Consider the following 57,355-nt stretch of genomic DNA (forward strand, 5'->3'; position numbering starts at 1 on the left):
CAGCACCTCCTCGATCTGGAAGCCGACGGTGAAGCACGGGTTGAGGCTGGCGACCGGCTCCTGGAAGATCATCGAAATGTCCTTGCCGACGATCTTGCGCCGCTCGGATGGGCCGAGCTTGAGCAGGTCGATGCCGTCGAAGGCCATGCGGTCGGCCCTCACCGTCGCGGTATTGGGCAAAAGCCCCATCACCGCCAGCATCGCCACCGACTTGCCCGAACCGGATTCGCCGACGATCGCCAGCACCTCGCGCGGTTCGACCGACAGGTCGATGCCTTGTACCGCCATGAATGGTCCAGCGGCGGTGTCGAAGGAAACGGTCAGGTTCTTGATCTCGAGAAGAGGCATTGGATTATGACCTCTTCAGCTTGGGATCGAAGGCATCGCGCAAGCCATCGCCGATCAGATTGATGGCAAGCACAGTGATCAGGATAGCAAGGCCGGGGAAGGTCACCACCCAAGGCGCGCGCAGGATGAACTCGCGCGCCGAGGCGAGCATCGTGCCCCATTCCGGCGTCGGCGGCTGCGCACCGACACCGAGGAAGCCGAGCGCCGCAGCCTCGAGAATAGCGTTGGAGAAGGACAACGTCGCCTGCACGATCAGCGGTGCCAGGCAGTTCGGCAGGATCGTCCTCACCATCAAGCGAAGATGACCGGCACCAGCCACCTTGGCGGAGATGACATATTCGCGGTTCTTTTCGGCCATCACGGCGGCGCGGGTGAGGCGCGCAAAATGCGGCTGCAGCACCAGCGCGATCGCCAGCATGGCATTGAAAAGGCCGGGGCCGAGGATCGCCACCAGCACCAGCGCCAGAAGCAGCGACGGGAAGGCCAGGATGATATCCATGATGCGCATGATCAGCGTGTCGACCCAGCCGCGGAAATAGCCGGCGAGCACGCCAAGCACGATGCCGCTGGTGAGCGAGAAGACAACGACCACCAGACCGATGAACAGCGAGAAACGCGCCCCGAAGATCAACCGTGAAAGCATGTCGCGGCCGACCGCGTCGGTGCCGAGCAGGAACATCGATTTGCCGCCTTCCTGCCAGGCAGGGGGTGCCAGCAGCGCATCGCGAAACTGCTCGTCGGGCGAATGTGGGGCGACGAACGGCGCAAAGATCGCCACCAGCACCAGCGCCGAAAACACGACAAGGCCGATGACCGCGCCGGTGTTCATCGAGAAGTAGTGCCAGAACTCGGCGAAAGCCCGTTGCCTGCCGCCTGTCGGGATGGAGGCGGCGGTAGCTTCGGCGGCGGATTCGTCGGTCATCTCACTGCACCCGGATGCGCGGATTGATGACGGCGTAGAGCACGTCGACGATCAGGTTCACCGCCATGACGATCAGCGCGATGATCAGCAATCCGCTCTGGACGACGACATAGTCGCGCTTGCCGATGGCATCGATCATCCATTTGCCGATGCCCGGCCAGGAAAAAATGGTCTCGGTCAGAATGGCGCCCGCCATCAAGGTGCCGACCTGCAGTCCAATGGTGGTGACCACCGGGATCAGCGCGTTGCGAAAAGCGTGCAGACCGATGACGCGGCGCGGCGCCAGGCCCTTGGCGCGCGCGGTGCGGACATAGTCCTCGCCCAGCACCTCGAGCATCGCCGAGCGCGTCTGGCGCGCTATGACGGCAAGCGGGATCGTCGCCAGCACGATCGACGGCAGGATCAAATGGCTGACGGCAGATTTGAAAGCGCCGCTCCTGCCGGAGATCAGGCTGTCGATGAGCATGAACCCGGTCGTCGGCCTGAAGAAATACTGCAGGCCGATGCGGCCGGAAACCGGCGTCCAGCCGAGATAGCCGGAGAAGAAGATAATGAGCAGCAACCCCCACCAGAAGATCGGCATCGAATAGCCGGTCAGCGCGACACCCATCGTCGCCTGGTCGAACCACGAGCCGCGCTTGACCGCGGCGAAGATACCGGCAGGAATGCCGAGCAGGACGGCGATGATCAACGCCACTGTCGCCAGTTCCAGCGTGGCTGGAAACAGCGCCTGGAATTCGCCGAGCACTGGCCGCTTGGTGGCAATAGATATGCCGAAATCGCCGGTCAGGACCCTGCCGATATATTCCAGGTATTGGATGACATAGGGCCGGTTGTAGCCAAACTGCTCGATGAGCTGGGCGTACCGCTCGGGGCTGACGCCGCGCTCGCCCGCCAGGGCCAGGATAGGATCGCCGGGCAGAAGCCGGACGAAAGCAAACGCCGCCAGCGATATGCCGAACACGGTCGGGATGATCAAAGCGAGCTTGTGGAGGAGATAACGGAGCATCTTGCTTCATAGAACGGCGGCGCGGGAAGTCCAGCGCCGCCGTTCAATTTCTCAGGACTTATTCGGTGACGTCGACGCCGTCAAACCGATGAATGCCGAGCGGGTCCATAACGAAGCCCGACACCTTCTTGTTCATCGGCATGAAGACCTTGGAGTGGGCGATGGTCAGCCACGGAGCCTCACGCTTGAACACCACCTGAGCTTCCTCGTAGATCTTGGTGCGCTCGGCGACGTCCGTCGTCGCCTTGCCTTTTTTCAGCAGGGCTTCGAATTCCTGGTTGCACCAGATCGCATAATTGGACTGGCCGATGGCATCGCAACCGAGCAGGAAAAAGAAGTTGTCCGGATCGCCATTGTCACCGGTCCAGCCCAGTTGGAAGGCGCCATCGCGATCCTTAGCCTTGCCGCGCTGGCGATACTCGGTCCATTCGTAACTGACGATCTCCGCCTTGACCCCGACGGCGGCATAATCGGCCTGGATCAACTCGGCGACGCGCTGGGCGTTCGGGTTGTAGGGGCGGCTGACCGGCATAGCCCAGATCTTCATCGACAGATCCTTGACGCCTGCATCGGCCAGCATCTTCTTGGCCGCCTCCGGATCATAGGGATCGTCCTTGATGTCCTTGTTATAGGACCACATGGTCGGCGGGATCGGGTTGATGGCCGGCGCACCGGCGCCCTGATAGACCGCGTCGATGATCGCCTTCTTGTTTACCGCCATGTTGAGGGCCTTGCGGACCTCGACCTTGTCGAAGGGCGGCTGCGTCGTGTTGTAAGCCATGTAGCCGATGTTCAGGCCTTCCTGCTCGTCGACCTTGAGGTTCGCGTCGGCCTGCAGTCCGGCAATGTCGGCCGGCGCCGGGTATGACATGATATCGCATTCGCCCGCCTTCAGCTTCTGCGCGCGCACGGCGGGGTCGGGCGTGATGGCGAAGATCAGATCATCGATCTTCTGGCGGCCGCCATAGTAGCCGTCCCATGCTGCATAGCGCACGACCGCATCGACCTGATAGTCGACGAACTGGAACGGACCAGTGCCGACCGGCTTCTGGGTGAACTGCTGCCTGGTGCCGGCCTTGTCGAGCTGGTCGGCATATTCCTTGGAAACGATCGAGGCGAAATCCATGCCGAGGTCCGGCAGGAACGCGACTTCAGGCTTGTTCAGCACGAATTTCACCGTCAGGTCGTCGACCTTGACGATTTCCTTCAGGAGATCGGGGAAGCCCATGCCGGTGAAATATTCCCAGCCGGTGCCTTCCAGATAGCTGTACCACGGGCTTTCTTTCTTCCACTGGCGTTCGAAGGAAAAGATCACGTCGTCGGCGTTGAGGTCGCGCGTCGGCGTGAAATAATCGGTCGTCTGGAATTTCACACCCGGGCGAAGCTTGAAGGTGTATTCGAGACCGTCGTCGGAAACCGTCCAGCTCTCGGCCAGGCCGGGCGAGATGGTGGTCTTGCCATGCTCGAACTCGACCAGGCGCGAATAGATGGTGCGCGACGAAGCGTCGAAGTCGTTGCCGCCGCTCCATGGCGACGGGTCGAAGCCGGCCGGCGATGCCTCCGAGCAATAGACCAGTTGTTTTGCATTGGCCACGCCGCCGAGGACGCTTGCAGCCAGCAACGCGGCTGCAAAAGTCAGTTTCTTTTTCATTGAGCACTCCCTGATGTTCTTCCAAGCCCCTCTGTCAGGCTCGCGAAGGCCGCATATAAGCACCGTTTTTCTAGCTTTGGAACTGCTTGTTTGCCTAACCCACGGGAAGCAGAAAAAATTTTCGGCACGCGGCAAATTGTGGAAAAAACGAGCCGAATCCGCAGATCACGACATTATTAGCGACTTCAATTTTTTGTTGATCGGTAATGCCGCCGATTGGGGGAATCGAGCCGTTCGGTTCAAGAGATGCGCGTCCGAAAACCGGTCGCGGCCAAGAGGTTTGACGGCAAGTCTTGCCGCACTCCAGGTGGCGAGGCTTGCACGGCCGCCGCTTGTGGCAATACATAGATAGATGGGCAGCGTGCCGGATTTTCCCAGGTTCCGGACATTGCGGCAAGCGTGGGATATCTTTGTTGATCAGGGCGGTGGTGGCGCGCAAGCATGCCGAAACAATAAGAATGATTGAGGGAGCGACAGGTGGCAAAACCGGCAAAGACAACCAACGCGGCGAAAGCAAAGGCCGAGGCAACATCGAAAGCGGTCAAGCCAAAAGCGGCCGCCACAAGGCCGACGGCTACCGCAAAGGCAAGCGCGAAGCCGGCGGCGAAGACCACGGCTGGAACGGCTGCTAAACCGGCAACCGGCAAGACTGCGCCTGCTGCAAACTCTGCCGCCAAGCCGGCGACGAGGGCAGTGCCGACTACGCCAAAACCGCCGGCAGGTCCGGCCAAGAGATTACCGAAGGCGATCACGTCGCTGGCCGCCGGCTTGCCGAAAAAACCGTGGCTCAAGAGTTATCCAAAGATCGTGCCGGCCGAGATCGGCGCCCTGCCCTCCAGCTCGATCGGCGACTTTCTCGTCGCCGTGTGCAAGCAGTTTGCGAATCGGCCGGCCTTCGTCTGCATGGGCAAATCGATCACCTATGCCGACCTCGAGCGACAGTCGGCCGCCTTCGGCGCCTATCTGCAATCAACGGGGCTGCAGAAGGGCGCGCGCGTCGCCCTGATGATGCCGAATGTGCTGCAATATCCGGTGGCGATTATGGCAGTGCTTCGCGCCGGCTATGTCGTGGTCAACATCAATCCGCTCTACACGCCGCGCGAGCTGGAGCACCAGCTCAAGGATTCCGGCGCTCAAGCCATTGTCATCCTCGAAAATTTCGCCTGCACCCTGCAGGCGGTGATCGCGAGGACCGCGGTCAAGCATGTCGTGGTCGCCTCGATGGGCGACATGCTCGGCGGGCTCAAGGGAACGATCGTCAACTTCTTTGTACGCCGCGTCAAGAAGATGGTGCCGGCATGGTCGCTGCCCGGCCATGTCAAGTTCAACGCCGCGCTGAAGGCCGGCACCGGCATGGCCTTCAGGCCCGCAAAGGTCGCGGCCGACGACATCGCCTTCCTGCAATACACGGGCGGCACGACCGGCATCTCCAAGGGCGCGATGCTTTTGCACAGCAACATTTTGGCGAACGTCGCGCAGAACGCGCTGTGGGCCGAAGACGCTTTTACCGTCAAGCCGAAGCCGGCGCATCTGAACTTCCTCTGCGCGCTGCCGCTCTATCACATTTTTGCGCTGACGGCGAACGTGCTGGTAGGCATGCAGCAAGGCGCGCAGAATGTCCTCATCCCCAATCCGCGCGACATTCCCGGCTTCGTCAAGGAGCTGCAGAAATACCCGATCCACATCTTTCCGGGCCTCAACACGCTGTTCAATGCGCTGCTCAATAATGAGGATTTTCGCAAGCTCGATTTCAAGCCGCTGATCCTGACGCTGGGTGGCGGCATGCCGGTGCAGAGGGCCATCGCCGAACGCTGGAAGGCGCTGACCGGCTGCCCGATCAGCGAGGCCTACGGGCTCACCGAGACCTCGCCGGGGGCAACCATCAACAAATTCAGCGACGGCGTTTACACCGGCACGATCGGCCTGCCGCTGCCCTCGACCGAGATCACCATCCGCGACGACGACGGCAACAATTTGCCGCTCGGCGAAGTCGGCGAAATCTGCATCCGCGGACCGCAGGTGATGGCCGGCTACTGGAACCGGCCGGACGAGACCGCCAAGGTGATGACCGAGGACGGCTTCTTCAAATCGGGCGACATGGGCTTCATGGACGAGCTTGGCTACACCAAGATCGTCGACCGCAAGAAGGACATGATCCTGGTTTCCGGCTTCAACGTCTATCCAAACGAACTCGAGGAAGTGGTGGCGCAGCATCCAGGCGTACTCGAAGTGGCGGCGATCGGCGTGCCGGACGAGCATTCGGGTGAAGTGCCGAAGCTGTTCGTCGTCAAGAAGGACCCGGCACTGACCGCCGACATGCTGACGGCTTATTGCCGCGAGAACCTGACCGGCTACAAGCGTCCCAGGTATATTGAGTTCCGCACCGAGTTGCCGAAGACACCGGTCGGCAAGATCCTGCGACGGGCGTTGCGGGGCTAGGCGCAGCTTGAGCGATTGCATCGCCGGCGCCAACGCCGTGAGTATAGGTTCGCGCCCGGACCCGGCAGAGTTCATCCGGGCGAACATGCGGATCGCCCCCGTGCCCGCGCTTCCCGAAATTCGGCTTTACACCGCCCATCCGGGAAGCGGGCTCAGGCGGCTTCTCGAATGGAACCAACATGCGACCGAAGAAGACGGACCTGAACCGGAGCCACCGTACTGGGCCTATGTCTGGGCCGGCGGCGCGGTGCTCGCCCGCTACATATTCGACCGGCCGAAGACCGTGGCCGGCCGTCGCGTGCTCGACCTCGGCTCCGGTTCGGGTCTCGTCGGCATTGCAGCGGCAAAAGCCGGGGCAAGCGCGGTCGTCGCGGCCGAGATCGATCGCAATGGTGTGGTTGCGCTCGGCCTCAACGCGACTGCGAACGGCGTCGCTATCATGATCATTGGCGAAGACATCACCAGCGGTCCGCCGCCACCGGTGGATGTCGTGGTGGTCGGCGACCTGTTTTACGCCCATGATCTTGCCGGCCGGGCCATTTCTTTCCTCGACCGCTGCCTTGCAGCCGGCATCGCCGTGCTGATCGGCGATCCGGGCCGCGCCTATCTGCCCCGCTCGCGGCTTCGCCTGCTGGCCGAATACGAGGTGCCGGATGTCGGCGAAGGCAGGAATGCGGCGATGAAACCGAGCGGCGTGTTCTCGTTCGGACCAGCTAGCTGCGAGTCTAGACTGTCTCGCTGACCCGCGCCGCTAGAAAATCGGGCAGATCGGCAACTGAATCGAGGATGACGTCTGCGATCTGCGACAGCGATTCACGTGTGCCGGTGCCGGACAGCACGCCAATCGCCAGGCCACAGCCGCCGGCGCGCGCCATTTCCAGATCGTGGCGATTGTCGCCGACCATTGCGATCGCCGCCGGCCTGAGCCCTGTCAGGTCCGAGAAGGCAAGGATCGTATCCGGCGCCGGTTTTGGATTGGCCACCGCATCGTAACCATAGGCGGCTTCGAAAAGCTGCGCGACGCCCAGCGTGACCAAGGTCTTTTCCGCGCCACTGGTCGAGTCGTTGGTGGCGACGCCAAGCCGGTAGGATTTTCTGTGAAGCAGCCCAAGCGTCTCGACCACACCCGGCAGCGCCACCGCCATTGCCGATCCTTGCGCCGAAGTGATGGCGTTGAAGCGGGCGACGGCAAGCATCTGGTCCTCGTCGGACAGCCGCGGAAACCACAGCTCGACGACGTCCATGTTGGTGCCGGAGGCAAAAATTGAATCCGGCTTGAAGCGCTTGTTCGCGAAGTCGAAGCCCGCCGCCGCAAGCAGCCTGTCTGCCCTCCAGCGATCGCCTTCGGCCGCATCCATCGCCATGAAGTCGGCGATGCCCAGCCATGTCGCGTTGAAATCTACGAGCGTGCCGTCCTTGTCGAACAATATTCCCTTGATGTCCGCCAAGCTTTTCACTCCGGGCCGCGCAAGCGGTGGATGTATTCCACCAGTCCGGCAGTCGAGGCATCCCGCTTTGCGGCGTTCTCCTTGCCTTCAACGACGGGCAGCAGCCCGGTCGCCAGTTCCTTGCCGAGTTCGACGCCCCATTGGTCGAAGGAGTTGATGTTGAACAGCGTACCTTCGACAAAGACGCGGTGTTCGTAAAGCGCAATCAGCCGTCCGAATGTATGCGGGTCGAGCTTTCTGTAGAGAATCGTCAACGAGGGGCGGTCGCCGGAGAAGACGCGGTGCGGAGCAATCCTGTCGACATCGGCGGGCTTCATGCCTTTCGCCAGCATCTGCGCGCGGGCTTCCTCAAGCGTGCGGCCCTTCATGAAGGCTTCCGACTGCGCCAGGCAATTGGCAAGCAGAAGGTCGTGGTGATGCTTCAGCTCCGGTTCGTGGCCGACGGCAGCGGCGAGGAATTCGACCGGAATGAAATCGGTGCCCTGATGGAGCAACTGGAAGAAGGCATGCTGGCCATTGGTGCCGGGCTCGCCCCAGACCAGCGGGCCGGTCGGCGTCGTTACAGCGCCGCCGTCCAGGGTGACGCTCTTGCCGTTCGATTCCATGTCGAGCTGCTGCAGATAGGCCGGTAGCCTGGACAGACGCTGATCGTAGGGGATGACGGCGCGAGCGGGGTATTTGCAGATCACGCGGTGCCACCAGCCAATCAGCCCCATCAGCGCCGGCAGGTTCTTCGCCAGCGGCGCGGTGCGGAAATGCTCGTCCATCTCATGGGCGCCGTCGAGAAAGGCGCGAAAATCCTTCGGGCCGATGGCGATCATCACTGGCAGACCGATCGCACCCCAGACGGAATAGCGGCCGCCGACCCAGTCCCAGAAGCCGAAGACGCGATCGGGCGCGATGCCGAATTTGGCGACCAGGTCGAGCGCCGTCGAGACGGCGGCGAAATGCTTGCCGACCGCTTCCTTGCCGAGCGCCTTCTCGACCCATCTGCGCGCGGTTTCGGCATTGGTCATCGTCTCGACCGTGGTGAAGGTCTTGGAGGCGATGATGAACAGGGTGGTTTCGGCGGAAAGACCCTTCAGCGTGTCGTGGATATGGGCACCGTCGATATTGGATACGTAATGCGCGCGCGGCCCGTCATGATAGGGCGCCAGCGCCAGCGTCGCCATGGCCGGGCCGAGATCGGAGCCGCCGATGCCGATGTTGACGATGTCGGTGATTTTCTTGCCGGTCGCGCCGGCCGCCTTGCCGGAACGCACCGCGTCGGCGAAGGCACCCATCGCGTCGAGTACGGCAAGGACGTCCGCCTTCACGTCCTGGCCGTCGAGCACGATGCCCTTGCCGGTCAGGTTGCGCAGCGCCGTGTGCAGCACGGCACGGCCTTCAGTGACGTTGATCTTCTTGCCGGCAAACATCGCGTCGCGCCGGCCTTCGAGGTCAGCGGCCTCAGCCAGTTTCTCCAGCAACTCCATAGTCCGCGCATCGACCGCGCATTTCGACCAGTCGAGCAGCAGGTCGCCGTCACTGGCGGAGAATTTCTCGAAGCGCTGCGGATCGGCAGCGAAAGCCTCGCGCATCGAGCCCGATTTGGCCGCACGGTGATCGCGCAATGCGTCGAGCTGCTTTTGAAAGGACGATTGATCCACTGCTTCGCTCCGGTCTCTTGAGATGCATCTTATCAGGCCGGATGTTTCCGGCGCGTGTCGTCGCGGCAAACTATCGGGTCGAATTCCATCTGTTTCAATGCGCAGCGATGCCGCAGCGCAGCGTGGGCCGGCTCAAAGGATCACTGGCATAAATCCCAGCGATCAGAAAAATTGATTGGCGCAACACCTTGTGCCACCGGTACATTCGACTGGTCCAGCCAAGTGAAAAAGCTGGCCATCGAGGAACATCTCCCATGCCACAGCGAAACGACACGGCCATATGGTCCGGCCTGTTCCGGATTTCGGCGGAATCCGGTCAGACCCTGCAGGCGCAGATCCGCCAGGCGATCGTCGCCGCCATCCTCGACCGGCAGATCGCGGCTTCCATGCCGCTTCCGTCCTGCCGGATTCTTGCCGAAAAACTCGGCGTGGCGCGCGGCACCGTGGTGCTGGCCTTCCAGCAGTTGGTCGATCAGGGCTTCCTGGTGGCGCGCGAGCGCCGCGGCCATTTCGTCAATCCCGAAGTGCTGGCGACGCCGGCCAAGCCGCATCAGAAGGCGCCCGACCAGGCCAACGAGATCGACTGGAAGGCGCGTCGGCAGATCGCGGCGAGCGACATGCCGCCGCCGGCCAAGCACGACAACTGGATCAAGTCGTCATACCCCTTCGTCTATGGCCAATTCGACCCGGCGCTGTTCCCGACCGCCGAATGGCGCGAGTGCAACCGCATGGCGTTGGCGGTGCTCGAAATCCGCAACTGGGCATCCGACATGGTCGATCGCGACGATCCGCTCCTGATCGAGCAGATCCAGGCACGGCTGCTGCCGCGACGCGGCATCTTCGCCAATCCGGACGAGATCATCGTGACGTTGGGCGCGCAGAACGCGCTTTACATGCTGGCGACGCTGTTGATGACCAAGGGCTCCAAGGTGGCGATGGAGGACCCGGGCTATCCCGATGCACGTTCGATCTTCCGGCTGGCCGGCGCCGAGATCCAGCCGGTTCCGGTCGACCACTCCGGCATCGTAACCTCGGCCATTCCCAATGATTCCGGCTTCGTCTTCGTCACGCCCAGCCACCATTGCCCGACCATGGTGCCGCTGTCGGCAGAGCGGCGGCAGGAGCTTTTGGCGCGCGCCAACCGGCACAACCAGATCATCATCGAGGACGGATATGACAGCCAGCTCCTGGACGAGGCGCCGCAGCAGGCGCTGAAGAGCCTCGATCGCTCCGGCCGGGTCGTCTATGTCGGCTCGATGTCGAAGACGCTGGCTCCCGGCCTCAGGCTCGGCTACATCGTCGCCTCGGCCGGGCTGATCTCCGAGCTTCGGGCGCTACGCCGCTTCATGCTGCGCCATCCGCCGGCGAACAACCAGCGCGCCGTCGCATTGTTCCTGTCGCTCGGCCATCACGAGGCGCTGGTGCGGCGGCTGTCGAGCGCCTTCGACGAGAGGCGCAAGCGTCTGGTCCATGCGATTTCCGCCTTCCTGCCGGAGTGGCGCTCGACCGATTCGGCCGGCGGCACGTCGCTCTGGCTCGAGGGGCCGCGCGGCACCGATTCGCGCGGGCTGGCGGAGGCCGCGGCCTCGCGCAGCGTCATCATCGAGCCTGGCGACCGCTTCTTCGACCGTACCGAAAAGCCATCGCGTTTCATGCGCTTGGGCATTTCCTCGATCGCGTTGCAGCACATCGAACCCGGCATCCGCGAACTGGCGACGGCAGCTGGACGCAGGCCGGCAGCGGCCTGATCTCCCTTCCCCGACCGGAGCCTGGCGCATGTAGTGCGGCTCCGGTTCTTTAGCTCCTTGGCATATGCGACGGGACCGGCTGGCACATAGGCTGTGCCAATGCCGGCGGCATAGTCGCTGCATAGAGGGGACGAAGCAGGCCGATGGTGGACCAACCGCCGCGCCCGCTCCGCAGCTAAAGTTGGAGTGCCTTCATGCCAATGGCCCATGAGAAGCAGGACGTGTCCGCAGACCAGCGTTCGCGGCGGTCCGGCGGGCGCGAGGCGCGCCGCGCCATGCGGGCGGCACCGCTTGCCGACGACGTCAAGCCGGTGCGTGCCGGCCTCGAAGGCGGAAGCTACAGCCCGCTCAGCGGCAGCGATTGCGAACGTATCCACGAGGCCGTGCTTACCCTTCTGGAGACGGTCGGCTTCGCCAACGCCATCCCCTCCTGCATCGAGGCGCTGACCAAAGCCGGCGCGACCTTCAGTGAGGACGGCCGCCTGCGCTTTCCTCGCGGCCTTGTGCTCGACACCATCAAGAACGCGGCGCGGCATTTCACCCTCCACGGCCAGGATCCGAAGCACGACATGGTGATCCAGGGCAAGCGTGTGCACTACGGCACGGCCGGTGCTGCGGTGCATCTTGTCGATGTCGAAAAGCGTGAGTATCGCGAGTCGCTGCTGCAGGACATTTACGATGCCGCGCGCCTGGTCGAAGGGCTCGACAACATCCATTTCTTCCAGCGGCCGATGGTGCCGCGCGACATTCCCGACCCGCTCGATATGGATTTCAACACGCTCTACGCCTGCGTCATGGGCACGTCGAAGCATGTCGGCACCTCGTTTACCGTGCGTGAGAACGTCAAGCCGGCGCTCGACATGCTCTATGCGATCGCGGGCGGCGAAGAGAATTTTCGCGCGCGGCCTTTCGTCTCCAATTCGAACTGCTTCGTCGTGCCGCCGATGAAGTTTGCCGAGGACGCCTGTGGCGTTCTCGAAGCCTGCGTCGAGGGCGGCATTCCGATCCTGCTGCTGTCGGCAGGACAGGCGGGTGCGACGGCACCGGCGGCGATTGCCGGCGCCGTGGTGCAGGCGGTCGCCGAAGTCCTCGTCGGCCTCATCTACGTCAACGCCATCAAGCCAGGCCATCCGGCGATTTTCGGTACCTGGCCGTTTGTCTCGGATCTCCGGACCGGCGCCATGTCGGGCGGTTCGGCCGAGCAGGCGGTGCTGACCGCGGCCTGCGCGCAGATGGCGCAATTTTACGACCTGCCGGGCGGTTCGGCCGCCGGCATGACAGATTCGAAACTGCCTGATATTCAGTCCGGCTACGAAAAGGGCATAACCGACGTGATGGCCGGTCTTGCCGGCCTCAACCTGGTTTACGAATCGGCCGGCATGCACGCCTCGCTGCTCGGCTTTTGCCTTGAGAGCCTGATCATCGACAACGACATGCTCGGCCACTGCCTGCGCTGCGTGCGCGGCATCGAAGTGACGGACGAGTCGCTGTCGATCGACACGATTGCCGATGTCTGCCTGAAGGGCCCGGGCCATTATCTCGGCAACGAGCAGACGCTGCGGCTGATGCAGACCGAATATTTCTATCCGGCCGTCGGCGACCGCTTTTCGCCGAAGGAATGGAATGAGAAAGGCAGGCCCGATATCCTGCAGCGGGCGATCATCGAGAAGAAACGCGTGCTTGCCGAACGCTTCCCGCGCCATGTGCCAAAGCCGGTCGACGACAAATTGCGCGCCCGCTTCGGCGATATGATCAAGCTGCCGCGCAGCGGCATGGGCGGTTGAGGCTCTACCCGCTCACCGCCAGCAACAACACACCGGCCAGCGCCGATCCGGCAAGCGTCGGCAGCATGCCGATTTTCAGCTTCAGAATGGCGATCATGGCGGCACAGGAAAGCAGCGCCGCGCGCCAGTCTATCGATGAAAGCACCGGCACGTCCATTCCAAGCCCGACATTGCGCACTTCGCCGAAGATGACGTGTAAGCCGAACCAAAGCGCGAGGTTCATGATGACGCCGACGACCGCAGCGGTGATCGCGCCGAGCGCCGCCGACAGCGCCCTGTTGCCGCGCAGCGCTTCGATGTAGGGCGCGCCGAGGAATATCCACAAGAAGCACGGCGTAAACGTCACCCACAGTGTGAGCAGTGCCCCAAGCGCGCCGGCAAGCAGCGGGGCGAGCGCGCCGGAGTGGCGGAAGGCGGCAATGTAACCGACGAACTGCAAGACCAGGATCAGCGGGCCCGGCGTGGTTTCGGCCAGCCCAAGGCCGTCGACCATTTCACCGGGTGCGAGCCAGCCGAAGGACTCGACCGCTGCCTGCGCGACATAGGCAAGCACGGCATAGGCGCCACCAAAGGTGACGACCGCCATGAGACTGAAGAACCCACCGATTTGTGTCCACACGCTGGCCGAGCCGGTGAAAGCCCAGATCAGCAGAACAGGCCCGAGCCAGATCGGCAGCCAGATCGCCAAAATGCGCGGCGCATGCCATCGCGTCGGCTTGACGTGGGTCAGTTCGCCGCGCTCGAACATCAGATCGACCGCGCCCTTAATGTCGGGAACATCGCCTTTGCCCTGCGATGTGCCGGAAAAAAATGCCGGTGCAATGCGGTTGCCGATCCAGCCTGTCAGGCCGGCAAGCAGGACGATCAGCGGGAACGGCACGTTTAGCGCGTAGATGGCGATGAAGGCGGCGAGTGCGATCGACACCATGATCCGGTTCTTCAGCGCACGTCGCCCGATCCGGATCACCGCCTCGATGACAATGGCGAGCACCGTCGCTTTGACCCCGAAAAACAGCGCCTCGACGAAGGGTATGTCGCCGTAGAGCGCATAGAGGCTGCTCAAGACGAGCATAACAAGCGCGCCCGGCACAACGAAGAGAATGCCGGCAACAAGGCCGCCGACTGTTTTGTGCAGCAGCCAGCCGATATAGATGGCAAGCTGCTGAGCCTCGGGGCCGGGCAGCAGCATGCAGTAGTTCAACGCATGCAGAAAGCGCTGTTCCCCGATCCAGCGCCGTTCCTCGACCAGTTCCTTGTGCATGAGCGCGATCTGCCCGGCCGGGCCGCCAAAGCTGAGCACGCCGATTTTCGCCCAGACCTTCACGGCCTGCCGGAAGCTCGGCACAGCGGGCTCCTGGATCTCCGCCGGCTTTTTCGAAAAGACGGCGCTCACGATGGTTTGCCTGCGCCGAGACTGACTGCGCCGGCGACCGGCCAGTTATGCGTCTCCTCGGTGGCATCGCGGCACCAGCGGAAGAACGCATCGTAAAGCAGCATGCCGGCCTCGAGCTGCTCCAGATCGTCGCGAAACATCCGTGACAGGCCAAGCGAGGCGGCCAGGAACCCGGCCGCCTGTGGAACAAGATCGAGGCTCGCAGTATCGGCAGCGCGTATGATCGTGGCCAGGCGATCGAGCGCTTCGGATTTGAGCCCGAACTCCTCGATCATGGTGTCGAAGGTGCAGCGTTCGCCGCGGTGGCTCCAGAACACGTTCTCGATGTCGAAAGGGATGGCCTGAAAGCGATCGGCGACGGCCGCCACTTCGGCCGGCTCGACGAAGAGAAAGACCGCGTGAGGATCGATGAAGCGCCGGATCAGCCAGGGGCAGGCGATGCGATCGACCTTCGGGCGCGTACGCGTGACCCAAACGGTGCGGCCCTTGGCATCGGCGGGCGGTATCTTATCGGCGTGAACGAGAAGGCCCTTGGCATCGCGCCATGCTTCAAACCCGCCATCGAGCGATTCGGCGGCAACGCCCTCCTGCCGTAGCCATGCGGCCACGCCTTGCGAGAGCTTTTTTCCCTGTTGGCAGACGACTGTCACTTGCCTGCCGACGAAGTCGGCAGCCCAGTTCGAGACACTCCTGAAATCACGACGATCCGACCCCGGCAGCAGGCGCGGATCGGCGTTGTAGTCATCGTCGATGCGGACGTCGATGATCGCGGGTGCACCCGGCAGCCCAATCAGACGGGACAGTTGCGGTACGGTGATGGTTGTTGTCGACGGCATGGCGTCCACCTCCTTGAAAGAGAAGCTTGGACGCGAACATTGGGCTGACGCCTCACGGGGTCGTCGCGATTAACCCCTTGCGATGATCGTGGATTTGTCGCGCTCGCTTGTCAAGCATTGCCGTTCTCGCGGGAGCAATCGCTGTTGACAAATGACCGCGTCCAACCCTGTGCCGGGCATTTCTGCCCATTAACGGCAGGCTATCGCAGGTGGAAAGCCGAGGCTTTCGCTCTACGATGTACCCCCACCCCTACCCCTCCTGGCGCTGACCTCGGCAAATTGCCTGCACCGGCGGCTGGCTCGTGCGACGGAACCCTGGTGTCAGTGATTGTCCCTCGGTACGCCGCTTGTATGCGCCACATCCTGGTATTTCACCGCCGGCTTCAGCACCATGCCTTCGGAAAACTGGTCGACCATGCCACGCTGGATCTCCTGCCACGGCGTCTGGTGCATGGGATAGTGATAGCCGCCATTGTTCTGCAGCTCGGCGCGCCGCCGCGTGATCTCGTCGTCGCTGACGAGGATGTCGGCGGTGCCCTTGCGCAGATCGACGCGGACGCGGTCACCGGTCTTCAGCAGCGCCAGCCCGCCGCCGATGGCGGCTTCCGGCGAGGCGTTGAGGATCGAGGGCGAACCCGACGTGCCCGACTGGCGGCCGTCGCCGATACAGGCCAGCGCGTGGATGCCCTTTTTGATCAGATAGGCCGGCGGCTGCATGTTGACGACTTCGGCGCCGCCGGGATAGCCGATCGGGCCGGCGCCGCGCATGAACAGGATGGTGTGCTCGTCGATGCCCTGTGCCGGATCGTCGATGCGGGCGTGGTAGTCCTCGGGCCCGTCGAACACCATGGCGTTGCCCTCGAAGGCTTCGGGGTCCTTCGGGTTCGACAGATAGCGCTCGCGGAATTCGGGCGAGATGCCGCTGGTCTTCATGATCGCCGAATCGAACAGATTGCCCTTGAGATTGATGAAGCCGGCATTGGCTTTCAGCGGCTCGGCAACCGTGCGGATGACGTCGAAGTTCTCGTTGACGGCGCCGCTGCAATTGTCGCCGATGGTCTTGCCGTTAGCTGTCATGGCTTCCGGATAGGGCAGCAGGCCGCCCTTCATCAGTTCGGCGACCACGGCCGGCACGCCGCCGGCATGGTGATAGTCCTCGCCGAGATATTCGCCCGTCGGCTGCAGATTGACGATGAGCGGTATGTTGAGGCCGACCTTCTGCCAATCGTCATTGTCGAGCGAAACGCCGAGATGGCGGGCGATGGCGTTGAGGTGGATCGGCGCATTGGTCGAGCCGCCGATCGCCGAGTTGACGACGATGGCGTTCTCGAAGGCCTTACGGGTCATGATGTCGGAGGGCTTCAGATCCTCATGCACCATGTCGACGATGCGCTTTCCGGTCTCGTAGGCGATCTGGCCGCGCTCGCGATAGGGGGCGGGGATAGCGGCCGAGCCCGGCAATTGCATGCCGAGCGCCTCGGCCAGCGAATTCATCGTGGTGGCGGTACCCATCGTGTTGCAATAGCCGGTCGACGGCGCCGAGGAGGCAACGATATCCATGAACTCGTCATAGCCAATCTCGCCGGCCGACAGGCGCTGGCGCGATTCCCAGACGATGGTGCCGGAGCCGGTGCGCTTGCCCTTGTGCCAGCCGTTGAGCATCGGGCCGACCGAAAGCGCGATAGCCGGAATGTTGACGGTGGCCGCGGCCATCAGCATGGCCGGCGTCGTCTTGTCGCAGCCGATGGTGAGCACCACGCCGTCGAGCGGATAGCCGTAAAGCACCTCTACCAGGCTGAGATAGGCAAGGTTGCGGTCAAGTGCAGCAGTCGGCCGCTTGCCGGTCTCCTGGATCGGGTGGCAAGGGAACTCGAAAGGGATGCCACCCATCGAGACGATGCCTTCGCGCACGCGCTTGGCCAGTTCGATGTGATGGCGGTTGCAGGGCGACAGGTCGGAGCCGGTCTGGGCGATGCCGATCAGCGGCTTGCCGGACATCAGTTCGGCCCGCGTCAGCCCGTAATTCAGGTAGCGCTCCAGATAGAGTGCCGTCATGCCCGGATTGTCGGGATTGTCGAACCACTCCTGCGAGCGAAATTTTTTCTTGTGGGTGGGGGCGCCTGCCATCGTGGTCTCCGTATTTGTATGACAAATCGATATGACAACGCGCGGGAGCAGGCAAGGGGCACGCGCCATCCGAATCCGCTCTTTGGTACGAAAGACATACATTTGCCTCCGCGCTAGACGGGATCGTGGTTTGTCAGCCCGCTATCCCGGAGAGTTGGAGCGCGTCGCCGCGAACCCACCCGGCCCTTCCGGCCACCCTCCCCTCAAGGGTACCACTTGGGGGAGGGACATCCGTATCACTCGAATACGATGCTCGGCACTGCAGCCTCGGCCGCGCCGCGCTCTTCATTGACGCGGTCCCAGACCTTGGCGGCGATGTCGCGATAGATTTTCGCCTCAGCGCCATCCGGCTTGGAGACCACCACCGGCGTGCCGGCATCGGAGCTTTCGCGGATGCCCATCTCGAGCGGCACTTCGCCAAGGAAGGTGACGCCGAGACGCTCGGCCTCGCGGCGGGCGCCGCCATGGCCGAAGATGTCGTAGCGTTTTCCCGTATCGGGGGCGAGAAAATAGCTCATGTTTTCGACGATACCCAATAGCGGCACGTCGACCTTCCTGAACATGTTTAGGCCTTTGCGCGCATCGATCAGGGCCAGGTCCTGTGGCGTCGAGACGATGACGGCGCCGGCCAGCGGCACCTGTTGGGCCATGGTCAGCTGGGCGTCGCCGGTGCCGGGCGGCATGTCGACGACGAGCACATCAAGCGGTCCCCATTCGACCTCGCGCAGCATCTGCGTCAATGCCGACATCACCATCGGCCCGCGCCAGATCATCGGCGTCTCCTCATCGACGAGGAAGCCCATCGACATGACCTTGAGGCCATAATTCTGCATCGGCTTCAGGATCTTGCCGTCGACGGTCTGCGGCCTGCCACGAATGTTGAGCAGACGCGGCATGGAAGGGCCATAAATGTCGGCATCGAGCACCCCGACCCGCAGCCCGTTGGCGGCAAGCCCAAGGGCGATATTGACGGCGGTGGTCGACTTGCCGACGCCGCCCTTGCCGGAAGCGACGGCGATGATCGCTTCGATGCCGGGTACGCCGCGCTTGCCCTGGCTGTGCGAGGCGGGCGCCTGCGGCGCGGGACGCGCAGGTGCGGTCGGCGGAGCGGGCCTCTGAGCCGGTCTTTGCGGAACCGGCGCCTCCATGCCGCCGCCCTTCTTTTCCGCCGTCAACGCGACCACGGCGCCGGCAACACCGGGGATCGCCTTGACGACACGTTCGGCCGCCGCACGCAGCGGTTCCATCTCCTGGGCACGGGCAGCGGGAACGGTGATCGAAAAGAACACCTTGGCATCGGCAATGAAAATCTCGGAAACCAGGCCGAGGTCGACGATATTGCCGGTGAAATCCGGCCCATTGACCGTCTTCAGGCGCTCGATAACGATTTCCTTGGTCACGTTTTCATTGGCGGCGGGCATGAGTTTTTCCTCTACTTTTCCGCTCCAGATAATGCAGTTCCGGAACAGAACCAAGCGATGGACCACCAATTGCAGCGGCGTATCGGGGAGGCAGCGAGCATATGACGGCATTTCCAGTGGGAGCAGCCGTCGCCAAATCGTCAACGCAGCCTATTTCATGAGCATGGAATGACAGCCAGGGAAGGAGACGAATCATGCTCGCAAACAGCAACGCGACGGCCAATCTCGCCGTGAAGGACCTGGCCAAGGCCAAGGCATTCTACGAAGGGGTCCTTGGCCTGAAAGAGGTGCACAATGAAGGTGGCGAACTGATCGTCTATAAAAGCGGCGACACCAGCATCAACGTCTACCGTTCGAACTTCGCTGGGACCAACAAGGCGACGGCTGTGACATGGACGGTCGGCGACGAACTCGGCAAGATCGTTGAGGCATTGAAATCGAAGGGCGTGACCTTCGAGCATTACGACATGCCAGGCCTGACGCTGGAGGGCGATGTTCATGTCGGTCAGGGCATGAAGGTCGCATGGTTCAAGGATCCGGACGGCAACATCCTGAACCTTGTGGATAGGTAGATACGGCGCATCGCCTGCCGCGCAGTGCTACGGTGCTGTCACCATGCCAGGCCGACCGCGAGGTAGGTGAGAGCCGCGATCACCGCGGTTGCCGGCAGGGTGACGATCCATGCCACCACGATGTTACCGGCAATGCCCCAGCGAACGGCGGAGACGCGGCGGGCGGCGCCGACGCCGATGATGGCGCCGGTGATCGTGTGCGTGGTCGATACAGGAATACCGAGCCAGGTGGCGGCGAACAGGGTGATCGCTCCGCCGGTCTCGGCGCAGAAACCCTGCATCGGGTTCAGCCGGGTGATCTTCGAGCCCATCGTGTGGACGATGCGCCAGCCGCCGAGCAACGTGCCCAGCGCCAGCGCCGACTGACAGGTGATGACGACCCACAGCGGCACGTAAAAATTCGCGCCGAGCATGCCTTGCGAATAGAGCAGCACGGCGATGATGCCCATAGTCTTCTGCGCGTCGTTGCCGCCATGGCCGAGCGAATAGAGCGAGGCGGAAAAGAACTGCATGACGCGGAAGGTGCTGTCGACGGCGAACGGCGTCCGCCGCACGAACAGCCAGGAGACCGCGAGGATCAGGACGAGCGCCAGCAGAAAACCTGCCGCCGGCGATAGCACGATGGCCGCCGTCGTTTTGCCCAACCCGGTCCAGACGATGGCGCCGGTGCCTGCCTTGGCAACGCCGGCGCCAACCAAACCGCCGATCAGAGCGTGCGAGCTGCTGGACGGGATGCCGACGAGCCAGGTGACGATATTCCAGACGATGGCGCCGACAAGTGCTGCAAAGATCACTGCCGGCGTGACGATGCTGGCGTCGATGATGCCGGTTCCCAGCGTCTCCGCCACGTGGAGACCGAAGAACATGAAGGCGATGAAATTGAAGAAGGCCGCCCAGAACACCGCATAATGCGGCCGCAGCACCCGGGTGGAGACGATGGTGGCGATAGAGTTGGCGGCATCGTGCAGGCCGTTGAGGAAATCGAAGAACAGCGCGACGACGACAAGGCCGACCAGCACCGGAAAGGCTATCGCGGCTTCCACTATACGTTCTCGATGACGATGCCGCTGATTTCGTTGGCGACGTCCTCGAAGCGGTCGACCACCTTTTCCAGCTGGCCGTAGATCTCGCTGCCGATCAGATAGGCCATAGGATCGCTGCGGCCGTGCCGCTTGAACAGGTCCTTCAGGCCCTGTTCGTGCAGGTCGTCGGCCCGGCCTTCGGCGCGCATGACTTCCTCGGCGATGGCGTTGAGGCGCACCGTGTGCGCCCCGACCTTGCCGAGAAGCGGGATCGCCTCGGCCACCAACTTGGCGGCCTCGACGATGACGCCCCCCATTTCCTGCATCAGCGGGTCGAATTCCTTCTTTTCGAACAGCTTTACCGTCTTGACGGTCTTGTGCATCATGTCGATGGCATCATCCATCGACTGGATCAGGTCCTTGATGTCGCCGCGGTCGAAGGGCGTGATGAAGGAGCGGCGCACGGCCAGCAGCACTTCCGCGGTGATCTGATCGGCTTCGTCCTCGAGATCGATGATCGTCTGACACCAGCGGTCGATGTCGTTGCCCTGCAAAAGCTGCTGCAGTGCCTCGGCGCCACCGACCACGGTGCGGGAATGCCGCTCGAACAGGTCGAAGAAGCGATCTTCGCGCGGCAAAAGCTTGCGGAACCAGCCCAGCATGTTCGGTCTCCCGTCGTGTCCAGTCCACGACCCCGTCTCATTCACATAGCGCCGCATTCCATCGCGGGAAACAGTAAGCCGGCTGAAAGATGTGGATGCGGACGATTTAGACAGGCGGCTTGCGGCCGAAGGCGATTTCCACGACGTTGCGCGCTACAATCGGACACAGCGTCCGTGACAGGCTCCCGACGGCATGATCGATAAGCTGGAATTCTTCATAGCACTTGCCAGGGAAGAACATTTCGGCCGGGCGGCGGAGGTGTGCGGCGTCACCCAACCGACGCTTTCGGCCGGCATCAAGCAGCTGGAAGGCCAGCTCGGCGTGATGCTGGTGCTGCGCGGCTCGCGCTTCCAGGGATTGACGCCGGAAGGCAAGCAGGTGTTGGTGTGGGCGCGCCGCATCGTCGGCGACAGCAGGACCATGCGCGAGGAGATGCGGGCGGCACGCCACGGCCTGTCAGGGCGCATCCGCATCGCCGCGATCCCGACGGCGCTGGCCATGGTGGCGCGACTGACGACGCCGTTTCGGGCAAAGCACCCCGGCGTCACCTTCTCGGTGCTGTCGCGGACCTCGATCGAGGTGCTGTCGCTGCTCGGCAATTTCGACATCGACGCCGGTATCACCTATCTCGACAACGAGCCGCTCGGACGCGTCACCAGCGTGCCGCTCTACGACGAGCGCTACCAGCTGATCACCGCCGTCGGGAACCCCTATTTCGACCGCGACAAAGTGACATGGGCGGAACTCAGTCAGCTGCCGCTCTGCCTGCTGACGCCCGACATGCAGAACCGCCGCATCATCGACCAGCATCTGGCCGAAGCCGGCGTGCAGGTGCGGCCGACATTGGAATCCAACTCGATGATCGTGCTGTTTTCGCATATCCGCACCGGCAAATGGTCGTCCATCATGCCGCTTAACCTTGCGGAAACGTTCGGCTTTTCCGAGCCGATCCGGGCTATCCCGATCGTCGAGCCGGATGCCAGCCACACCGTCGGGCTGGTGGCGGCACGGCGCGAACCGCACACGCCACTGGTCTCGGCGCTGTTGGACGAGGCAATGGCGCTGGCGGACGATTTCCGCGCCCGCCGCTAGGCTAGACAAGGCTGGTGACCGCGAACGATAGAAAATTTCTATCGAGCAACGGATCGGCTTTATTGATTTAGCGGGTTTCCTCTGATTTCCTAAGCACTTAGCGGAAGACCGCCACGACCAGGGAGGGCGCTGCATGACGATGCAGCCTGCAAGTACCGAGATCGCATCGCGCACCGCGGCGATCATCCACGAGCTGAAAGGCCTCGAAGGCCCGCTGCTGCCGATCCTGCACGGCATCCAGGAAGAGTTCGGTTATGTGCCGCAGGACGCGCTGCCGGTCATCGCCGAGGCGCTGAACATTTCCAGGGCCGAGGTGCACGGCGTCGTGACCTTCTATCACGATTATCGCAGCCAGCCGGCTGGCCGCCATGTGCTGAAGCTCTGCCAGGCGGAAGCCTGCCAGTCGATGGGCTCGGATGCGATTGCCGCCAAGCTCAAATCATTGCTGGGCATCGGTTTCCACGAGACAACCCGCGACGGTTCGGTGACACTGGAGCCGGTCTATTGCCTCGGCCTTTGCGCCTGCTCGCCGTCGGCAATGCTGGATGACGAGGTGATCGGGCGGCTCGACGACGAAAAGCTCAACGAGATCGTTGCCGAGGTGCGCTCATGATCCCGCGTATCTATATTCCCGGCGATTCCGGCGCGCTGGCGCTCGGTGCGGAAAAGGTCGCCAAGGCGGTTCGTGCGGAATTGGCCGAGCGCGGCATCGAGGCCAAGATCGTGCGCAACGGCTCGCGCGGCGCCTATTTCCTCGAGCCGATGGTCGAAGTGGCAACAGCTAATGGCCGCGTCGCCTATGGGCCGGTGAAGCCCTCCGACGTCAAAAGCCTGTTCGACTGCGGCTTCCTCACCGGCGGCCACCACAAGCGCTGGCTGGGCGCACCGGACAAGATCCCGTTCCTTGCCAGGCAGACGCGGCTGACCTTTGCGCGCTGCGGCGTCACCGATCCGCTGTCGCTCGATCACTACAAGGCGCATGGCGGGCTGAAGGGCCTGCAGAATGCAGTGGCGATGACGCCGGCCGAGGTCGTCAAGCAGGTGACCGAGTCCGGGCTGCGCGGTCGCGGCGGCGCCGGCTTCCCGACCGGCATCAAATGGAAAACTGTGCTCGATACGTCGGCCGACCGCAAATACATCGTCTGCAATGCCGATGAAGGCGATTCCGGCACGTTCGCCGACCGCATGATCATGGAAGGCGACCCCTTCGTGCTGATCGAAGGCATGGCGATCGCCGGCATCGCCACCGGCGCGACCAAGGGCTTTATCTATATCCGCTCCGAATATCCGCACGCGGTGGCGGTGATGCAGAAGGCCGTCGAGATCGCCCGCAAGGCCGGCGTGCTCGGCGTCAATGTGCTCGGCTCGGCCAATTCATTCGACATGGAAGTGCGCGTCGGCGCCGGCGCCTATGTTTGCGGCGAGGAAACCGCCCTGCTCGACAGCCTCGAAGGCAAGCGCGGACAGGTGCGGGCCAAGCCGCCGCTGCCGGCGCACAAGGGCCTGTTCGGCAAGCCGACAGTGATCAACAACGTCATCTCGCTGGCCTCGGTGCCGGTGATCATGGACAAGGGCGCTGCCTTCTACAAGGATTTCGGCATGGGCCGTTCGCGCGGCACCATCCCGATCCAGATTGCCGGCAACGTCAAGTATCCCGGTCTCTACGAGGCCGCGTTCGGCATGACGCTGGGTGAGATCGTCGACGATATCGGCGGCGGCACGGCGACCGGGCGTCCGGTCAAGGCGGTACAGGTCGGCGGTCCGCTCGGCGCCTATTTCCCGCGCGCCCTGTTCGACACGCCGTTCGACTACGAAGCGTTTGCGGCCAAGGACGGGCTGATCGGCCATGCCGGCATCGTCGTTTTCGACGACAGCGCCGACATGCTGAAGCAGGCACGCTTCGCCATGGAATTCTGCGCCATCGAGAGCTGCGGCAAGTGCACGCCGTGCCGCATCGGCTCGACGCGCGGTGTCGAGGTGCTGGACCGGCTCTCCCAGAACGTCGAACCGGAAAAGCAGATCGCGCTGGTCACCGACCTTTGCAACACGATGAAGTTCGGCTCGCTTTGCGCTCTCGGCGGCTTCACCCCATATCCAGTGATGAGTGCACTCAACCATTTCCCGGACGACTTTCGGCCGACGCCGGTCGCCGAAGCAGCGGAATAGGAGCGGACAGGTATGAACGCGGCATTCGACATCAAATCGCTGGTCCAGGAAATCGACTACGGCACACCCGCCTCTGAAGCAGAACAAAAGGTAACGCTGACGGTCGACGGCAAGTCGGTGACGGTGCCGGCGGGGACCTCGATCATGCGCGCTTCGATGGAAGCGGGCGTCGAAATCCCGAAACTCTGCGCCACCGACATGCTGGACTCGTTCGGCTCCTGCCGGGTCTGCCTCGTCGAGATCGACGGGCGCGGCGGCACGCCGGCCTCGTGTACGACGCCGGTCGGCGAAGGCATGGTCGTGCATACGCAGAGCGACCGGCTAGACGCCATTCGCCGCGGCGTGATGGAACTCTACGTCTCCGACCATCCTGCGGCGTGGGGCGAGAAGGCCGGCACTGGCGCCAGCGAGTTCGACAAGGTCGTCAGGACGGTCGGCCTGACCGAGAACCGCTATGGCGTGGACGGCCGCAACCACGTCAAGCAGGAAAACGGCGTGGCGCCCGGCCATGGCTCGCTGACCATCGATTACATCGCCCGCGATGAATCGAACCCGTATTTCACCTACGATCCGACGCAGTGCATCGTCTGCTCGCGCTGCGTGCGCGCCTGTGAGGAGGTGCAGGGCACGTTCGCGCTGACCATCGAGGGCCGCGGCTTCGAATCCAGGGTCTCGGCCGGCATGCACGAGGCGTTCGTCGATTCCGAATGCGTGTCGTGCGGGGCCTGCGTGCAGGCCTGCCCGACCGATGCGCTGAGGGAAAAGACCGTGCTGGCGAAGGGCCTGCCCGAGCGCTCGACCGTCACCACCTGCGCCTATTGCGGCGTCGGCTGTTCGTTCAAGGCCGAGGTCAAGGGCGACGAGGTCATCCGCATGATGCCCTACAAGGCAGGCAAGGCCAACCACGGCCACTCCTGCGTCAAGGGCCGCTTCGCCTATGGCTACGCGACGCACAAGGACCGTATCCTGAAACCAATGATCCGCGAGAAGGTCAGCGATCCGTGGCGCGAAGTGTCGTGGGAAGAGGCGCTCACCCATACGGCGAATGAATTCCGCCGCATCCAGTACCAGTACGGCCGCACCTCGATCGGCGGCATCACCTCCTCGCGCTGCACCAACGAGGAGACCTACCTCGTCCAGAAGCTTGTCCGGCAGGGCTTCCGCAACAACAATGTCGATACCTGCGCCCGCGTCTGCCATTCGCCGACCGGCTATGGTCTCGGCCAGACCTTCGGCACCTCCGCCGGCACGCAGGACTTCGATTCGATCGAGCAGACGGACGTGATCCTGCTGATCGGCGCCAATCCGACCGATGCGCATCCGGTGTTCGCCTCGCGCATGAAGAAGCGCATGCGCGAGGGCGCCAAGCTGATCGTGCTCGATCCGCGCCGCACCGACATCGTGCGCTCGGCCCACGTCGAGGCGCAGTTCCATCTGCCGCTGAAGCCGGGCACCAACGTCGCCATGCTGACCGCACTTGCCCATGTCATCGTCACCGAGGGCCTGTTCGACGAGGCCTTCATCCGCGAGCGCTGCGACTGGGACGAGTTCCAGGACTGGGCATCGTTCGTGGCGCTGCCGGAAAATAGCCCGGAAGTGGTCGGCCAGCTTGCAAATGTCGATCCCGACGACATACGCGGCGCGGCGCGGCTCTACGCCCGCGGCGGTAACGGCGCGATCTATTACGGCCTCGGCGTGACCGAGCACAGCCAGGGCTCGACCACCGTCATCGCCATTGCCAACCTCGCCATGGCGACCGGCAATATCGGCCGGCCGGGCGTCGGCGTGAACCCGCTGCGCGGCCAGAACAATGTGCAGGGCTCCTGCGACATGGGCTCGTTCCCGCACGAGCTTCCCGGCTATCGCCACATTTCAGGCGACGCGGTGCGCGCCATCTATGAGAGCCTGTGGGGCGTCAAGCTCGACGACGAGCCCGGCCTGCGCATCCCCAATATGCTGGATGCGGCCGTCGACGGCTCGTTCAAGGGGCTCTATGTGCAGGGCGAGGACATCCTGCAGTCGGACCCCGACACCAAGCATGTCGCCGCCGGTCTCGCCGCGATGGAATGCGTCGTCGTGCACGACCTCTTCCTCAACGAGACGGCCAACTACGCGCATGTGTTCCTGCCCGGCTCGACGTTCCTCGAGAAGGACGGCACCTTCACCAATGCCGAGCGCCGCATCAACATGGTGCGCAAGGTGATGGAGCCGAAATGCGGCTATGCCGACTGGGAAACGACGCAGGAGCTCGCCAAGGCGCTCGGCCTCGGCTGGAACTACACGCATCCGTCCCAGATCATGGACGAGATCGCCAAGACAACACCAAGTTTCGCCGGCGTTTCCTTCGACCTTCTCGACCGGGTGGGCTCGGTGCAGTGGCCCTGCAACGAGAAGTCGCCGGAAGGCACGCCGATCATGCATATCGGCGGCTTCGTGCGCGGCAAGGGCAAGTTCATCCGCACCGAATACGTCGCGACCGACGAAAGGACCGGACCGCGCTTCCCGCTGCTGCTGACCACCGGCCGCATCCTGTCGCAATACAATGTCGGCGCGCAGACCCGGCGCACCGACAATGTGGTCTGGCATAGCGAGGACCGGCTGGAGATCCATCCGCACGATGCCGAAAATCGCGGCCTGCGCGACGGCGACTGGGTGCGGCTGACCAGCCGCTCCGGCGAGACGACGCTGCGCGCGCTGATCACCGAGCGGGTGTCGCCGGGCGTCGTCTATACGACCTTCCACCATCCCGACACCCAGGCTAACGTCATCACCACCGACTTCTCCGACTGGGCGACCAACTGCCCGGAATACAAGGTGACCGCGGTGCAGGTGGGTGCATCCAACGGCCCGTCGGAATGGCAGCGCGACTATGACGAGCAGGCAAAGCAAAGCCGCCGCATCGCCCCGCTGCAAGCAGCGGAGTAGCGGTTTTGGTTTCGTGCCGGAGTACCCCCCTCTGGCCTGCCGGCCATCTCCCCCTCAGGGGGGGAGATTGGATGTCATCTCGACTTTCGCCAATCACCAAAGTCGAAAGGTGCGCCGCGACGCCTGAACTGCCGATCTCCCCCCTTGAGGGGGAGATGCCAAATGATGACAAAGAGGGCAGGCCAGAGGGGGGTGCCGCGTGATGCCCAAACGTCGTGCTGTCACACAGATCAGCCGCCTCGCGCGCCGCGCCGGCGGCACTGCGGCCGCCAACCGCATGGTGCCGGAAGAGACGCCGGTAGCGTTCTCCTTTGCCGGCACCACGCATGCAGTGATGATGGCAAGCCCGGCTGATTTCGAGGATTTCGCGCTCGGCTTCTCGCTGACCGAAGACATCATTGCCTCGCCGGACGAAATCGAAGCGATCGAGGTCGAGGATCACGGCGCCGGCATCGATATCCAGATCCGGCTGAAGGACCAGGCCAACACCCGCTTCGAAACGCGTCGCAGACGCCTGGCCGGCCCGGTCGGCTGCGGGCTGTGCGGCATCGAATCGATCGAAGAGGCAATGCGCTCGGTAAACCCGGTCGGTGCGTCGCAACTTACACTTCAGGCCGATGACATCGTCCGCTCGGTCAAGCTTTTGTCGAAGCTGCAGCCGCTGCACGCCGAGACCGGTGCCGTCCACGCCGCCGGTTTTTACCTTCCCGGCAAGGGCATCGTCATGGCGCGCGAGGATGTCGGCCGCCATAACGCGCTGGACAAGCTGGCTGGCGCGCTGGCCAAAGCCGGTATCGACGGCAGGTCGGGGGCCGTCGTCGTCACGTCGCGCGTTTCGGTCGAGATGGTGCAGAAGACCGCGGCGATCGGCGCTGCCTTCATCATTGCCGTCTCGGCGCCGACCGCACTTGCCATCCGCACCGCGGACGATTCCGGCATGACGCTGGTGGCGCTGGTGCGCGGCGACGATTTCGATATTTTCACCCATCCTGACCGAGTGGTTTCCGGAGTTGCCAAGCATGTCGCATGACGAGGGCCACCTCATGAGCACCAGCGAAAAGCTGGTTCGCATGGCCAACCAGATCGCCGCCTTTTTCCACTCAAAGCCGCGCGAGCAAGGCATTGCCGGCGTCGCCGAGCACATCAACAAGTTCTGGGAGCCGAGGATGCGCCGGCAATTGTTCGAGATGCTTGACAGCGGCGGCGATGGGTTCAACGAGCTTGTCGTCGCGGCAGCGCCACACATCAAGCGGCCGGGCGCGCCGGAGGGCGCAGGTTTCAGCGCTGGCGGAGCGAACACCGAGACAACCGCCGCGTCACAGAAGTAGGCGCCGCGGGCCCACATTCACGCTCTCTAAAGTTTCATCTGCCGCAAGCTGCGCGCCTCTGCTATGGTCCGCGACAAGAATTCGTCGGGTCGGGCGGACAACTCGTGAGGCCGATCGAAACTCGATACGCGCTCAGTGGCGACGTGCGGATCGCCTATCAGGTGGTCGGCCAGGGATCGCTCGATCTCGTCTTCGTGCCGGGTTTCATTTCCAATCTCGACCTGCACTGGGAAGACGAGGGCTACACCCGGCTGTTGAAGCGGCTTTCCGCGTTCTCACGGCTGATCCTGTTCGACAAGCGCGGCACCGGTCTGTCCGACCGCGTCGATGTCCACCACCTGCCCAGCCTCGAAACCCGCATGGACGATGTGCGCGCGGTGATGGATGCGACCGGCAGCGGCCGCGCCGCCTTGCTCGGCGCTTCGGAAGGCGCGCCGATGGCAATGCTGTTCGCCGCCACCTACCCGGAGCGGACGCGGGCGCTGGCGCTTTATGGCGGCTATGCGCATTTCCACAAATGGGTGATGCCGCCGGAGCGCCTGGAGGCGTTCATCGCGACGGCGGAGACCGCATGGGGCACCGGCGCCACCCTGCCGCATTTCGCGCCCGGCCGCGTCGACGATCCGCGTTTCGCCACATGGTGGGCGCGCTTCGAGCGGCTGTCGGCGAGCCCGACCGCGGCAATCGCCCTGGCCCGCATGAATGCGGCTATCGACGTGCGCGGTGTGCTGGCGGCGATCAGCGCACCGACGCTGCTCATCCATCGCCGCAACGATGCGCGCGTCGACCCGGAGGCCAGCCGCTTCCTGGCAAGGAAGATCCCGAATTCGCGGCTGGTCGAGGTGGCCGGGCGCGACCACCCGATCTGGACCGGCGATGTCGACCGGGTGGCCGATCTGATCGAGGAATTCCTGACCGGAGCGCGCGCCGTTGCCGAGGCCGAGCGCGTGCTGGCTGCACTGCTGGTCACCCGGATCTACGACACGGCGCGGCTTGGCGACCGCATGTGGAGCGAGCGCAGCCAGCGTTTTCAGGAAACATGGCGGCTGCTGGTCGGGCGCCATGGCGGCCGCCCGGCCGGCACGAATGGCGAGCTGATGATGGCGCGCTTCGACGGCCCGGCGCGGGCCGTACGCTGTGCGGCGGCGCTGCGCGATGCGGCGCAGGAGATCGGCGTCGCCAGCGCGCAGGGCGTGCATGTCGGCGAGGTCGAGTTGCGTGGGCCGCCGACGGGGTTGACGGCGCGCGTGACGATGCAGCTTGCCGCGCATGCCGGGCGCGGCGACATCCTCGCTTCGCGGCTGGTCGCCGACCTCGCCGCCGGTTCAGGCCTTCATTTCAATGACGCCGGGCGCATCGCGCTTGACGAGCTGGATGAGCCGCTGGCGCTGGTGCAGGCGACCTCGGAACAGCATCTGGAGCCGGCCTGCCGGCCGAAGGCCAAGGCTGCCGAGCCGGCCGCACTGACGGCACGCGAAAGCGAGGTGGTGAACCTCATCGCCGATGGCAAGAGCAATGCCGCGATCGCCGCCGAACTCGGGCTGAGCGAACACACCGTCAAGCGCCACGTAGCCAATATTCTGCTCAAGCTGGACCTGCCGTCGCGGGCGGCGGCGGCGGCGTTCTCGGCCCGGCACGCTGGCCCGCACGGGCCATAGGAGCCATGGCGCTTTCGGGCGAAGCGGCCGGGCATGCGTAAGCGCTATCACTTCGTCCCATGCAGGCCAGGCGGATGTCGCCGGGAAAGGCGCTGCGAAGGGAGGAATAAAATGCTGAAGTCGACACTCAAATCACTGGTGCTGGCGGCAGGCGTTGGCGCGCTGTTGGCGATCGTTCCTGCCAAGGCCGAAGACGCCTCGGCGACGGCTGCCTACAAGGACATCCAGGCAACGCTCGGCTCGGTACCGGACATGTTCAAGACGCTGCCGGACGTCGCCGTTGCCGGCGCCTGGGCCGAGATCAAGGGCGTGCAGCTCAACCCAAACACCGCGCTCGACGGCAAGACCAAGGAATTGATGGGCCTCGCCGTCGCCTCGCAGATCCCCTGCCAGTACTGCATCTATTTCCACACGCAGGCGGCCAAGCTCAATGGCGCCAGCGACGAGGAGATCAAGGAGGCGGTGGCGATGGCGGCGATCGTGCGCCACTGGTCGACGATGCTCAACGGCAGCCAGGTCGATCTCGCCACTTTCAAGAAGCAGTCCGACGAGGTGTTCGCGGCCGTCAAGGCGAAGTCGCAGTGAAGAAGCCACTGCCCGGCGGCGAGCGCCGGGCAGTGCCTGATCAAGCAACCACCCGATCCGAGAAGACGGGCCTATGGAGGAAAAATTGCCGACCAAGACACAGACGATAGACGGCGCTGCGATCAAGAAGGCGATTGAGGGCCGTGATGGAAAATTGCTGGCGAGCTTCTATGCCGACGACGCATTGGTGCGGGTGATCGACCGCAACAACCCGCCGAGCAAGCCGCGCGAAATCCGCGGGCGCGCTGCGATCACCACGTTCTGGGACGACATCTGCAGCCGGGCGATGACCCACAAGGTCGACACCACCATCGCCGACGGCAACAATCTCGCCTTCACCCAGGCCTGCGCCTATCCGGACGGGACCAAGGTGTTCTGCGCGGCGATGCTGGAGCTGAAGAACGGCCTGATCGTGCGGCAGACCGTCGTGCAGGCATGGGACGAGTGAGGCGGCGGCGATGTTCAGTGCCAGGTGGCAGATCGACGCCAAGTTCGGCCACAAGCAGACCGTGCTCGAACTATTAAAGAATGAGAACGCGAGATCGGCTCGCAGGTCGGCCTCGACGACCTCAAGTTCCAGATCATGACCGAATCGAACGGCGCGCGGGAAGCGACGGTCGGGTCACATCACCAGGTCGAAAGCCTCGCCCAATTGGAGGCGTTCTTCGCCAGGATCGGCAAGATCGACGCGCACGCCAAATGGGGCAAGGAGATGGAGCCCTATGTCGTGTCGGGCACCAGCCTGTGGAACATCTACCGCATCGTGGAATAGCAGTCCGGCTTACTCCCTTCTCCCCGTCACTTACGGGGAGAAGGTGGCGGCAGCCGGATGAGGGGCAGCGCGACGTCTATAATTACGGAGAGCGCAAACCTCTATTCGCTCTCGCCGTCCAGCGCGGGCACCGACACGCCGGCAAGCTCCGCCGCCAGCAGCCGCGACGCACCGGCGCGTGCGATCCTCAGCATCAGCGCCTTGCGCGTTGCCGCCGCCATGCGGTGCTCGGGCGCATCGCGCAAAATCTCGGCGCCGTAACCGTCGGAGAGAATGAAGCCGCACTCCTGCGGAAAAATTTCCTGGGGTACGCCGGGATGGGTGGCGAAGAAGAACCGGTCGGAATGCAGCCGGTAGTCCGGCCATTTGCGGTCGACCCTGAAATCCTCGATCGAGGATTTGATCTCGATGATCCAGATGTCGCCCTGGCGGGTCAGCGCAACCAGGTCGGCCCGCCGGCCGGTGGCCAGCGACAGTTCGGGCAAGACATGCGCGCCCATCTGCCTGAGCAGCCGCTGCACGCCGCGCCTGACCAGCATGGCGCGCTCCGACTGGCGGCCGTCGATGAGCGGATTGAGGGGTAGAGGTGAGATGATCGGCATTACCGCACCATGCCAGATTTTGTTCACGGTTTGAACCCGGTCGCGGCGATTATCTGGCTGACAAACCTAATCTGCAAAATACTGTGGAGCGGGCGCTACAAGGCCCGCCCTTCCACAAGGCGGGCCGCTCGCGTTATGAATGCGTTTCCTACTGGTGAGGGGAGCTATGTTTTCGCGAGGCGTCGCGGTTGATCTAATATTCACCGCTGCAGGCCCGATAGTGGTCGCAGCATAATCAAAAAGGTGGCGAAGCATGGTTACTGAGAATGCAAGTTTGACGGTCGAGCAGACTAGGCTCAATAGGATGCTCACGCGGGGCGTCGTATTTTCCGTCATTTGGCTCGCCGGTTTCGGGTCTTCTTATGCACTCTACCAGGGGCTTCTGGCGCGACGGATGATAAAAATGAATCCCGTGCTTCGGGGAAATGGCCGCGCCTGGTGGTGCATCATTGTGGGAGGGCTTGGGGCCGCAGCCTTATGTGCGATAGTTGGCGCCGGCATTTTCAATGCCATGACACAACCCTAGGTCACGCTGCAACACCGCCTGCCGATCTGGTGTTGGGTCATATTGATTTGTAGGTCCCGTTCAATGAGTGTTTCCGGCGTCATCCTCCCATCATTGGCCGTTTCCCGCCCGCAAGTTTAAAGCTTGCTGATTCATATCAGAATGCTCCTGTCCCGTCGCCGGGCCGCACCTGATATGGCAACTCAGACTTGCCATTGTCATCGACCCGACCTTCAGCTAACCGGCATCATCCCTTCCAGAGCAATAATTCTCGTCTTTGCGCAGCGTTCGCGGATGGTTTTGAGGCGGCCGTATTCTGGAGAGTCGTACCATGCCAGGAGGGACGCCATGTCCGGGAATTCGACAATGACGAGGCGATGAGGTTCCCAATCGCCCTCCAGAACTTTGGTGGCTCCGCCGCGAGCGATATACCTCCCCCCATAGCGGGCTTCGGTTGCCGGCACGTCCCGGCGGTATTCCTCGAAAACGGCGGCGTCGGTTATGTCGACATCAGCAATGAGATATGCGGCCATTGACCTTACTCCCTGAAAAAAACATTGAAACAGGTCTATTAGCGGCCCCGCAACTAAGCCAGCGGTACTACGCCTCGGAAACGACTCGCGTTCTCCCGGATTGGGGCGCTTAACTGTCTTGGTGGGGGCAGCTCTGGGAGGAGACGAACCATGCCGATGTATCTCACGCGATTCAGCTACAGGCCCGAAACCTGGGCGCGCTTGATGGATAATCCCGAGGATAGACGCGAGGCTGCCCGTTCCTATATCGAGTCGGTCGGCGGAAAGCTGCACGGGTTCTGGTATGCCTTCGGAGAGTACGACGGCTGGAACCTATGGGAGGCGCCGGACAACGTGTCGATGGCATCCGTCATGCTCGCCATCGGTGCGGGAGGCGCGCTCAGCTCGTACCAGACCACCGTGCTGTTAAGTGTCGAAGAGACGATGGACGCTCTTGGGAAAGCCAAGTCGATCCGGTATCGCCCACCGGGATCGTGACCGCCGCCCGCGCTTTGCGGAGTGTCGAAGGCTGGTAACGCTTGCTCGCGAACTGCGCACGTTCCTAAACTTTGGCGCAAAAGAGTCCACTGCGGCTCTTGGCAGCGCCGGCAGCTTGCGCTTTCAATGTCGGCTACGGTGTTTTACGAGGAGCATTAGATGACGGAAGATGACGACCGGAAATCAGCGACGCCGGAGGAAATCCGCCCGGCCATCAGAGGATGGGCGGTGCTTGGGGCAATTATCGTTGCCGTGTTTGGTGCGGCCTACGTCATGATCGATAGTTGAATGGCCGACGGTCCTGGTCGCCCCGATGGACTGCCTGAAACGATCGGCACGGTCCTGGGTGCATTGGTGGTGATCGGCACGTTCGGGCTTCTGGCTTGGACCGTGCTTCGCGGCGTCCTTTATTAAACCCGGCCCGTCTGGACTTTCTCCTGCAGCGGCCGCGTCTCAGTCCGATCTCCTCGCAGCAACGGATGGTCTTGGCCGCAGGCCAGAGCGCCGGGCAGCGTAACCGACATTCACGGGTGATTTCTTCGTCTCCTGGTTCTTGTTCTTGGCCCATTGATTTTGCAACATAATCCTGCGGGGGCTGTTGCCGAAATGCCATAGTCGCAGGTTTACCAGCACGCAAGTCCAAGGATATAGGCATCGCCCGCTTGGCAAGCAAAGCAAATGCCAGCATGAATGAAGATGAAAAAAGCGGCCGACTCGAGCCGCTGTTGTTTGGGCAGGCATCGGACCTTTTCATGCGCATGAAGTCACTTGCAATCGTCGCTGCCCTGGCGCTGTCGACGGCTGTCGCTGGTTGCAGCACCATCGGGTCGCAGATCTTCACCAACAACTACGGCGCGGTGACCGACGCCGGCTATCACCTGCCGCGCGTTCCGATCGAAAAGGTGCCGTTCAAATACCGCCGGCAGATCGTCGACTACGACACCAAGGAAAAGCCGGGCACCATTATCGTCGATACGCAGAACAAGTTCCTCTACTTCGTCATGGGCGACGGCGAGGCGATGCGCTACGGCATCGGCGTCGGCCGTGAGGGTTTCGAATGGCACGGCACCGCCCATATCGCGCTGAAGCGCGAATGGCCGACCTGGACGCCGCCTTCGCAGATGATCAAGCGGCAGCCGGAGCTGGCCAAGTTTGCCGGTGGCATGGAGCCGGGGTTGAAGAACCCGCTCGGCGCGCGCGCTATGTACCTGTTCAACAAGGGTGGCGACATGGGTTATCGCCTGCATGGCAGCCCGGAATGGAATTCGATCGGCAAGGCGATGTCGTCGGGCTGCATCCGGCTGATGAACCAGGACATTATCGACCTCTACGACCGCACCTCGGTCGGCGCCAAGGTCATTGTGATATAAAACCCTTATACGCGGACCGTCTAGGCAACAACACAGACGTCGCAAACAGAAAACCGGGCACTTTGGCCCGGTTTTTTGTTGTCTATCGATGTTGACGATGGAACGTCGCGTCAGGAGACCTGTTCGACATGCTGCACTTCCGGCACAAAGTGCCGGAGCAGGTTCTGGATGCCGTGCTTCAGCGTCGCCGTCGACGACGGGCAGCCGGCGCAGGCGCCCTTCATGTGCAGGAACACGGTGCCGTTCTCGAAGCCGCGGAAGGTGATGTCGCCGCCGTCCTGGGCCACCGCCGGGCGCACCCGGGTGTCGAGCAGCTCCTTGATGGTGACGACCAGCTCCTCGTCGGCCTTGTCGTAGAATTCGCCGGTCTGGCTGGTCTCGGCGGCGGGGCCGGCCTTGGCCATCACCGGGGCGCCGGACATGAAATGCTCCATGATGGCGCCGAGGATAGCCGGCTTCAGATGCTGCCAGTCGGGGCCGTCCTTGGTCACGGTGATGAAATCATAGCCGAAGAAGACGCCGGTGACACCGGGGATTTCGAACAGCCGGCCGGCGAGCGGCGAAGCCGTCGCGGCGCTGTCGGCATCGCGGAAATCGGCGGTGCCTTCTTGCAGCACTTCCTTGCCGGGCAGGAATTTCAGCGTCGCCGGGTTTGGCGTCGACTCGGTCTGGATGAACATGGCCGTCTCCGTGCCCGTTTCGGGCAGCTAGTTTGGAATAATTCTAATTAGGCTTTATCCGCCCGACATTCAAGCGAAAGGCATCGTCGGCGGTAGCGGCAGGCGGAATGTTTTACCCTGCCTTGAGCGAGGCGCGCTCAGGCGAGGCTGTCGATCTCTTCGTCCGACAGGTTCTGCGGCACCACCGTGACGGGAATCGGAAAGGCGGCGCCCTTGCCGGCGACCGCGCCGACCAGCGGCCCAGGCCCTTCCTTGCCGGCGCCTGCCGCCAGCACCAGGATGGCGATGTCCTGGTCTTCCTCGATCAGCTTGTGGATCTCTTCGGTCGGCTTGCCCTCGCGCACCACCAGTTCCGGCTCGATGCCGAGCTTCTGACGCACCTTGTTGGCGTAGCTGTCGAGTGCGGCACGCGCCGTGGCGGTCGCCTCCTCGCGCATGATCTTCTCGACGCCCAGCCAGTGCTGGAAATCATCCGGCTCGATGACATAGAGCAGCACCAGTACGCCGCCCGTGCTCTGCGCCCGCTTCGAGGCGTAGGCGACGGCGCGCTCGCATTCGGGCGTGTCGTCGATGATCGCCAGGAACTTGCGGCGATGACCGACTTCGCGGCTGAGGCGTTTGGAGACCATATTCACCCTGTTCGATGGTTTCGGCCGCAATCTGCCACCGCCACAGCCCGCCCGCAAGCGACCGGCGGCTGTGGCAATGCTGGTGCAGCTTAAAGCGCGTCGCGTTCGACCAGCGACGCGCTTCAGGTTCTTGTTTTATGCATGTCGTTATCGCAAAACCGCTGCACACTTTTGCGCGACATGCATTAGCCTTGCAGCAGGCCGATAATGTCGCGCACGGTCTTCATGGTCGCTTCGGCCAATGTGCCGGCACGCTCGCCGCCATCCCGCAGCACCGCGTCGACATAGGCGCGGTCAGCGGAGATGCGGCGCATCTCGCCGGCGATCGGCGCCAGCTTTTCCACGGCAAGATCGGCCAGCGCCGGCTTGAACACCGAAAACTGCTGGCCGCCGAACTCTTTCAGCACGGCCTCTTTCGAGATTTCGGCGAGGCCGGCATAGATGCCGACGAGGTTTTCCGCTTCCGGCCGGCCGGCAAGGCCGTCCAGTTCGCCGGGCAAAGCCTCCGGGTCGGTCTTGGCCTTGCGGATCTTCTTCGAGATGGCGTCGGCATCGTCGGTCAGGTTGATGCGCGACAGGTCCGACGGATCGGATTTCGACATCTTCTTCGAACCGTCGCGCAGCGACATGATGCGCGCTGCCGGGCCGCCGATGACCGGCTCGGTCAGCGGGAAATAGCCGTTCACTGTCTCTTCGCCGACCTGCATCTCGACGCCGACGCCAAGCGCTGCGATGCGGTCCGAAAAGTCGTTGTTGAATTTCTGCGCGATGTCGCGGGTCAGCTCCAGATGCTGCTTCTGGTCGTCGCCGACCGGCACGTGGGTGGCGCGGTAGACGAGGATGTCGGCGGCCATCAGGGAGGGATAGGCGAGCAGGCCGAGCGAGGCGTTCTCGCGGTCCTTGCCGGCCTTGTCCTTGAACTGCGTCATGCGGTTCATCCAGCCGATGCGCGCCACGCAGTTGAAGATCCAGGCAAGCTCGGCGTGCTGCATCACCCGCGACTGGTTGAAGACGATGTGCTTGGTCGGGTCGATGCCGGAGGCGAGAAACGCCGCGGTGATCGAACGCGTCTGGTCCTGAAGGTCCTCATAGACGAGCTGCGCGGTCAGCGAATGCAGGTCGACGACGCAATAGATGCAGTCGGAAGTGTCCTGCAGGGCGACGAATTTCTTGATGGCGCCGAGATAATTGCCGAGATGCAGATTGCCGGTTGGCTGGACGCCGGAAAAGACGAGCGGCTTGAAGGCGGGCTGGTTGAGGTCGGTCATAGTGTTTCCCTGGCTTGTGGAGGGCCGTTTCGCGCGCGGCGAAAGTCTTGCGACGGCGCGCTTATGGACGAGAGCGAGGAGGCGATCAAGAGGGGTATTGACTGGGCGCGCAGGCTTTGGCGTCGGCCGAGCAAGACGCCGCAGGAGGCTGATTGAAGGGGATGACGCCGACCAGAAACAAAAACCCGCCTTGCGGCGGGTTCCTCGGCGCCAATGAGCACCATACAGAAATTAGTAGCATAGCTGCCGGCACAAAGCAAGAACAAAATAGCTCGCCTCGGCAGTCGCTTCGATTTGGCTTAGGGCCACATTGACGGACTGATGTAGATAGCTACATAGTATTTGCTACACAGCGGAAGCAAAACAATGACGATCAACATCAACAACAAGGAAGCGGACAGCCTGACGCGGGCTTTTGCCAGGCTTGAAGGTGTCGGGATCACCGAGGCAATCGTGATCGCCATGCGCGAAGCTCTGGAGCGCCGACGCAATCGCGAGACGCCGCTGGAGACGGCGGCACGGCTCCGGGCCGAGTTCGGGATTGAGCTGAGCGAGCAGGCGCGCAAGCCGCTGCCGCGCTCGGTCTACGACGAATTGTCCGGCGAAGACTGATGTTCATCGATGCAGCCGCTATCGTCGCGATGCTGAGCCAGGAGGCCGAAGCCCAGCGCTGCGCGCAGGCGGTCATGAAAGCGTCGGCTCCGTTCACGTCGGCTATCGCGGTTTGGGAAGCCGCGATGGCGCTTTCGCGATCGGAAAAGCTGGCCGTACCGATCGCCACAAGCTTCAAGATAGTCAGCCGCTTTCTCGAAGAGCGTGGAATCACCTTGCGGGAGCTTCCGCCTCCCTCTGACGCAGCATCTCTGTCAGTCGAGGCTGCGTCGCGGTTTCGCAACAACGCTGGCCGCCTCAACATGGCCGACTGTTTCCACTACGCCTGTGCGCGCTACTACGCCGTTCCGATGCTTTCGACGGCGGACGAATTCCGCTTCACGGATCTGGAGACTGTTGCTTGACCGGCTGGGAGCCCTTGCGCCCGATATTGCGGCGGATCATGCCGAAATCGGCGCCGCCGGTGGCGAAGGCGGTGACGAAGTAAAGCAGCGCCCCGCCGGCGACGAGCGCAAGCAGGGTTACCGCCTTGATCACCAGCGGCGAGCCGGAGCCGAGACTTGCGGCGAACCAGTGTTCGGCAAAATAGAGCGCCGCGGCCATCACCGCCGCCGACAGCACCAGCCGCGGGATGCGTTTCATGAGCGGCACGTCGCGGCCCCAATGGCCGCGCCGGATCAGCACGGCGAGCAGCATCGCCGCATTGACCCAGCCTGCGACAGCGGAGGCAACGGCAATGCCGGGCGCGCCCATGGTCGGAAACAGCGTCAGCGCCGTCGTAATGTTAACCGCCACCGAGATGGCGGCAAAAATCATTGGCGTGCGTGTGTCCTCGCGGGCGAAATAGCCTGGGGTGAACGCCTTGATCAGCACGAAGGCCGGCAGGCCGAGGCCGAAGATCGCCAGGATTGCCGCGACCGTCGGCGTCGAATTGTTGGCGGCAAAGGCGCCGCGCTCATAGACCAGCCGCACGATCGGCTCGGACATGACCAGCAGCGCGGCCGCCGCCGGCAAGGTCATGAAAAGGGTAAACTCGACCGAGCGGTTCTGCAGATTGGCGGCCTCGACCAGATTGCCTGATTTCAGCGCCCGCGACAGTTCCGGCAAAAGCACGATGGCGACGGCGACGCCGACGACGCCCAGCGGCAGCTGGTAGACGCGGTCGGCATAGGCCAGCGACGACACCGCGCTGTCCTGCGCCGACGCGATCGCCGTGCCGATCAGCTGGTTGATCTGGGTGATGCCGCCGGTGATCGCCGCCGGCAGTGCCAGGATCAGCAGCCGCTTGACGTTCGGCGTCATCTTCGGCCGCCGGAAGCCGATCGAAATGCCGGCATGGCGCACCGCCGCCCAGACGATCGCCAGTTGCACCAGGCCGGCCGCCAGCACGCCCCAGGCCAGGCCGAAACCAACGGTGCGGGCGTCCGAACCCTTGTACCAGGCATAGGCGAGCACGGCGATGAGGATGACGTTGAGGAACACCGGCGCCACCGCAGCGGCGAAATAGCGGCGCAGCGAATTCAGCATGCCGGCCATCATGGCGCCGAGCGACATGCAGATCAGGTAGGGGAACATGACGGTCGCCAGCGCCACCGTCATCTCGAATTTTCCCGGCGTGTCGGCAAAGCCCGGCGCCACCAGGTAGCGCACGATCAGCGGCATCGCCAGTTCCATGGCGATGGTCAGCGCCAGAAGCGCCGTGAACAAGACGCCGAACACCTCTTCGGAAAAGCGCTTGGCGCCGTCGGTGCCGTGTGTCTCGATCTCCTTGGCGAACAGCGGCACGAAGGCGGCATTGAAGGCGCCTTCGGCGAACAGCCGGCGAAAGGTGTTGGGAAACTGGAAGGCGGCGTTGAAGGCGTCGGCGATCGGCCCGGTGCCGAGTGCGGCAGCCATCAGCATCTCGCGGCCGAAACCGAGGGCGCGGCTCATCAGCGTGCCGGAAGCGACCGTGGCGAATTTCTTGACAAGGCTCATGCGCTTGAAGACTGCCTGTGCGATTGGGGCAAATGGAAGGTAACCGTCACTCGGCGGCCGTTTTGGTCTTGCCGCGCTCGGACGCCGTGCCCTCGAGCACCGCGATCAGCCTGTTGCGGATAGTCGCGGTGCGCGACGGGCTGTCGATCTTCTGGCCAGTGAGATCGGTGACGTAGAACGTGTCGATGACTTTTTCGCCGAAGGTGGTGATGTGGGCCGAGGCGATGTCGAGCGACAGGTCCGACAACATGCCGGTGATCTCCGACAGAAGGCCCGGCCTGTCCAGCCCCTCGACCTCGATCACCGAGAACCGGTTCGACAGCGTGTTGCGGATCTCGGCGCGCGGCGGGATGCGGAAAACCTTGGCGCCGCGCCGCGGCTTGGTGCGCTTCTCGATCATTTCGGGCAGCCAGCTCTTGCCCGATAGCACGTCCTCGATCAGCCGGCCGACGCGCTCGGCGCGGCGGCGCTCGTCCTCGTCGAGGTCGAACTCCCTCGAGATCAGGATGGTGTCGAGCGCCCGACCATCCGAGGTGGTGAAGATCTGCGCGTCGACGATGTTGCCGCCGGCCGCGGCACAGGCGCCGGCAATCACCGAGAGCAGGCGCGGATGGTCCTGCGCCAGCACGGTGATCTCGGTTACCGCCTCGAACTGGTGGGTTTTCACCATGGTGGCGAGCTTCTTGCCGGCGTGATCGGCCTCGCGGATGAATTCGGCATGGCGGAGCTGGTCGGGCAGATCGACCGCCAGCAGATAGTTCTCGTAGTGCTGGCCGACATAACGCTTGCGTGCCTTTTCCGGCCAGTCGGCAAGCGCCTCGGCCAGTTGCTCGCGCGCCGCCGCCGTCCGCTTGGCGCGCGACACCTCCGAAAACCCGCCGGTCAACAAAAGCTCGGTCTCGTAATAGAGCGTACGCAGCAACTGGCCCTTCCAGCCGTTCCAGACCCCAGGCCCGACGCCGCGGATATCGCAGACGGTAAGCACAAGCAGCATCTTCAGCCGTTCGACCGACTGCACGATGGCGGCAAAATCCTCGATCGTCTTGCGGTCGTTGAGATCGCGGGTCTGCGCCGTCATCGACATGACGAGGTGGTTCTCGACCAGCCAGGCGACCGTTTCGGTGTCGGCCGGCGAGAGCCCCATATGCGGGCAGATGCGCCGGGCGATCCTGGCGCCGGCTTGCGAATGGTCCTCCGGCCTGCCCTTGGCGATGTCGTGCAGCAGCACGGCGACATAGAGCGCCTCGCGGCTCTTCTTCAGCCCCGGCATCAGCGAGTGGGCGAGTGGATGGATCTTTTCCCCGTCGCCGCGCTCGATCTCGGCCAGCACGCCGATGCAGCGGATCAAATGCTCGTCCACCGTATAGTGGTGATACATCGAGAACTGCATCATGGCGACGATCTTGCCGAAGTCCGGGATCAGCTTGGCAAGCAGTCCGGCCTCGTTCATGCGCCGCAGGTTTAGCTCGGCATTGCGGTCCGAGGTCAAGATATCGAGGAACAGCCGGTTGGCTTCCTCGTCGCGCCGCAGTGCCTTGCCGACGAGGCCGAGCGAACGGGTCAACAGCTTCAGCGCATCGGGGTGAAATTCCAGGCCATGCTTGTCGGCAAACCAGAACAGCCTGAGCAGGTTAACCGGATCGCGCTCGAACACCTCGTCGTCGGCAATGTTGATGCGGTGGTTGTCGACGATGAAATCGGCCGTGCCGGCGAGCTTGCGCTTGCGGCGCGAAAAGGTGAGGAAGATGCGGTTGAAGCCCGGCACATGCTTGGCCTGCTCTTCTTCCAGCGCGGCGCAGAAAATGCGGGTCAGGTCGCCGACATCCTTGGCGACGAGGAAGTAGTGCTTCATGAAGCGTTCGACCGCCGACAGGCCGGGATGGGTGGTGTAGCCCAGCCGCTCGGCAATGTCGCGCTGGATGTCGAAATGCAGCCGCTCCTCGGCCTTGCCGGTGAGGAAATGCATGTGGCAGCGCACCGCCCATAGGAAATCCTCGGCCTTCTGGAATTCCCTGTATTCGGCGTCGGTAAAGACGCCCTTGTCGACCAGTTCCTCGCCGGTGCGCACGCGGTAGAAATATTTGGCGATCCAGAACAGCGTCTGCAGGTCGCGCAGGCCGCCCTTGCCGTCCTTGACGTTGGGTTCGACCAGGTAACGGCTCTCGCCGGCCTTGGCGTGGCGCTCGTCGCGTTCGGCGAGCTTGGCCTGGACATATTCGGGGCCGGTGGTGCGCACCACCTCGTGGTCGAAGCGCTGCAAAAGCTCGTCATAGAGCTTTTGCTCGCCCCACAGGAAGCGCGCCTCCAGGATCGAGGTGCGGATGGTGATGTCGGTGCGCGACAGCCTGAGGCATTCGTCGATGTTGCGGGTGGCGTGGCCGACCTTCAGCCCGAGGTCCCACAGCATGTAGAGCATGTATTCGACGATCTGCTCGCCCCATGGCGTCTGCTTGTAGGGCAGCAGGAACAGCAGGTCGATGTCGGACCCGGGCGCCAGCGTACCACGGCCATAGCCGCCGACGGCCACGACCGCCATGCGCTCGGCCGATGACGGGTTTTTGACGCGATAGACATGGGTGGCGGCGAAGTCGTAGAGCGCGCGGATGATCTCATCCATCAGATGCGACAGCCGGGCGGCACAGGCGGTACCGCTGCCATCGTCCATCAGCATGCGTTCGGCGACCGTGCGGCCGTCGGCGAGCCGGCTTTTGAGAAGCTTGAGAACGCCGCTGCGCGCGGCCTTGCCCGAGCCGTCGCCTGCCGTGGCCGCGGTCAGTTCGATCATCTCGCGGCGCAAGGCTTCGCTGTCGATCAGTTCCTCGAGCTTCAGGGATATTCTTGCCATAGATGCCGTTCGGCCTCGCCGTTTCGGCGGCGTCTATAGCGCGTTTTCGCGGCGCTGGGTATGGGGCGGACGGACGCGTTCTCCGCAGCCGTGGAACGGGACGACTCATGCCCGCGGCCGGTGCAGTTTGGGGCCTGGCCACGAAAAATCGAAATCAGCCCTTGACCTTCCAGTTACTGGAAGCACTACCTCCGCCGCAACATCGAAATACAGGGGCTTTCGGCATGACGCATTCCGATCACCATCATCACGCCCATGGCAGCTGCTGCTCGCCAAAAGGCGTCTCCTCTGCTGCGGACGCCGTCGTCCGCGATCCGGTCTGCGGCATGACCGTCGATCCGGCTGCCGGCAAGCCAACGGCCGAGCATGACGGCCATCGCTATCATTTCTGCAGCGAGAGCTGCCGCGCGAAATTCGTCGCCGAGCCGGAAAAATACCTGACCGCAACCGATCCCGTCTGCGGCATGAGCGTCGATCGCGCCACGGCCAAGCACTTTTTGCGGCACGAGGGCCGGGGCTTCTATTTCTGCTCGGCCGGCTGCAAGGCGAAGTTCGAAGCCGGGCCGGCAAAATATCTCGGCGACAGGCCGGCGCCGCAGCCGATGCCCAAGGGCACGCAATACACCTGCCCGATGCATCCGGAAATCATCCGCGACAAGCCCGGCTCCTGCCCGATCTGCGGCATGGCGCTCGAACCGATGGGCGTGCCGACCGGCGACGAGGGACCTAACCCCGAACTGGTCGACTTCACCAGGCGCTTTTGGGTGAGCGCGGTGCTGTCCGTGCCGTTGCTGCTCATCGCCATGGCGCCGATGCTCGGCCTGACGTTTCAGGCCTTCATCGACGACCGCGCGAAGGTCTGGCTGGAGCTGGCGCTGGCCAGCCCGGTGGTGCTGTGGGCGGCATTCCCGTTCTTCCATCGCGGCTGGAACTCGGTCCTCAACCGCAGCCCCAATATGTGGACGCTGATTTCGCTCGGCGTCGGTGCCGCCTATCTCTACAGCGTCGTCGCCACGCTGTTTCCAGGCCTCTTTCCGCACCAGTTCCGCGGCCATGACGGCACCGTGCCGGTCTATTTCGAGGCGGCGGCGGTGATCGTTGCGCTGGTGTTCCTCGGCCAGGTGCTGGAATTGCGCGCCCGCGAGAAAACCGGCTCGGCGATCCGTGCGCTGCTCGACCTGGCGCCGAAGACGGCGCGGCTGATCGGCGCGGACGGTTCCGAAAACGACGTGCCGCTCGATACGGTCAAGGCCGGCGACCGCCTGCGCATCCGCCCCGGTGACGCCGTGCCGGTCGACGGCATTGTGCTCGAAGGACGCTCTTCCATCGATGAATCGATGATCACAGGCGAGCCGCTGCCGGTCGAGAAGACCGAAGGCGACAACCTCACCGGCGGCACGCTGAACAAGAACGGTTCGCTGATCATGCGCGCCGAAAAGATCGGCGCCGAGACGACGCTGGCGCGCATCGTCGAGCTGGTCGCCAAGGCGCAGCGTTCACGCGCGCCGATCCAGGGGCTGGCCGACCGCGTCTCGTTCTACTTCGTCCCGGCCGTCGTGCTGGTCGCGATCATTGCGTTTGTCGCCTGGGCGATCGTCGGACCGGAACCCAGCCTGGTGTTTGCCATCGTCTCGGCGGTCTCGGTGCTGATCATCGCCTGCCCGTGCGCGCTCGGCCTTGCCACGCCCATGTCGATCATGACCGCCACCGGGCGCGGCGCGCATGCCGGCGTGCTGATCAAGGAAGCGGCGGCGCTCGAGCGCTTTGCCTCGGTCGATACGCTGATCGTCGACAAGACGGGAACGCTGACCGAAGGCCGGCCCAAACTGACCGACGTCATCGCGGTCGAAGGCATGGCACAGGACGAGCTGCTGGCGCTCGCCGCCGGTCTCGAAAAAGGCTCGGAGCATCCGCTGGCCGAGGCGATCGTCGAACGCGCCCGCGAACGCGGCGTGAAGGTCCCCGACGCCGGCGGTTTCGAGGCCGTCACCGGCAAGGGCGTTTCCGGCACGGTCTCGGGGCAGAAGGTAGCGCTCGGCAATGCCGCGATGATGGTCGATCTCGGCATCGAGACGGCTTCGGTCCTGGCCAGCGCCGAGGCGCTGCAGGCCGATGGCAAGACCGTGATGTTCGTCGCTGTCGCAGGCAAGCTCGCCGGTCTCGTCGCCGTTGCCGACCCGATCAAGGCGACCACCGCCGAGGCGATCAAGGCGCTGCATGACAGCGGGCTGAAGATCGTCATGGCGACGGGCGACAATGAGCGCACCGCCAAGGCCATCGCAGCCAAGCTCGGCATCGACGAGGTGCGTGCCGGGCTTTTGCCCGAGCAGAAGGGTGCGCTGGTCGAGGAATTGCGTGCAAACGGCGCCGGCGTCGCCATGGCCGGCGACGGCGTCAACGATGCGCCAGCGCTGGCCGCCGCCGATGTCGGCATCGCCATGGGCACAGGCGCCGATGTTGCGGTCGAAAGTGCGGGAATTACGCTGGTCAAGGGCGATCTCAACGGCATCGTCAGGGCGAGGACGCTGGCCCGCGCGACGATCCGCAACATCCGCCAGAACCTGTTTTTCGCTTTCCTCTACAATGTGCTTGGTGTGCCGGTTGCTGCCGGCGTGCTTTATCCGCTCACCGGCACGCTGCTGTCGCCGATGATTGCGGCGGCGGCGATGAGCCTGTCTTCGGTTTCGGTGATCGCCAACGCATTGCGGCTCAGGACGTTGAAACTCTGAGTAAAACTTCCAGATAGACCCTGTTCAAAAAAGGAGACGACGAATGACGTTGGCCAAGAAGATCGTGCTGCTGATGATGGCGGCGGGAATGCTGCTTGCCGTTTTCCTCGAAAGCGTTCCGGCGCAGGCCGAGGAGATGAAGCACGACATGGGCGCAATGGGTGCGCAGAGTCCCTCGACCGAGGGCTACAAGGCGGCGATGGACAAGATGCATACCGACATGATGGCAATCGAATATTCCGGCAATGCCGATGTCGATTTCGCCCGCGGCATGATCCCGCATCACCAGGCTGCCATCGACATGGCCAAGGTCGAGCTCGCCAATGGCAAGGACCCGGAAATCCGCAAGCTGGCGGAAGCAGTGATCGCCGCGCAGCAAGCCGAGATCAAGCAGATGCAGGACTGGCTCGCCGCCCATCCGGTGAAGTAGGCGTCACGCTGCCGGGGAATCCGGGCGAGAGGCCTCACCTGGATTTCTGCTTCACCTGGATTTGCCTTGGCGACTATGGTGCTATCCGGGCCTCGGACTGGAGCATGCCATGCCATCGACGATAAGAACGACCACCCTGCCCTGCGGCGAAGCCGTGCCGGTGCTCGGCCAGGGCACCTGGAAGATGGGCGAAGACGGCCGCCGCCGTGGCGACGAGGCCAATGCCCTGAAGCTCGGGCTGGATCTCGGCATGACGCTGATCGACACCGCCGAAATGTATGCCAGCGGCGGCGCCGAGGAGGTGGTGGCGGAGGCCATCGCCGGTCGCCGCGACGAGGTTTTCCTGGTCTCCAAAGTACTGCCGTCCAATGCCTCGCGCGCCGGCGTGAAACGGGCATGCGAGAACAGCCTGAGGCATCTCGCCACCGACCGCATCGATCTCTATCTCTTGCATTGGCCGGGCAGCGTTCCTTTGATGGAAACGGTAGAGGCGTTCGAAGCGTTGAAGGCGGCCGGCAAGATCCGCCACTGGGGCGTCAGCAATTTCGATACCGGCGAGATGGAGGAGCTGGTCCGGTTGCCGGCCGGCGGCAACGTCCGAACCAACCAGGTGCTCTACAATCTGTCGCAGCGCGGCGTCGAGTTCGACCTCGCCCCGTGGAGCCGGCAACGCGGCATGCCGCTGATGGCCTATTCGCCGGTCGATCAGGGGGTATTGGCGCGCAACGCCAGGTTAGATGCCATCGCCGCCCGCCACGGTGCGACGCCGGCGCAGATCGCGCTTGCCTGGGTGATGGCGCAGGACGGGGTGATTGCCATTCCGAAGGCCAGTCGCCCGGACCATGTCCGGCAGAATGTCGCGGCGTTGGAGATCGCGCTCACGAGCGAAGATTTCGCCGAAATTGATCGCGCTTTTCCGCCGCCGAGGCGGAAGTCGGGCCTGGCGATGATTTGAGGGGTGGGGCGGAAGGCAAGCCAAAGCAGCGTTCCGTCACACCCCCCTCTGTACTGCCGGACATCTCCCCCTCAAAGGGGGAGATTGGATTTCGCATCGGCTTTCGCCAACTTCGAACGTCGAAGGAAAAGCGCTGTCAGCGAAACTGCCAATCTCCCCCCTTGAGGGGGAGATGTCCGGCAGGACAGAGGGGGGTGCCGTAGAGCGCTATCGGACGAGCACTACTTCCCCACCATCCCCTTCAGCCGGTACAGCGCCTCCAGCGCCTCCCTTGGCGTCATCTCGTCGGGATTGATCTCCGCTAGCGCCAAACCCAGCCCATCACTCTTCGCCGGCTTCGACGCTTCCCGCTGCGCCGCCACGGAAAACAGCGGCAGGTCGTCGACCAGACGGTTGGCCTTGCCCGAGACCTCGCCGGCCTCGAGTTGGTGCAGCACTTCCTTGGCCCGGCCGACCACCGCTTCCGGCAGGCCGGCCAGCCGCGCTACCTGGACGCCGTAGGAACGGTCGGCCGCACCCTTGCCGACCTCGTGCAGGAAGACCACGTCGCCCTCCCATTCCTTGACCCGCATGGTGACGTTGGAGAGCCGCGGCAGTTTTCCGGCCAGCGCCGTCATTTCGTGGAAATGCGTGGCGAAGATCGCCCGGCAGCGGTTTTTCTCGTGCAAATATTCGACCGCCGCCCAGGCGATCGACAGGCCGTCGAAGGTGGCGGTGCCGCGGCCGATCTCGTCGAGGATGACCAGTGCGCGTTCGCCTGCCTGGTTGAGGATCGCCGCCGTCTCGACCATCTCGACCATGAAGGTGGAGCGGCCGCGCGCCAGATCGTCGGAGGCGCCGACCCGCGAAAACAGCCGGTCGACGACGCCGATATGGGCTGATGCCGCCGGCACGAAGGAGCCGGTCTGGGCGAGGATGGCGATCAGCGCGTTTTGCCTGAGGAAGGTCGATTTGCCGCCCATATTGGGGCCGGTCAGCAGCCAGATCGCGCCGGCCTTGGCATCGCCTTGCGGCGACAGATCGCAATCATTGGCGACGAACGGGCCTTCGCCGGAACGCCGCAGCGCCTGTTCGACCACCGGATGACGTCCACCCGAAATCTCGAAGGCAAGGCTCGCATCGACCAGCGGCCGGCACCAGGCCTCGCTCTCGGAAAGCAAGGCAAGTGCGGCCGAAACGTCGAGCGCGGCGAGCGCTTCGGCGCCGGCACGGATCGTGTCGGCCTGGCCGACCACTTCCGCCGTCAGCGCCTCGAAAGCGGCAAGCTCGATCGCCAGAGCCCGGTCGGCGGCGTTGGCGATCTTGGTTTCCAGTTCGGCGAGTTCCGTGGTGGTGAAGCGCATGGCGTTGGCCATGGTCTGGCGATGGATGAAGCGCGCCTTGGCGCCGTCGCTGCCGGTCATCAGCGCATGGTGGTTAGCGGTGACTTCGATATAATAGCCCAGCACATTGTTGTGCCTGATCTTCAGCGAGCGGATGCCGGTCTCGTCGATCAGCGAACGCTCCAGCCCGGCGATCACCTTTCGCGACTCGTCGCGCAGTGCCCGCATCTCGTCGAGTTCGGCGTGGTAGCCGCCGCGGACGAAGCCGCCGTCGCGCTTGAGCAACGGCAGCTCGTCGCTGAGCGCCTGTGCCAGATGGGTCGCCAGTTCATTAGGCAGTGCCTTGATAGCTCCCAACGCCGTGGTCAGTTCGCCCGGCAAGGCGGTTTGGCCGAACAGTTCGGCGATGGCGCCGGCCGCTTCGAAACCGGCGCGCAGCGCGCCGAGGTCGCGCGGGCCGCCGCGGTTGAGCGCCAGCCTGGACAGCGCCCGCGGCATGTCGGCGACGCTCTTCAGGCTTGCCCGCACCGCCTGGCAAAGGCGCGTCTCGGAGCGGAAGAACGACACCGAGTCCAGCCTTGCAGCGATTGCCGCCGGGTCGGTCAGCGGCGCCATCAAGCGGTCGGCGAGCAGCCTTGCGCCGCCACCGGTCACCGTGCGGTCGATCGCCTTGAACAGCGACCCGTCGCGGCTCCCGGACAGCGTGCGCAGCAGCTCCAGATTGGCGCGCGTCGCCGGGTCGATGAACAGCGTCGAACCCTGCTCCTCGCGTTCCGGCCGCGACAGCGGTGGCCGTTCGGCCTTCTGCGTCTTCTCGACATAGGCGATGACGCCTGAGATCGCCGACAGTTCGGCGCGCGAAAACGCGCCGAAACTATCCGGCGTTGCCACGTCGAAGAAGCGGGCGATGCGGCCGGCGGCCGAAGCCGAATCGAACAGCGACGGCGGCTGCGGGCTGGCGACGCGGCCGAGCACGTCGAAGACCGGTTTCAGCTCCCGGTCGTAAAACACCGGTTCGGCGACGATCAGCTCGCGCGGATCGACGCGGAAGACATCGGCGAGCAGCCGGTCGGCGGTTGTCTCGGCGACGCGGAAGACACCGGTCGAGATCTCGATCCAGGCTAGGGCGAAACTTCCTTGGTTCCCTGTCGCGCTGCCGCGCTCCCCGCCTCTTGTATCGCTGCTGCCGCCCTTGACCCGTCCCAGCGCCATCAGAAAACTCGATTCCGACGGCGCCAGCAATTTGTCTTCGGTGATGGTGCCGGGCGTTACAAGCCGCACCACGTCGCGGCGCACCACCGATTTGCCGCCGCGCTTCCTGGCCTCCGCCGGATCCTCGATCTGCTCGCAGACAGCGACGCGGAACCCCTGGCCGATCAGCTTCTGCAGATAATCGTCGGCGGCATGCACCGGTACGCCGCACATCGGGATGTCGAGCCCCTGGTGCTTGCCGCGCTTGGTCAGCACGATGCCGAGTGCCCGGCTCGCCTTCTCGGCATCGTCGAAGAACAGCTCGTAGAAATCGCCCATGCGGTAGAACAGCAGCGAATCCGGGTTCGCCGCCTTGATCTCGATATACTGCTCCATCATCGGCGTCGCCGGCGCGAAGGCTGGCGTGGCGTTGTCGCTTCGAATGGGCGTCTCGTCGTTCAAGAAGCTGCTTCCAAAATTTTCCAAGCCATGCTTGGCGGTTTACAGCGGCGAAGTGTAGCCTTAATCCCGAACCTTCCACAAAAGAAAGCATGCGCACCCATCTCAAGCGGTGCCGTACGGGCGAGGAAACCAAAAGTACCATGGCCAAGAAAACCGAAAGCAACGGGCCCTCCGTCAGCGCCCAGGAGGCATTGGAATTCCACGCCATGGGCCGTCCGGGCAAGCTGGAGATCGTCGCCACAAAACCGATGGCGACGCAGCGCGATCTCAGCCTCGCCTATTCGCCGGGCGTCGCCGTGCCGGTTCTCGCCATCGCCGAGGACCCGAGCCGCGCCTTCGACTACACGGTTCGCGGCAACATGGTCGCCGTCATCTCCAACGGCACCGCTATCCTCGGCCTCGGCAATCTCGGCGCGCTGGCCTCCAAGCCGGTGATGGAAGGCAAGGCGGTGCTGTTCAAGCGCTTCGCCGATGTCGATTCCATCGACCTCGAGGTCGATACCGAGGATGCCGACGAATTCATCAACTGCGTGCGCTTTCTCGGCCCCTCCTTCGGCGGCATCAACCTCGAGGACATCAAGGCGCCGGAGTGCTTCATCATCGAGCAGCGGCTGCGCGAGCTGATGGACATCCCGGTCTTCCATGACGACCAGCACGGCACCGCCATCATCTCGGCCGCCGGCCTGATCAACGCGCTGGAAATCACCGGCCGCGACATGAAGACCACGAAAATGGTCTGCAACGGCGCCGGTGCTGCCGGCATCGCCTGCATCGAATTGATGAAGGCGATGGGCTTTGCGCCTGAGAATATCATCCTTTGCGACACCAAGGGCGTCGTCTTCCAGGGTCGCACCGAAGGCATGAACCAGTGGAAATCGGCGCACGCCGTGAAAACCGGCGCGCGCTCGCTGGCCGAGGCGCTGGACGGCGCCGACGTGTTCCTCGGCCTCTCGGCCAAAGGCACGCTGACCACCAAAATGGTGCAGTCGATGGCCAAGAACCCGATCATCTTCGCCATGGCCAATCCCGACCCCGAGATCACGCCGGAGGAAGTCGCCGAGATCCGCACCGACGCCATCATGGCGACGGGACGGTCCGACTATCCCAACCAGGTCAACAACGTGCTTGGCTTCCCCTACATCTTCCGCGGCGCGCTGGATGTGCGGGCGACCACCATCAACGACGACATGAAGATCGCCGCGGCCAAAGCGCTCGCCGAACTGGCGCGCCAGGACGTGCCCGACGACGTCGCCGCCGCCTATCAGGGCATGCGGCCGAAATTCGGCCCCAACTACATCATCCCGGTGCCGTTCGACCCGCGCCTGATCTCGGCCATTCCGATTGCGGTGGCCAAAGCGGCGATGGACTCCGGCGTCGCGCGCAAGCCGATCCTCGATCTCGACCGCTACGCGCAGGAGCTTTCCGCCCGCCGCGACCCGATCGCCTCGACGCTGCAGCGCATCTACGACCGGGTGCGCCGCCAGCCCAAGCGCATCGTCTTTGCCGAGGGCGAGGAGGAGCAGGTGATGCGCGCCGCCGTCTCCTATGTGAACCAGCGGCTCGGCACCGCCATCCTGCTCGGCCGCGACGACATCATCAAGGAAAACGCCAGGAATGCCGGCATCGATCTCGGCAAGCAAGGCATCGAGATCATCAATGCGCGGCTGTCGCGGCGCAACTCGGTCTACACCGATTATCTCTACGAGCGCATGCAGCGCAAAGGCTTTCTGTTCCGCGACTGCCAGCGGCTGATCAACAACGACCGCAACCATTTCGCCGCCTGCATGGTGGCGCTGGGCGATGCCGACGGCATCGTCACCGGCGTTACCCGTAACTATTCGACGGCGCTCGACGATATCCGCCGCGTCATCGACGCAAGGCCCGGCCATTGCGTCATCGGCGTGTCGATCGTGCTGGCGCGCGGTCGCACCGTCCTCGTTGCCGACACCGCGGTGCACGACATGCCGGATGCCGTCGAGATCGCCGACATCGCCGAGGAGGCCGCCGGCTTCGCCCGCCGCATGGGCTACGAGCCGAGGCTCGCCATGCTCGCCTATTCAACCTTCGGCCATCCGCAGGGCGAGCGCTCCGAGCGCGTCCAGGAAGCGGTGCGCATCCTCGACAAGCGCCGCGTCGATTTCGAGTATGACGGCGAGATGGCCGCCGACGTGGCGCTCAACGCCCGCGCCATGGCGCAGTACCCGTTCATCAGGCTGACCGGCCCGGCCAATGTGCTGGTCATGCCGGCCTTCCACTCGGCCTCGATCTCGACCAAGATGCTGCAGGAGCTCGGCGGCTCGACCGTCATCGGCCCGCTGCTGGTCGGCCTCAACAAGCCGGTTCAGATCGTCTCGCTGAATGCGAAGGACTCGGACATCGTCAATATGGCGGCGATTGCGGCTTATAGCGCTGGGGCTTGAGGAGCGGGGGCAGCAGCAGCGCCTCTCCCCTTCTCCCCCTGTGGGAGAAGGTGGCCGAGCGAAGCTCGGTCGGATGAGGGGTGTTCCAGCTTGGCACCGGCAGCACTCCGTCCAGCACCCCTCAACCGTCTCGGCGCTGCGCGCCGATCCACCTTCTCCCACAGGGGGAGAAGGAAAGAGGCGCCGCTCTACAGCAGCCCGGCCTGCTCGGCCTCTCTGCGCAAATTCTGGCGTGGCCTTGGGCCGATTTGCTGGATGACCAGCCCGGCTGCCAGCGAGCCGAGATCGCCGCACTGCTTCAGGCTGCGGCCTTGCGTGTAGCCGTAGAGGAAGCCGGCGGCGTAGAGGTCGCCGGCGCCAGTGGTGTCGACCAGCTCGCGGATCCTGGTCGCCTCGATGATGACGGTCTCGTCGCCGCGCACGATGACCGAGCCCTTTTCCGAGCGGGTGACGGCGGCGATCTTGCAATCCTTGCGGATCTGGGCCAGCGCCTCGTCGAAGGACGCGGTCTGGTAGAGCGATTTGATCTCGTGGCTGTTGGCAAAGACGATGTCGACGGTGCCGAAGCGCATCAGGTCGAGGAACTCGTCGCGGTAGCGGTCGACGCAGAACGAGTCCGACAATGTCATCGACACTTCGCGCCCGGCGGCATGGGCGAGCTTCGCCGTCTGCCGGATCGCCTCCTTGGCGCGCGGCGGGTCCCACAGATAGCCCTCGAAATAGGTGACCGCCGCGCCCGAGGCCTTGTCGGCCTCGACGTCCTCCGGGCCGAGCTCGACGCAGGCGCCGAGATAGGTGTTCATCGAGCGCTCGCCGTCCGGTGTGACGAAGATCATCGAGCGCGCCGTCGGTGGTTCGCCGTTGAGCGGCTTTGTGTCGAAGGCGACGCCCTGGGCATGGATGTCATGCGCATAGATTTCGCCGAGTGCGTCGTTGGAGACCTTGCCGAAGAAGGCGGCGCGGCCGCCGAAGGAGGCGACGCCCGCCGCCGTGTTGCCGGCACTGCCGCCGGAGGCTTCGATGGCCGGGCCCATGCGGCTGTAGAGCAGTTCGGCGCGCCTCGTGTCGATCAAATTCATCGCGCCCTTGATGATGCCGTTGGTCTCCAGGAACGCCTCGTCGCACTGGGCGATGATGTCGACGATGGCATTTCCGATACAAAGCACGTCATAGTCCGGCATCAATTCATGTCTCCGCCAAAAACCCACCGGCTTTCTGCCACGCCGGGCGCGGGCGGGTCTAGCGGTTTGATGCGGCTTTGCCTAGGCCGCGAGTTATAAATCCGGGCAGAACGCAGATGCTTCGTATCGCGCGGTTTGCGCTTGTCTCGCGACCTGTCTCCGCCTATCCCGAAATATCGCCGATGGGCCTCGTTTGACATGGAATTGGAAACGCCGTGATCCTCGACGCCGCCCGTGCCGCCTTGAGCCGGCTGTTCTCGCCCGAATTCCGTTCCGTGTTCCTGAAGACGTTTGCGCTGACCTTGCTGGCGCTGGCGGCGCTTTGGTTCGGGATCAAGAGCCTGTTCGAATGGCTGGCCTGGCCGTGGATCGATGCATGGCTGCCCGCCCTACCCTCCTGGGTCGGATGGCTGGGCGCCGTCGTCGCCGGCATCGGCCTTGCGCTGGGCTTGGCGCTGCTCATCGCGCCGGTGACGGCGATCATCGCCGGCCTGTTCCTCGACGACGTCGCCGAAGTGGTCGAGCGCACGGATTATCCAAACGACCCGCCCGGCCGCGCCGTGCCGGCGTTGCGCTCCCTGGTGCTGGCGATCCGGTTTTTCGGCGTCGTCATCCTCGGCAACATCGTCGCCCTGCTGCTGCTCTTGGTGCCGGGCATCAACATTGCCGCTTTCTTCGTCGTCAACGGCTATCTGCTCGGGCGCGAGTTCTTCGAGTTCGCCGCCATGCGCTTTCGCCCGGAGGCCGAGGCCAAGGCGCTGCGCAGAAAGCACTCCATCACCGTGTTCCTGGCCGGGCTGGTGGTCGCCGCTTTCCTCGCCGTGCCGCTGCTCAACCTTCTGACGCCGCTGTTCGCCGCCGCCATGATGGTGCATCTGCACAAGGCGATCTCGGCACGGGAAGGGAGCTAGCGCAGCAGAAAGCCGCGCCCCAGTTCATCATCGTCCTCGACGATGAATTCGGCCCGCCCTGAGTAATAGGCGCGGCCGCCGACGCGGGCGATGATGGCGTCATGCGGCCCGGCTGTGGCCGTGCGTACGACGGCGCCGGAAAAGCGCGAGCCGGCGATGCTCTCGAACAGCCGCGTTCGGCCAATCTCGATCTGGCCCTTGGCGTGCATGGCCGCCAGCCGCGCGGTGACGCCGGAGCCGGTCGGCGAACGGTCGACCTCGGCCTCGGCGAAAACGCAGATGTTTTTGGTCGGCGTATCGGAGAACGCATCCTGTCCGTCGGTCAGGATGGTGCCGTAGAGAAAGGCGAGATCGGCATGGTCGGGATGCGACAGCGGCAATTCGGCCTTCAGCTTATCAGTCAGCGCGGTCGCTGCATCGACGAAATCGCGGACGCGGTTCCTGCCGAATTCCAGCCCGAACTGGCGGCAGTCGGCCAGTGCATAGAAGGCCCCGCCATAGGCGATGTCGAAGCCGACCGGACCATAGCCCGGCAGCTCGATCCGCTGGTCGCCGGCGAACAGAAACGCCGGCACGCTTTCGAAGGACACCGCGCCGGCCTTGCCATCCTTTACCTCGACCGCAGCCGAAATCAGCCCGCATGGCGCCTCGATACTGACGGTCGTCATCGGCTCGCGTGGCGCCACCAGCCGCTCGTCGACGGAGTAGCGGCCGAGCGCGACGATGGCGTGGCCGCACATCGTCGAATAGCCCTCATTGTGCATGAACAGCACCGCGAGGTCGGCGCCCGGCAGGTCGGGCTCCACCAGCAGCGCGCCATACATGTCGTAATGTCCGCGCGGCTCGAACATCAGGATCTTTCTGAGATGATCGAGATGGTCGCGCACATAGGCACGCTTTTCGAGGATCGTGCCCTTGGGAATGTCGGGGTAGCCGCCGGTGACGATCCGCAGCGGCTCGCCGCCGGTGTGCATGTCGACGACGGTGAGCGTCATTCGCCGGGCCCCGTCTAGGCGGAAGATTTGGCAAACAGCGCCTGCAGCTTGCCGAACGGCATGGCGGCGCGGGTGAAGCCGAAGGTGCCATCCTGCTGGATCTCGCGCGCCGCGGTCTCCAGCATGCCGAAGGCGAAATTGGTCAGCCATGGGCCGAGCGAGATGCGCTTCACCCCCGCCATGGCAAGATCGGCGATGGTGAAGCCGGGCCTGGCCATGACGTTCACGGGCTTGGTCAGCGCCGAGCAGACGGTTCGCACCATCTCGATGTCGCCCAGGCCCGGTGCATAGAGCACGTCGGCACCGGCTTTCTCGAAGGCCTGCAGCCGCTTGATCGTGTCGTCGAGGTCGGGCTTGCCCCACAGGAAATTCTCGGCCCGCGCGGTGAAGACGAAATCGCGTTTCAGTGCCCGTGCCGCTTCCGCCGCCGCCGCGACGCGATCGACGGCATGCGAAAAATCATAGATCGGCTTGGCGGGCTCGCCGGTATGGTCCTCGATCGAGCAGCCGGCGAGGCCAGCCGCCTCGGCGGCGAAGATGGTCTCGCCGGCACTTGTCGCGCTGTCGCCCTTGCCCTTTTCGAGATCGGCCGAAACCGGCAGCCCGGTCGCCGCTGACACTTCACGGCAATGATGGATCATCGCCTCGAACGTCACCGCGCCGTCGGGCAGGCCGCGCGAAAAGGCAAAGCCGGCGCTGGTCGTGGCCAGCGCCTTGAAGCCGAATGAGGCCAAGAGCTTGGTCGTGCCGACGTCCCATGAATTGGCCATGACGAAGATCGATGTATGCAGGTCGCGAAAAATCTTGCCCTTATCCATGGATGCTCCCCTCCGGTGCGGACTATGAAGGAAATTCTAGCCCGGCGGAACGCGCCGGGCAAACAAATGCGGTTGGCTCAGAAGCGTTTGGCGTTCTCTCCTGCCAATCGGTCCAGCGCATCGGAATCCTTGACGTAACGCGAAGCGTTTTTGTCCCAATGATAGGTGACGGAAATGTCGCGCGAAGACGCCTCTGGCGGCGGCTGGCCGTCGCAGCTTTCATCGCCCGGCACTGTCGCGTCGGTCACCGTAACCTTGATGGCTGCATAGGGCTGGCCGTCGGCAATCGCCTGGAAGGCCGCATTCTGCGTCCTTCGGTTGGTGCAGAGGTTTTCGTCGAACGCATAGATCATGTCGATCAGCTCGAACCTGTCGTTGCGGACCATGACCAGCGGCGCGATCACATAGCCCTGGCTCGAATTGAAATGCGTGCTCGTGGTGATGATGACGTCATCGCCGGGCCCGATCGACAGCTTGCCCGGATCGCGAAAGTAGGTGCTGCGGTCGACGGCAACGTTGACCGCGTCGAGCAAGGCCGGCTTGCCGGTGATGTCGTAGAGTGCCAGCACGGCATAACCCTCGGCGCTGTCAGGCGAGTCGCCGAGGTCGAGCAGCATCGCCAGCCGGTCCTTGCCGCCGGCCTTGATGTCGAGCACGTCGCCGCTGGAAAGACCCGAGGTCGCCGGCGGCGAGCCGTCGTAGTCCGGTCCAGCGATGTGGCGCATCTCGATCGGAATCGAACCCCGGAAAAAGCCATCCTTGTCCGCGGCCAGATCGGGAATGACCATCCTGGCGAGATCGAGATAGGTGACATCGCCGTGGCCGGGGACGGCGCTGCCGAGCTCCGGGAAGCTGACGGCCTCCGCGCCGGCCGTCGTCCAAAGA

General features: G+C 63.8%; 51 protein-coding genes (2 of these 51 only partly in view). 26 read left to right on the plus strand and 25 right to left on the minus strand.

Going from position 1 to position 57,355, the window contains the following annotated elements; genetic code table 11:
• The 5 genes from NKI67_RS11620 to NKI67_RS11640 form a co-directional block, all read right to left on the minus strand.
• Positions 1–348: the 5' portion of an ABC transporter ATP-binding protein gene (locus NKI67_RS11620; RefSeq protein ID WP_023676824.1), read on the minus strand. Its footprint begins 528 nt before the window's first position; only the first 348 of its 876 coding nucleotides appear in the window; it begins with the start codon at positions 346–348; its stop codon lies beyond the left edge, outside the window.
• Between the two features lie 4 nt (positions 349–352).
• Positions 353–1,270: an ABC transporter permease subunit gene (locus tag NKI67_RS11625; RefSeq protein WP_023676823.1), complete on the minus strand. Its 918-nt coding sequence runs from the start codon at positions 1,268–1,270 to the stop codon at positions 353–355.
• A 1-nt stretch (position 1,271) separates the two neighbouring features.
• Entirely contained in the window at positions 1,272–2,279 is a 1,008-nt protein-coding gene (locus tag NKI67_RS11630; protein WP_023676822.1) for an ABC transporter permease subunit, read from the minus strand.
• Between the two features lie 58 nt (positions 2,280–2,337).
• On the minus strand, positions 2,338–3,930 hold the full coding sequence (locus tag NKI67_RS11635) for an ABC transporter substrate-binding protein (protein WP_023676821.1): 1,593 nt from the start codon (positions 3,928–3,930) through the stop codon (positions 2,338–2,340).
• A 239-nt stretch (positions 3,931–4,169) separates the two neighbouring features.
• The gene (locus NKI67_RS11640; protein ID WP_245274702.1) at positions 4,170–4,577 is read right to left on the minus strand and encodes a hypothetical protein; all 408 of its coding nucleotides are present in this window, start codon (positions 4,575–4,577) and stop codon (positions 4,170–4,172) included.
• 46 nt (positions 4,578–4,623) lie between these two features.
• Between NKI67_RS11640 and NKI67_RS11645 the strand changes: the two genes are divergently transcribed.
• The gene (locus tag NKI67_RS11645; protein WP_245274701.1) at positions 4,624–6,369 is read left to right on the plus strand and encodes a long-chain fatty acid--CoA ligase; all 1,746 of its coding nucleotides are present in this window, start codon (positions 4,624–4,626) and stop codon (positions 6,367–6,369) included.
• Positions 6,370–6,454: 85 nt separating this feature from the next.
• Positions 6,455–7,111, plus strand: a complete 657-nt coding sequence (locus tag NKI67_RS11650) for a class I SAM-dependent methyltransferase (RefSeq protein ID WP_084641125.1) — start codon at positions 6,455–6,457, stop codon at positions 7,109–7,111.
• Here the strand turns inward: NKI67_RS11650 and NKI67_RS11655 are convergent.
• Both NKI67_RS11655 and pgi read right to left on the minus strand, forming a co-directional pair.
• The gene (locus NKI67_RS11655) at positions 7,095–7,817 is read right to left on the minus strand and encodes an HAD family hydrolase (protein WP_023676818.1); all 723 of its coding nucleotides are present in this window, start codon (positions 7,815–7,817) and stop codon (positions 7,095–7,097) included. The genes NKI67_RS11650 and NKI67_RS11655 overlap by 17 nt on opposite strands.
• Before the next feature lie 5 nt (positions 7,818–7,822).
• On the minus strand, positions 7,823–9,466 hold the full coding sequence (pgi, locus tag NKI67_RS11660) for a glucose-6-phosphate isomerase (RefSeq protein WP_023676817.1): 1,644 nt from the start codon (positions 9,464–9,466) through the stop codon (positions 7,823–7,825).
• 254 nt (positions 9,467–9,720) lie between these two features.
• Between pgi and pdxR the strand changes: the two genes are divergently transcribed.
• Both pdxR and NKI67_RS11670 read left to right on the plus strand, forming a co-directional pair.
• A complete protein-coding gene (pdxR, locus tag NKI67_RS11665; RefSeq protein WP_023676815.1) occupies positions 9,721–11,214 on the plus strand; it encodes a MocR-like pyridoxine biosynthesis transcription factor PdxR in 1,494 nt (497 codons plus the stop codon).
• A 194-nt stretch (positions 11,215–11,408) separates the two neighbouring features.
• Complete coding sequence (locus NKI67_RS11670) at positions 11,409–12,998, plus strand: trimethylamine methyltransferase family protein (RefSeq protein WP_023676814.1); 1,590 nt, start codon at positions 11,409–11,411, stop codon at positions 12,996–12,998.
• A 4-nt stretch (positions 12,999–13,002) separates the two neighbouring features.
• Here NKI67_RS11670 and chrA read toward each other — a convergent pair whose 3' ends face one another.
• The 4 genes from chrA to NKI67_RS11690 form a co-directional block, all read right to left on the minus strand.
• Entirely contained in the window at positions 13,003–14,391 is a 1,389-nt protein-coding gene (chrA, locus tag NKI67_RS11675; protein ID WP_023676813.1) for a chromate efflux transporter, read from the minus strand.
• Positions 14,388–15,227, minus strand: coding sequence for a chromate resistance protein ChrB domain-containing protein (locus tag NKI67_RS11680; protein WP_023676812.1), 840 nt, complete (start codon positions 15,225–15,227; stop codon positions 14,388–14,390). Before NKI67_RS11680 ends, chrA begins: the two co-directional genes overlap by 4 nt.
• 321 nt (positions 15,228–15,548) lie before the next feature.
• Complete coding sequence (locus NKI67_RS11685; protein ID WP_023676811.1) at positions 15,549–17,354, minus strand: IlvD/Edd family dehydratase; 1,806 nt, start codon at positions 17,352–17,354, stop codon at positions 15,549–15,551.
• Between the two features lie 236 nt (positions 17,355–17,590).
• Positions 17,591–18,775, minus strand: a complete 1,185-nt coding sequence (locus NKI67_RS11690) for an Mrp/NBP35 family ATP-binding protein (protein ID WP_023676810.1) — start codon at positions 18,773–18,775, stop codon at positions 17,591–17,593.
• A gap of 194 nt (positions 18,776–18,969) precedes the next feature.
• Between NKI67_RS11690 and NKI67_RS11695 the strand changes: the two genes are divergently transcribed.
• Complete coding sequence (locus NKI67_RS11695; RefSeq protein ID WP_023676809.1) at positions 18,970–19,347, plus strand: VOC family protein; 378 nt, start codon at positions 18,970–18,972, stop codon at positions 19,345–19,347.
• A 38-nt stretch (positions 19,348–19,385) separates the two neighbouring features.
• Here the strand turns inward: NKI67_RS11695 and NKI67_RS11700 are convergent, their stop codons facing one another.
• Both NKI67_RS11700 and NKI67_RS11705 read right to left on the minus strand, forming a co-directional pair.
• Positions 19,386–20,390, minus strand: a complete 1,005-nt coding sequence (locus NKI67_RS11700; protein WP_352645351.1) for an inorganic phosphate transporter — start codon at positions 20,388–20,390, stop codon at positions 19,386–19,388.
• On the minus strand, positions 20,390–21,031 hold the full coding sequence (locus NKI67_RS11705; protein ID WP_023676807.1) for a DUF47 domain-containing protein: 642 nt from the start codon (positions 21,029–21,031) through the stop codon (positions 20,390–20,392). The genes NKI67_RS11700 and NKI67_RS11705 overlap by 1 nt, the downstream gene beginning before the upstream one ends.
• Before the next feature lie 193 nt (positions 21,032–21,224).
• On the opposite strand from NKI67_RS11705, the gene NKI67_RS11710 reads away from it, so the two are divergent.
• The 10 genes from NKI67_RS11710 (at position 21,225) to NKI67_RS11755 (ending at position 31,558) form a co-directional block, all read left to right on the plus strand.
• Positions 21,225–22,124, plus strand: coding sequence for a LysR family transcriptional regulator (locus tag NKI67_RS11710; protein WP_023676806.1), 900 nt, complete (start codon positions 21,225–21,227; stop codon positions 22,122–22,124).
• Between the two features lie 133 nt (positions 22,125–22,257).
• A complete protein-coding gene (locus tag NKI67_RS11715; protein WP_023676805.1) occupies positions 22,258–22,737 on the plus strand; it encodes a formate dehydrogenase subunit gamma in 480 nt (159 codons plus the stop codon).
• Positions 22,734–24,290 carry a formate dehydrogenase beta subunit gene (locus tag NKI67_RS11720; protein ID WP_023676804.1) on the plus strand — a complete coding sequence of 519 codons (1,557 nt, stop codon included), beginning with the start codon at positions 22,734–22,736 and terminating at the stop codon, positions 24,288–24,290. Before NKI67_RS11715 ends, NKI67_RS11720 begins: the two co-directional genes overlap by 4 nt.
• Positions 24,291–24,302: 12 nt before the next feature.
• Positions 24,303–27,215, plus strand: a complete 2,913-nt coding sequence (gene fdhF, locus NKI67_RS11725; protein WP_023676803.1) for a formate dehydrogenase subunit alpha — start codon at positions 24,303–24,305, stop codon at positions 27,213–27,215.
• Positions 27,216–27,417: 202 nt separating this feature from the next.
• Positions 27,418–28,245 (plus strand): formate dehydrogenase accessory sulfurtransferase FdhD, encoded by an 828-nt coding sequence (gene fdhD / locus NKI67_RS11730; RefSeq protein WP_023676802.1) that lies wholly within the window; start codon positions 27,418–27,420, stop codon positions 28,243–28,245.
• Positions 28,235–28,543: a formate dehydrogenase subunit delta gene (locus tag NKI67_RS11735; RefSeq protein ID WP_023676801.1), complete on the plus strand. Its 309-nt coding sequence runs from the start codon at positions 28,235–28,237 to the stop codon at positions 28,541–28,543. Before fdhD ends, NKI67_RS11735 begins: the two co-directional genes overlap by 11 nt.
• A 104-nt stretch (positions 28,544–28,647) precedes the next feature.
• Positions 28,648–30,201 carry an alpha/beta fold hydrolase gene (locus tag NKI67_RS11740; protein WP_352645354.1) on the plus strand — a complete coding sequence of 518 codons (1,554 nt, stop codon included), beginning with the start codon at positions 28,648–28,650 and terminating at the stop codon, positions 30,199–30,201.
• A gap of 111 nt (positions 30,202–30,312) precedes the next feature.
• Entirely contained in the window at positions 30,313–30,786 is a 474-nt protein-coding gene (locus tag NKI67_RS11745) for a carboxymuconolactone decarboxylase family protein (RefSeq protein WP_352448517.1), read from the plus strand.
• 85 nt (positions 30,787–30,871) lie between these two features.
• A complete protein-coding gene (locus NKI67_RS11750; protein ID WP_023676394.1) occupies positions 30,872–31,234 on the plus strand; it encodes a nuclear transport factor 2 family protein in 363 nt (120 codons plus the stop codon).
• 135 nt (positions 31,235–31,369) lie between these two features.
• A complete protein-coding gene (locus tag NKI67_RS11755; RefSeq protein ID WP_245274684.1) occupies positions 31,370–31,558 on the plus strand; it encodes a hypothetical protein in 189 nt (62 codons plus the stop codon).
• 101 nt (positions 31,559–31,659) lie between these two features.
• Here the strand turns inward: NKI67_RS11755 and NKI67_RS11760 are convergent, their stop codons facing one another.
• On the minus strand, positions 31,660–32,160 hold the full coding sequence (locus NKI67_RS11760) for an MmcB family DNA repair protein (RefSeq protein WP_023676393.1): 501 nt from the start codon (positions 32,158–32,160) through the stop codon (positions 31,660–31,662).
• 738 nt (positions 32,161–32,898) lie between these two features.
• Positions 32,899–33,198 (minus strand): DUF1330 domain-containing protein, encoded by a 300-nt coding sequence (locus NKI67_RS11765; protein ID WP_023676391.1) that lies wholly within the window; start codon positions 33,196–33,198, stop codon positions 32,899–32,901.
• A gap of 150 nt (positions 33,199–33,348) precedes the next feature.
• Here NKI67_RS11765 and NKI67_RS11770 point away from each other — a divergent pair, with 150 nt between their 5' ends.
• The 4 genes from NKI67_RS11770 to NKI67_RS11785 all read left to right on the plus strand — a co-directional run bounded on the left by NKI67_RS11770 (position 33,349) and on the right by NKI67_RS11785 (position 35,045).
• Positions 33,349–33,675 (plus strand): GYD domain-containing protein, encoded by a 327-nt coding sequence (locus tag NKI67_RS11770; RefSeq protein WP_023676390.1) that lies wholly within the window; start codon positions 33,349–33,351, stop codon positions 33,673–33,675.
• Between the two features lie 159 nt (positions 33,676–33,834).
• Positions 33,835–33,963: a hypothetical protein gene (locus tag NKI67_RS11775; RefSeq protein ID WP_023676389.1), complete on the plus strand. Its 129-nt coding sequence runs from the start codon at positions 33,835–33,837 to the stop codon at positions 33,961–33,963.
• Positions 33,964–34,089 carry a hypothetical protein gene (locus NKI67_RS11780; protein WP_023676388.1) on the plus strand — a complete coding sequence of 42 codons (126 nt, stop codon included), beginning with the start codon at positions 33,964–33,966 and terminating at the stop codon, positions 34,087–34,089.
• Positions 34,090–34,427: 338 nt separating this feature from the next.
• Positions 34,428–35,045 carry a L,D-transpeptidase gene (locus tag NKI67_RS11785; RefSeq protein WP_023676387.1) on the plus strand — a complete coding sequence of 206 codons (618 nt, stop codon included), beginning with the start codon at positions 34,428–34,430 and terminating at the stop codon, positions 35,043–35,045.
• A gap of 110 nt (positions 35,046–35,155) precedes the next feature.
• On the opposite strand, the gene NKI67_RS11790 is transcribed toward NKI67_RS11785, so the two are convergent.
• From NKI67_RS11790 to trpS, 3 genes are all read right to left on the minus strand, one after another.
• Positions 35,156–35,725: a NifU family protein gene (locus tag NKI67_RS11790; protein WP_023676386.1), complete on the minus strand. Its 570-nt coding sequence runs from the start codon at positions 35,723–35,725 to the stop codon at positions 35,156–35,158.
• Between the two features lie 137 nt (positions 35,726–35,862).
• Positions 35,863–36,354, minus strand: a complete 492-nt coding sequence (locus NKI67_RS11795) for a universal stress protein (RefSeq protein ID WP_023676385.1) — start codon at positions 36,352–36,354, stop codon at positions 35,863–35,865.
• Between the two features lie 185 nt (positions 36,355–36,539).
• The gene (gene trpS / locus NKI67_RS11800; protein WP_023676384.1) at positions 36,540–37,622 is read right to left on the minus strand and encodes a tryptophan--tRNA ligase; all 1,083 of its coding nucleotides are present in this window, start codon (positions 37,620–37,622) and stop codon (positions 36,540–36,542) included.
• A 366-nt stretch (positions 37,623–37,988) separates the two neighbouring features.
• Between trpS and NKI67_RS11805 the strand changes: the two genes are divergently transcribed.
• Positions 37,989–38,234, plus strand: a complete 246-nt coding sequence (locus NKI67_RS11805) for a type II toxin-antitoxin system VapB family antitoxin (protein WP_023676383.1) — start codon at positions 37,989–37,991, stop codon at positions 38,232–38,234.
• Entirely contained in the window at positions 38,234–38,638 is a 405-nt protein-coding gene (locus NKI67_RS11810; protein ID WP_023676382.1) for a type II toxin-antitoxin system VapC family toxin, read from the plus strand. Before NKI67_RS11805 ends, NKI67_RS11810 begins: the two co-directional genes overlap by 1 nt.
• On the opposite strand, the gene murJ is transcribed toward NKI67_RS11810, so the two are convergent.
• Positions 38,613–40,211, minus strand: coding sequence for a murein biosynthesis integral membrane protein MurJ (gene murJ, locus NKI67_RS11815; RefSeq protein ID WP_023676381.1), 1,599 nt, complete (start codon positions 40,209–40,211; stop codon positions 38,613–38,615). The two genes, NKI67_RS11810 and murJ, sit on opposite strands and share 26 nt — an antisense overlap.
• A 46-nt stretch (positions 40,212–40,257) precedes the next feature.
• Positions 40,258–43,056 (minus strand): [protein-PII] uridylyltransferase, encoded by a 2,799-nt coding sequence (locus tag NKI67_RS11820; RefSeq protein WP_352645358.1) that lies wholly within the window; start codon positions 43,054–43,056, stop codon positions 40,258–40,260.
• 224 nt (positions 43,057–43,280) lie between these two features.
• Between NKI67_RS11820 and NKI67_RS11825 the strand changes: the two genes are divergently transcribed.
• From NKI67_RS11825 to NKI67_RS11835, 3 genes are all read left to right on the plus strand, one after another.
• A complete protein-coding gene (locus NKI67_RS11825) occupies positions 43,281–45,785 on the plus strand; it encodes a heavy metal translocating P-type ATPase (protein ID WP_352645360.1) in 2,505 nt (834 codons plus the stop codon).
• Between the two features lie 43 nt (positions 45,786–45,828).
• Positions 45,829–46,215 carry a CopM family metallochaperone gene (gene copM, locus NKI67_RS11830; RefSeq protein ID WP_023676379.1) on the plus strand — a complete coding sequence of 129 codons (387 nt, stop codon included), beginning with the start codon at positions 45,829–45,831 and terminating at the stop codon, positions 46,213–46,215.
• Positions 46,216–46,324: 109 nt separating this feature from the next.
• The gene (locus NKI67_RS11835) at positions 46,325–47,170 is read left to right on the plus strand and encodes an aldo/keto reductase (RefSeq protein ID WP_023676378.1); all 846 of its coding nucleotides are present in this window, start codon (positions 46,325–46,327) and stop codon (positions 47,168–47,170) included.
• Between the two features lie 221 nt (positions 47,171–47,391).
• Here NKI67_RS11835 and mutS read toward each other — a convergent pair whose 3' ends face one another.
• Complete coding sequence (gene mutS / locus NKI67_RS11840; protein WP_352645396.1) at positions 47,392–50,082, minus strand: DNA mismatch repair protein MutS; 2,691 nt, start codon at positions 50,080–50,082, stop codon at positions 47,392–47,394.
• Between the two features lie 203 nt (positions 50,083–50,285).
• Here mutS and NKI67_RS11845 point away from each other — a divergent pair, with 203 nt between their 5' ends.
• The gene (locus NKI67_RS11845) at positions 50,286–52,565 is read left to right on the plus strand and encodes an NADP-dependent malic enzyme (RefSeq protein ID WP_023676376.1); all 2,280 of its coding nucleotides are present in this window, start codon (positions 50,286–50,288) and stop codon (positions 52,563–52,565) included.
• A 188-nt stretch (positions 52,566–52,753) separates the two neighbouring features.
• Here NKI67_RS11845 and NKI67_RS11850 read toward each other — a convergent pair whose 3' ends face one another.
• Positions 52,754–53,746, minus strand: coding sequence for an adenosine kinase (locus NKI67_RS11850; protein WP_023676375.1), 993 nt, complete (start codon positions 53,744–53,746; stop codon positions 52,754–52,756).
• Between the two features lie 215 nt (positions 53,747–53,961).
• Here NKI67_RS11850 and NKI67_RS11855 point away from each other — a divergent pair, with 215 nt between their 5' ends.
• Complete coding sequence (locus NKI67_RS11855) at positions 53,962–54,657, plus strand: sulfate transporter family protein (protein WP_031211686.1); 696 nt, start codon at positions 53,962–53,964, stop codon at positions 54,655–54,657.
• Here NKI67_RS11855 and NKI67_RS11860 read toward each other — a convergent pair.
• The 3 genes from NKI67_RS11860 to NKI67_RS11870 all read right to left on the minus strand — a co-directional run.
• Positions 54,654–55,652: a proline racemase family protein gene (locus NKI67_RS11860; RefSeq protein WP_023676374.1), complete on the minus strand. Its 999-nt coding sequence runs from the start codon at positions 55,650–55,652 to the stop codon at positions 54,654–54,656. The genes NKI67_RS11855 and NKI67_RS11860 overlap by 4 nt on opposite strands.
• A 14-nt stretch (positions 55,653–55,666) precedes the next feature.
• Positions 55,667–56,470, minus strand: a complete 804-nt coding sequence (locus tag NKI67_RS11865; protein ID WP_023676373.1) for an isocitrate lyase/PEP mutase family protein — start codon at positions 56,468–56,470, stop codon at positions 55,667–55,669.
• Positions 56,471–56,547: 77 nt separating this feature from the next.
• Positions 56,548–57,355, minus strand: the 3' portion of a protein-coding gene (locus tag NKI67_RS11870; RefSeq protein WP_023676372.1) for a hypothetical protein. It continues 50 nt past the right edge of the window; only the last 808 of its 858 coding nucleotides appear in the window; its start codon lies beyond the right edge, outside the window; the stop codon is at positions 56,548–56,550.

The sequence above is a fragment of the Mesorhizobium sp. M0408 genome, from assembly GCF_040321495.1.
Lineage (GTDB): Bacteria > Pseudomonadota > Alphaproteobacteria > Rhizobiales > Rhizobiaceae > Mesorhizobium.

Excerpts from the sequence above, each read along its gene's own strand:
- NKI67_RS11625 (WP_023676823.1), bottom strand. The coding sequence starts at position 1,270 with ATGACCGACGAATCCGCCGCCGAAGCTACCGCCGCCTCCATCCCGACA.
- NKI67_RS11630 (WP_023676822.1), bottom strand. The coding sequence starts at position 2,279 with ATGCTCCGTTATCTCCTCCACAAGCTCGCTTTGATCATCCCGACCGTG.
- NKI67_RS11635 (WP_023676821.1), bottom strand. The coding sequence starts at position 3,930 with ATGAAAAAGAAACTGACTTTTGCAGCCGCGTTGCTGGCTGCAAGCGTC.
- NKI67_RS11650 (WP_084641125.1), top strand. The coding sequence starts at position 6,455 with ATGCGGATCGCCCCCGTGCCCGCGCTTCCCGAAATTCGGCTTTACACC.
- pdxR (WP_023676815.1), top strand. The coding sequence starts at position 9,721 with ATGCCACAGCGAAACGACACGGCCATATGGTCCGGCCTGTTCCGGATT.
- NKI67_RS11670 (WP_023676814.1), top strand. The coding sequence starts at position 11,409 with ATGCCAATGGCCCATGAGAAGCAGGACGTGTCCGCAGACCAGCGTTCG.
- NKI67_RS11680 (WP_023676812.1), bottom strand. The coding sequence starts at position 15,227 with ATGCCGTCGACAACAACCATCACCGTACCGCAACTGTCCCGTCTGATT.
- NKI67_RS11685 (WP_023676811.1), bottom strand. The coding sequence starts at position 17,354 with ATGGCAGGCGCCCCCACCCACAAGAAAAAATTTCGCTCGCAGGAGTGG.
- NKI67_RS11690 (WP_023676810.1), bottom strand. The coding sequence starts at position 18,775 with ATGCCCGCCGCCAATGAAAACGTGACCAAGGAAATCGTTATCGAGCGC.
- NKI67_RS11695 (WP_023676809.1), top strand. The coding sequence starts at position 18,970 with ATGCTCGCAAACAGCAACGCGACGGCCAATCTCGCCGTGAAGGACCTG.
- NKI67_RS11705 (WP_023676807.1), bottom strand. The coding sequence starts at position 21,031 with ATGCTGGGCTGGTTCCGCAAGCTTTTGCCGCGCGAAGATCGCTTCTTC.
- NKI67_RS11710 (WP_023676806.1), top strand. The coding sequence starts at position 21,225 with ATGATCGATAAGCTGGAATTCTTCATAGCACTTGCCAGGGAAGAACAT.
- NKI67_RS11715 (WP_023676805.1), top strand. The coding sequence starts at position 22,258 with ATGACGATGCAGCCTGCAAGTACCGAGATCGCATCGCGCACCGCGGCG.
- NKI67_RS11720 (WP_023676804.1), top strand. The coding sequence starts at position 22,734 with ATGATCCCGCGTATCTATATTCCCGGCGATTCCGGCGCGCTGGCGCTC.
- fdhF (WP_023676803.1), top strand. The coding sequence starts at position 24,303 with ATGAACGCGGCATTCGACATCAAATCGCTGGTCCAGGAAATCGACTAC.
- fdhD (WP_023676802.1), top strand. The coding sequence starts at position 27,418 with ATGCCCAAACGTCGTGCTGTCACACAGATCAGCCGCCTCGCGCGCCGC.
- NKI67_RS11735 (WP_023676801.1), top strand. The coding sequence starts at position 28,235 with ATGTCGCATGACGAGGGCCACCTCATGAGCACCAGCGAAAAGCTGGTT.
- NKI67_RS11745 (WP_352448517.1), top strand. The coding sequence starts at position 30,313 with ATGCTGAAGTCGACACTCAAATCACTGGTGCTGGCGGCAGGCGTTGGC.
- NKI67_RS11755 (WP_245274684.1), top strand. The coding sequence starts at position 31,370 with ATGACCGAATCGAACGGCGCGCGGGAAGCGACGGTCGGGTCACATCAC.
- NKI67_RS11760 (WP_023676393.1), bottom strand. The coding sequence starts at position 32,160 with ATGCCGATCATCTCACCTCTACCCCTCAATCCGCTCATCGACGGCCGC.
- NKI67_RS11765 (WP_023676391.1), bottom strand. The coding sequence starts at position 33,198 with ATGGCCGCATATCTCATTGCTGATGTCGACATAACCGACGCCGCCGTT.
- NKI67_RS11770 (WP_023676390.1), top strand. The coding sequence starts at position 33,349 with ATGCCGATGTATCTCACGCGATTCAGCTACAGGCCCGAAACCTGGGCG.
- NKI67_RS11775 (WP_023676389.1), top strand. The coding sequence starts at position 33,835 with ATGACGGAAGATGACGACCGGAAATCAGCGACGCCGGAGGAAATCCGC.
- NKI67_RS11780 (WP_023676388.1), top strand. The coding sequence starts at position 33,964 with ATGGCCGACGGTCCTGGTCGCCCCGATGGACTGCCTGAAACGATCGGC.
- NKI67_RS11785 (WP_023676387.1), top strand. The coding sequence starts at position 34,428 with ATGCGCATGAAGTCACTTGCAATCGTCGCTGCCCTGGCGCTGTCGACG.
- NKI67_RS11790 (WP_023676386.1), bottom strand. The coding sequence starts at position 35,725 with ATGTTCATCCAGACCGAGTCGACGCCAAACCCGGCGACGCTGAAATTC.
- NKI67_RS11795 (WP_023676385.1), bottom strand. The coding sequence starts at position 36,354 with ATGGTCTCCAAACGCCTCAGCCGCGAAGTCGGTCATCGCCGCAAGTTC.
- trpS (WP_023676384.1), bottom strand. The coding sequence starts at position 37,622 with ATGACCGACCTCAACCAGCCCGCCTTCAAGCCGCTCGTCTTTTCCGGC.
- NKI67_RS11805 (WP_023676383.1), top strand. The coding sequence starts at position 37,989 with ATGACGATCAACATCAACAACAAGGAAGCGGACAGCCTGACGCGGGCT.
- NKI67_RS11810 (WP_023676382.1), top strand. The coding sequence starts at position 38,234 with ATGTTCATCGATGCAGCCGCTATCGTCGCGATGCTGAGCCAGGAGGCC.
- murJ (WP_023676381.1), bottom strand. The coding sequence starts at position 40,211 with ATGAGCCTTGTCAAGAAATTCGCCACGGTCGCTTCCGGCACGCTGATG.
- NKI67_RS11820 (WP_352645358.1), bottom strand. The coding sequence starts at position 43,056 with ATGGCAAGAATATCCCTGAAGCTCGAGGAACTGATCGACAGCGAAGCC.
- NKI67_RS11825 (WP_352645360.1), top strand. The coding sequence starts at position 43,281 with ATGACGCATTCCGATCACCATCATCACGCCCATGGCAGCTGCTGCTCG.
- copM (WP_023676379.1), top strand. The coding sequence starts at position 45,829 with ATGACGTTGGCCAAGAAGATCGTGCTGCTGATGATGGCGGCGGGAATG.
- NKI67_RS11835 (WP_023676378.1), top strand. The coding sequence starts at position 46,325 with ATGCCATCGACGATAAGAACGACCACCCTGCCCTGCGGCGAAGCCGTG.
- mutS (WP_352645396.1), bottom strand. The coding sequence starts at position 50,082 with ATGATGGAGCAGTATATCGAGATCAAGGCGGCGAACCCGGATTCGCTG.
- NKI67_RS11845 (WP_023676376.1), top strand. The coding sequence starts at position 50,286 with ATGGCCAAGAAAACCGAAAGCAACGGGCCCTCCGTCAGCGCCCAGGAG.
- NKI67_RS11850 (WP_023676375.1), bottom strand. The coding sequence starts at position 53,746 with ATGCCGGACTATGACGTGCTTTGTATCGGAAATGCCATCGTCGACATC.
- NKI67_RS11860 (WP_023676374.1), bottom strand. The coding sequence starts at position 55,652 with ATGACGCTCACCGTCGTCGACATGCACACCGGCGGCGAGCCGCTGCGG.
- NKI67_RS11865 (WP_023676373.1), bottom strand. The coding sequence starts at position 56,470 with ATGGATAAGGGCAAGATTTTTCGCGACCTGCATACATCGATCTTCGTC.